General features: G+C 30.8%; 47 protein-coding genes and 1 other annotated feature (1 of these 48 only partly in view). Of the genes, 9 read left to right on the top strand and 38 right to left on the bottom strand.

Going from position 1 to position 42,085, the window contains the following annotated elements:
- Positions 1–118: 118 nt before the first annotated feature.
- Entirely contained in the window at positions 119–457 is a 339-nt protein-coding gene (locus COI44_RS08165; RefSeq protein WP_098427481.1) for a hypothetical protein, read from the bottom strand.
- Between the two features lie 205 nt (positions 458–662).
- Positions 663–1,148 (bottom strand): hypothetical protein, encoded by a 486-nt coding sequence (locus tag COI44_RS08160; protein ID WP_142329239.1) that lies wholly within the window; start codon positions 1,146–1,148, stop codon positions 663–665.
- Positions 1,149–1,585: 437 nt separating this feature from the next.
- On the opposite strand from COI44_RS08160, the gene COI44_RS08155 reads away from it, so the two are divergent.
- Complete coding sequence (locus tag COI44_RS08155; protein ID WP_097977780.1) at positions 1,586–1,753, top strand: DUF3934 domain-containing protein; 168 nt, start codon at positions 1,586–1,588, stop codon at positions 1,751–1,753.
- A gap of 167 nt (positions 1,754–1,920) precedes the next feature.
- Here COI44_RS08155 and COI44_RS08150 read toward each other — a convergent pair whose 3' ends face one another.
- From COI44_RS08150 to COI44_RS08135, 5 genes are all read right to left on the bottom strand, one after another.
- On the bottom strand, positions 1,921–2,121 hold the full coding sequence (locus COI44_RS08150; protein ID WP_069032402.1) for a cold-shock protein: 201 nt from the start codon (positions 2,119–2,121) through the stop codon (positions 1,921–1,923).
- Positions 2,122–2,268: 147 nt separating this feature from the next.
- Positions 2,269–2,469 (bottom strand): hypothetical protein, encoded by a 201-nt coding sequence (locus tag COI44_RS08145; RefSeq protein ID WP_098427479.1) that lies wholly within the window; start codon positions 2,467–2,469, stop codon positions 2,269–2,271.
- Positions 2,470–2,512: 43 nt separating this feature from the next.
- Positions 2,513–2,677 carry a hypothetical protein gene (locus COI44_RS24550; RefSeq protein WP_286163823.1) on the bottom strand — a complete coding sequence of 55 codons (165 nt, stop codon included), beginning with the start codon at positions 2,675–2,677 and terminating at the stop codon, positions 2,513–2,515.
- A 119-nt stretch (positions 2,678–2,796) separates the two neighbouring features.
- Positions 2,797–3,105: a DinB family protein gene (locus tag COI44_RS24545; protein ID WP_286163822.1), complete on the bottom strand. Its 309-nt coding sequence runs from the start codon at positions 3,103–3,105 to the stop codon at positions 2,797–2,799.
- A gap of 472 nt (positions 3,106–3,577) precedes the next feature.
- Positions 3,578–4,918 (bottom strand): aminotransferase-like domain-containing protein, encoded by a 1,341-nt coding sequence (locus COI44_RS08135; RefSeq protein ID WP_098427478.1) that lies wholly within the window; start codon positions 4,916–4,918, stop codon positions 3,578–3,580.
- Positions 4,919–5,055: 137 nt separating this feature from the next.
- On the opposite strand from COI44_RS08135, the gene COI44_RS08130 reads away from it, so the two are divergent.
- Both COI44_RS08130 and COI44_RS08125 read left to right on the top strand, forming a co-directional pair.
- Entirely contained in the window at positions 5,056–5,679 is a 624-nt protein-coding gene (locus COI44_RS08130; protein WP_098427477.1) for a nitroreductase family protein, read from the top strand.
- A 151-nt stretch (positions 5,680–5,830) separates the two neighbouring features.
- Positions 5,831–6,781 carry a DMT family transporter gene (locus tag COI44_RS08125; protein ID WP_098427476.1) on the top strand — a complete coding sequence of 317 codons (951 nt, stop codon included), beginning with the start codon at positions 5,831–5,833 and terminating at the stop codon, positions 6,779–6,781.
- Positions 6,782–7,314: 533 nt separating this feature from the next.
- Here COI44_RS08125 and COI44_RS08120 read toward each other — a convergent pair.
- From COI44_RS08120 to COI44_RS08070, 10 genes are all read right to left on the bottom strand, one after another.
- Positions 7,315–8,193, bottom strand: a complete 879-nt coding sequence (locus COI44_RS08120) for an SMI1/KNR4 family protein (protein ID WP_098427475.1) — start codon at positions 8,191–8,193, stop codon at positions 7,315–7,317.
- A gap of 201 nt (positions 8,194–8,394) precedes the next feature.
- A complete protein-coding gene (locus COI44_RS08115; RefSeq protein ID WP_098427474.1) occupies positions 8,395–8,640 on the bottom strand; it encodes a hypothetical protein in 246 nt (81 codons plus the stop codon).
- Between the two features lie 100 nt (positions 8,641–8,740).
- Positions 8,741–9,451: a hypothetical protein gene (locus tag COI44_RS08110; protein WP_098427473.1), complete on the bottom strand. Its 711-nt coding sequence runs from the start codon at positions 9,449–9,451 to the stop codon at positions 8,741–8,743.
- A gap of 96 nt (positions 9,452–9,547) precedes the next feature.
- Complete coding sequence (locus COI44_RS08105) at positions 9,548–10,414, bottom strand: hypothetical protein (protein WP_098427472.1); 867 nt, start codon at positions 10,412–10,414, stop codon at positions 9,548–9,550.
- Positions 10,415–10,547: 133 nt separating this feature from the next.
- A complete protein-coding gene (locus COI44_RS08100) occupies positions 10,548–11,252 on the bottom strand; it encodes a hypothetical protein (RefSeq protein WP_098427471.1) in 705 nt (234 codons plus the stop codon).
- A gap of 300 nt (positions 11,253–11,552) precedes the next feature.
- Positions 11,553–11,801: a hypothetical protein gene (locus COI44_RS08090; protein ID WP_098427469.1), complete on the bottom strand. Its 249-nt coding sequence runs from the start codon at positions 11,799–11,801 to the stop codon at positions 11,553–11,555.
- A 332-nt stretch (positions 11,802–12,133) separates the two neighbouring features.
- Positions 12,134–12,472 (bottom strand): hypothetical protein, encoded by a 339-nt coding sequence (locus COI44_RS08085; RefSeq protein WP_098427468.1) that lies wholly within the window; start codon positions 12,470–12,472, stop codon positions 12,134–12,136.
- Positions 12,473–12,652: 180 nt separating this feature from the next.
- On the bottom strand, positions 12,653–12,949 hold the full coding sequence (locus COI44_RS08080; RefSeq protein ID WP_098427467.1) for a hypothetical protein: 297 nt from the start codon (positions 12,947–12,949) through the stop codon (positions 12,653–12,655).
- Positions 12,950–13,262: 313 nt separating this feature from the next.
- On the bottom strand, positions 13,263–13,649 hold the full coding sequence (locus tag COI44_RS08075) for a FixH family protein (protein ID WP_098427466.1): 387 nt from the start codon (positions 13,647–13,649) through the stop codon (positions 13,263–13,265).
- A gap of 99 nt (positions 13,650–13,748) precedes the next feature.
- On the bottom strand, positions 13,749–15,140 hold the full coding sequence (locus COI44_RS08070; RefSeq protein WP_098427465.1) for a PepSY-associated TM helix domain-containing protein: 1,392 nt from the start codon (positions 15,138–15,140) through the stop codon (positions 13,749–13,751).
- 370 nt (positions 15,141–15,510) lie between these two features.
- Here COI44_RS08070 and COI44_RS08065 point away from each other — a divergent pair, with 370 nt between their 5' ends.
- Positions 15,511–15,765, top strand: coding sequence for a hypothetical protein (locus tag COI44_RS08065; RefSeq protein WP_286163820.1), 255 nt, complete (start codon positions 15,511–15,513; stop codon positions 15,763–15,765).
- A gap of 237 nt (positions 15,766–16,002) precedes the next feature.
- On the opposite strand, the gene COI44_RS08060 is transcribed toward COI44_RS08065, so the two are convergent.
- From COI44_RS08060 to COI44_RS08020, 8 genes are all read right to left on the bottom strand, one after another.
- Positions 16,003–16,833, bottom strand: coding sequence for a metal ABC transporter permease (locus COI44_RS08060; protein ID WP_098427464.1), 831 nt, complete (start codon positions 16,831–16,833; stop codon positions 16,003–16,005).
- Complete coding sequence (locus COI44_RS08055; RefSeq protein ID WP_098427463.1) at positions 16,779–17,483, bottom strand: metal ABC transporter ATP-binding protein; 705 nt, start codon at positions 17,481–17,483, stop codon at positions 16,779–16,781. Before COI44_RS08055 ends, COI44_RS08060 begins: the two co-directional genes overlap by 55 nt.
- 73 nt (positions 17,484–17,556) lie before the next feature.
- Positions 17,557–18,516, bottom strand: a complete 960-nt coding sequence (locus tag COI44_RS08050; protein ID WP_097975317.1) for a metal ABC transporter substrate-binding protein — start codon at positions 18,514–18,516, stop codon at positions 17,557–17,559.
- A 211-nt stretch (positions 18,517–18,727) separates the two neighbouring features.
- Positions 18,728–19,477, bottom strand: coding sequence for a TIGR03943 family putative permease subunit (locus tag COI44_RS08045; protein WP_098427462.1), 750 nt, complete (start codon positions 19,475–19,477; stop codon positions 18,728–18,730).
- A gap of 9 nt (positions 19,478–19,486) precedes the next feature.
- Complete coding sequence (locus COI44_RS08040) at positions 19,487–20,491, bottom strand: permease (protein ID WP_098427461.1); 1,005 nt, start codon at positions 20,489–20,491, stop codon at positions 19,487–19,489.
- A gap of 135 nt (positions 20,492–20,626) precedes the next feature.
- The gene (locus tag COI44_RS08035) at positions 20,627–21,805 is read right to left on the bottom strand and encodes a GTP-binding protein (protein ID WP_098427460.1); all 1,179 of its coding nucleotides are present in this window, start codon (positions 21,803–21,805) and stop codon (positions 20,627–20,629) included.
- A 279-nt stretch (positions 21,806–22,084) separates the two neighbouring features.
- Positions 22,085–22,726: a 5,6-dimethylbenzimidazole synthase gene (gene bluB / locus COI44_RS08030; protein ID WP_097974747.1), complete on the bottom strand. Its 642-nt coding sequence runs from the start codon at positions 22,724–22,726 to the stop codon at positions 22,085–22,087.
- 1,162 nt (positions 22,727–23,888) lie between these two features.
- Complete coding sequence (locus COI44_RS08020) at positions 23,889–24,356, bottom strand: hypothetical protein (protein WP_098427458.1); 468 nt, start codon at positions 24,354–24,356, stop codon at positions 23,889–23,891.
- Positions 24,357–24,609: 253 nt separating this feature from the next.
- Between COI44_RS08020 and COI44_RS08015 the strand changes: the two genes are divergently transcribed.
- Positions 24,610–25,134: a hypothetical protein gene (locus tag COI44_RS08015; RefSeq protein WP_098427457.1), complete on the top strand. Its 525-nt coding sequence runs from the start codon at positions 24,610–24,612 to the stop codon at positions 25,132–25,134.
- 175 nt (positions 25,135–25,309) lie between these two features.
- On the opposite strand, the gene COI44_RS08010 is transcribed toward COI44_RS08015, so the two are convergent.
- The 4 genes from COI44_RS08010 to COI44_RS07995 form a co-directional block, all read right to left on the bottom strand.
- Positions 25,310–26,167: a hypothetical protein gene (locus COI44_RS08010; protein ID WP_098427456.1), complete on the bottom strand. Its 858-nt coding sequence runs from the start codon at positions 26,165–26,167 to the stop codon at positions 25,310–25,312.
- 156 nt (positions 26,168–26,323) lie between these two features.
- On the bottom strand, positions 26,324–26,536 hold the full coding sequence (locus tag COI44_RS08005) for a hypothetical protein (RefSeq protein WP_098427455.1): 213 nt from the start codon (positions 26,534–26,536) through the stop codon (positions 26,324–26,326).
- Positions 26,537–26,696: 160 nt separating this feature from the next.
- Positions 26,697–27,260, bottom strand: coding sequence for a tetratricopeptide repeat protein (locus COI44_RS08000; RefSeq protein ID WP_098427454.1), 564 nt, complete (start codon positions 27,258–27,260; stop codon positions 26,697–26,699).
- 90 nt (positions 27,261–27,350) lie between these two features.
- A complete protein-coding gene (locus tag COI44_RS07995; RefSeq protein ID WP_098427453.1) occupies positions 27,351–27,551 on the bottom strand; it encodes a hypothetical protein in 201 nt (66 codons plus the stop codon).
- 614 nt (positions 27,552–28,165) lie between these two features.
- Between COI44_RS07995 and COI44_RS07990 the strand changes: the two genes are divergently transcribed.
- The gene (locus COI44_RS07990) at positions 28,166–29,680 is read left to right on the top strand and encodes an MDR family MFS transporter (protein WP_098427452.1); all 1,515 of its coding nucleotides are present in this window, start codon (positions 28,166–28,168) and stop codon (positions 29,678–29,680) included.
- A gap of 52 nt (positions 29,681–29,732) precedes the next feature.
- Here COI44_RS07990 and COI44_RS07985 read toward each other — a convergent pair whose 3' ends face one another.
- Together COI44_RS07985 and COI44_RS07980 are read right to left on the bottom strand one after the other, a co-directional pair.
- Complete coding sequence (locus COI44_RS07985; RefSeq protein WP_098427451.1) at positions 29,733–30,389, bottom strand: HAD family hydrolase; 657 nt, start codon at positions 30,387–30,389, stop codon at positions 29,733–29,735.
- A 70-nt stretch (positions 30,390–30,459) separates the two neighbouring features.
- Positions 30,460–31,002, bottom strand: a complete 543-nt coding sequence (locus COI44_RS07980) for a GNAT family N-acetyltransferase (RefSeq protein ID WP_098427450.1) — start codon at positions 31,000–31,002, stop codon at positions 30,460–30,462.
- A 259-nt stretch (positions 31,003–31,261) separates the two neighbouring features.
- Here COI44_RS07980 and COI44_RS07975 point away from each other — a divergent pair, with 259 nt between their 5' ends.
- Positions 31,262–32,467, top strand: coding sequence for a cytochrome P450 (locus tag COI44_RS07975; protein ID WP_098427449.1), 1,206 nt, complete (start codon positions 31,262–31,264; stop codon positions 32,465–32,467).
- A gap of 153 nt (positions 32,468–32,620) precedes the next feature.
- On the opposite strand, the gene COI44_RS07970 is transcribed toward COI44_RS07975, so the two are convergent.
- The gene (locus tag COI44_RS07970; protein ID WP_098427448.1) at positions 32,621–34,042 is read right to left on the bottom strand and encodes an aminotransferase-like domain-containing protein; all 1,422 of its coding nucleotides are present in this window, start codon (positions 34,040–34,042) and stop codon (positions 32,621–32,623) included.
- A 98-nt stretch (positions 34,043–34,140) separates the two neighbouring features.
- Here COI44_RS07970 and COI44_RS07965 point away from each other — a divergent pair, with 98 nt between their 5' ends.
- Positions 34,141–34,743, top strand: a complete 603-nt coding sequence (locus tag COI44_RS07965; RefSeq protein ID WP_098427447.1) for a LysE/ArgO family amino acid transporter — start codon at positions 34,141–34,143, stop codon at positions 34,741–34,743.
- 90 nt (positions 34,744–34,833) lie between these two features.
- Here COI44_RS07965 and COI44_RS07960 read toward each other — a convergent pair whose 3' ends face one another.
- Complete coding sequence (locus COI44_RS07960; RefSeq protein ID WP_098427446.1) at positions 34,834–35,019, bottom strand: hypothetical protein; 186 nt, start codon at positions 35,017–35,019, stop codon at positions 34,834–34,836.
- Positions 35,020–35,181: 162 nt separating this feature from the next.
- The gene (gene ileS, locus COI44_RS07955; RefSeq protein ID WP_483295475.1) at positions 35,182–38,262 is read right to left on the bottom strand and encodes an isoleucine--tRNA ligase; all 3,081 of its coding nucleotides are present in this window, start codon (positions 38,260–38,262) and stop codon (positions 35,182–35,184) included.
- Positions 38,263–38,328: 66 nt separating this feature from the next.
- Positions 38,329–38,573, bottom strand: a binding site (T-box leader).
- A gap of 364 nt (positions 38,574–38,937) precedes the next feature.
- Between ileS and corA the strand changes: the two genes are divergently transcribed.
- The gene (corA, locus tag COI44_RS07950; protein ID WP_098427444.1) at positions 38,938–39,879 is read left to right on the top strand and encodes a magnesium/cobalt transporter CorA; all 942 of its coding nucleotides are present in this window, start codon (positions 38,938–38,940) and stop codon (positions 39,877–39,879) included.
- Positions 39,880–40,017: 138 nt separating this feature from the next.
- Here corA and COI44_RS07945 read toward each other — a convergent pair whose 3' ends face one another.
- The 4 genes from COI44_RS07945 to COI44_RS07930 form a co-directional block, all read right to left on the bottom strand.
- Positions 40,018–40,266: a DNA alkylation repair protein gene (locus tag COI44_RS07945; RefSeq protein ID WP_069032392.1), complete on the bottom strand. Its 249-nt coding sequence runs from the start codon at positions 40,264–40,266 to the stop codon at positions 40,018–40,020.
- A 62-nt stretch (positions 40,267–40,328) separates the two neighbouring features.
- Positions 40,329–40,523 (bottom strand): NETI motif-containing protein, encoded by a 195-nt coding sequence (locus COI44_RS07940; RefSeq protein ID WP_098427443.1) that lies wholly within the window; start codon positions 40,521–40,523, stop codon positions 40,329–40,331.
- Between the two features lie 115 nt (positions 40,524–40,638).
- The gene (locus tag COI44_RS07935) at positions 40,639–41,361 is read right to left on the bottom strand and encodes a Bax inhibitor-1/YccA family protein (protein ID WP_098427442.1); all 723 of its coding nucleotides are present in this window, start codon (positions 41,359–41,361) and stop codon (positions 40,639–40,641) included.
- Between the two features lie 127 nt (positions 41,362–41,488).
- Positions 41,489–42,085 carry the 3' portion of a glycine--tRNA ligase gene (locus COI44_RS07930; RefSeq protein ID WP_098427441.1) on the bottom strand. 789 nt of this gene lie beyond the right edge of the window, so the window shows 597 of its 1,386 coding nt (coding positions 790–1,386); the start codon falls outside the window, past its right edge; it ends in the stop codon at positions 41,489–41,491.

Raw genomic sequence — 42,085 nt, 5'->3', positions numbered from 1 at the left:
GAAAATTCGTGTTTTCTTATTCAACTAAACTGCCATTTAGTTCCATTAAAAAAATCGACTTTTCAGCCGATCATGTTTTTTAACTTAAGCTCTGCGTTAGTTCAATAAGTTTTAGCCTCTATAAAGTAAGTTCTTCAAACCAACAGTTGGAGAATCTCACTCTAGTATCGAAAAATATTGTATCTGGAGCATCACTACTAGAAACCGCATCTCTACCGTACCAATCCCATTTATTAACAAAATTTTTAAGTATTAACTCCGCATTAGAAATATTAATTGGACAAACTGTTTCAATATCAAAAACTATTTTATACCAGTCATCAAACTTCCAATACGCTTCTTTTGAGAATAGCTCAAAAGAAGACGTATATTTATCATTTAATTTTATGCATTCATGCATTATTAATAAAGCCTCTTCTTCGTTGTTGCATTCTATAAATAATGTAAGTCTGAGCATATTTTCCCTCTAAACCCCTTTAGTGATAATTGTATTTAAATATAGTTCTACAATACTGAACTTAATCCTTGTTCAACTAAACTTCCATTTAGTTAAACAAAAAAGAGTCACCGAAGTAACTCTTGATCTACAACTAACGCATGCGATAGTTACATAAGAAAAAGCTTTTTTTAAATTGATTTATACAAAATTTTAAAAAACAACATTAATCCCAAAAATTAAACATTACATCCCCAATTGTTATTGGGTTCCAGTATTCAACCTGTTTTTTAATTGTGTGTATATTTCTTAATTCCTCATGATCTTCAAGAGAAAATTGTTTGATTAGGTCACTTACTTTCATAACTGTATAACCAGTAAACTCTATTGCCAGTTCTTCAAAGTCGATAAAATCCAATGGAAATGAGTTTCCAAATTCACCGAATTCATCAGCAAGACTAAATGCAACAAATGGATGTGCACTATTTATTACTGCATAAACAGGTTTTGGTAGAAAGAAAAACTTTACTGCATAAAAATTTTTATAATCTGTTTCTAAGTCACTTAATATCTCATACTTTATATGTTTTAATGAAGCGACTTCTTTACATTTAGCATAAAATTTTGATTTATCAATTGAGGGTGGAACTGGATCCTCTCCAGGCATGTAATATCCCCCTGTTTCTCCATACGGTAAATTCATTTTGGTCATATTGAGCTCCTATATCAGACTGTATTTTAATTAAAATAAATTCTCTATAATTATACCAATTAATTAGACCTGAAATGATACACCTTAGTGAAAATATTCATTATTCCTTATGTAACTAAACTGCCATTTAGCTCCATAAAAACGACTTTATAGCCAATCATATTGTGCTTCAAAAGTAATCCTTTATCTGTGTCTTATTGATGGGGGTAAGGTCTTCCATGTACATATTCCATGATCGTGAAATGAGTCATTTCTAATAAGTATAGGTTGTACCTCTAAAAACTCTGCTAATTCAAACAAACATTTTTGTTCAGATTTTTCCACCGAGTAATGAGACTGTGATCTATTTATTGCTCTATTCTTGTTTAACTCAAGTTAATCGTAAAATACTGAAAATCTGTATGGTACTTAGTGTATAATAGGTATGAGGTGTTTATATGAGTAAAGCTAAAGCTAAAGGCGGTACAGGTAGAGGTACAGATAAGAAGGGTTGGAATAGGTGGCAAGCAAGTGCAAAAAAAGCAAAGAACGCGAAGCCCTATGTTAGCAAAGGAACTAAAAATAAGGCCAATTCCAAAACAACTAATAATAATTCAAATGGCTAATTATATTCGATAATTATTAGTAACTTCATTTTATATGGTCTATAATACTTTAAACCATTTTCTTTACTAAGATATTCCCCATATTCTTTATGGAATAAGGGTTTTTAAATTTAAAAGACATAAAAAGAGTCGGATTCTACTTTATAGATTCCGACTCTTTTTTTCAATTAAGCCTTTTTAACATTAGTTGCTTGTGGTCCGCGTTGACCTTGTTCTACTTCGAACGTAACGGCTTGACCTTCATCTAATGATTTAAATCCATCAGTTTGAATTGCTGAGAAATGTACGAATACATCATCACCATTTTCACGCTCAATAAATCCAAATCCTTTTTCTGCATTAAACCATTTTACTTTACCATGTTCCATTTTTGTAACCTCCCAGTGTGGCTTACACACAATGTAATAGCCTAATTTTAACAATTTAGTTATGAATTATCAAATTTCCATCAAAAAAAATAAAATAACTGAGTAATATGGCTAAGTTAAAGTCGATTATTGTATAACTAACTCTTGCTATTTTGTATAAGAGAGTCTTCCTATTTTTTTCTCTAAATTACTTATTATTTGCTCTAATTCTTCAATTTTTTTATTTGAAGTAAACAAATTATTTGCTGCAAATAATCTTACTTTCTTTATAATTATAATCACGATATATACTACTACAATTAGAATTATCAATTGTAGTAACGTAATGATTAAACTAAAATTATCCATTAGGCACACTCCTTCTCAATCTCAATCTAGATTAAAACTACCCTCAACATAAGTACATTAAATCCTTTGATAAACCAATCTTCCAGAAGTAAAATAGGAGTCGATCACTGTTATGACTCCTATTTTTATTATCTTTGTTTTTCCCTGCCCAAACTCTTTCCATTTTACTCATTAATACAATTTGTCCAATATGATATGCGTCGTGCATTGCTAAACTCTTCAGTTCAGGGACTAATGATCTTTCTCCTGGGATCTGTCTATACAAATCTTCATGTTCTGATTTTGCTAGTATTTTTTCAAGTTCACGATGAGTATAAAAGTATTCCTCTATTGTTTTTTTCCAATTTTCAACCGTTTTTGTTGGAATTCTAAATTTGTATCTTCATTTTTTTCTGCCTGTGGTTCATTCTCTGTTTCACAAAGAAACCGCAACAGATGTCTCTTTTCATAGAATAGTAGATGACAAACTAATTCCCAAATGGAATTCATTGTCTCATCAGCTGGTTTCCAAATTGCTTGTTCAAAAGTGACATCCTTTAACACTTTTTCAAGAGGTGGAAACAGTCTTGTGCATCCAAACAACTTGCCCATTGCTTTAACAAAAGGGTTTTTACATCCACTTTCTATTTCCTCCAATTCAATCCCTAAACTAGCTAATCATCAAAATTCTTTTCCAGCGCATTATAGATAGGTCACTAAATAATTTGTCATGCCAATATCATTAATTTCTTACTTGATAAAAGTAATTTTTCTTCCAGCATAATGACATAATTAATTAATTTTAATAATTCCATTTAGGATTATAAAATCCTTTATTTATTGAACGATCATTTAGCTGCATAAGAAAAACGATCCTTCGTTATTGTAGAATCTCATGCGGTAGTTGCATTAATTTGAATAGTTTCTAATGATGGATCACTGTTCTCTATTTCATACTACAACATGATACGTAATTTTAAATACTTAATGTTTCAATGTAAAAAGTACCCAATAATAGGTGCTTTTTTAATTTAACCGGAGTTTAACTATGATTTATAGAACAAATTTGTTTTTTAACACCACCAAAAGGTTCCCAATCGAAAAGGAAAAAATAATGTTAAGTTTTTGTTCACTCAAAGTAATTGTTAGTGTCTTTTAATGAGTAAGAAATTTGCTTTATACCTTTTTCAATGTCTGTCGGCTCACAATTTGAAACATTAAGTTTTAAAATTCTTTCTTGATAAAAGTTATCTAAATAATTTTTTTTAATAGAGTCAATTAGAATATCATATTCATCTAATTGGTTTAATAATGCATTCATATCAACTTGCTTTGGCAGGACAATATGACTATGCATTACGATATCAGACGCAAAGTCGTAATTTGTTAAATGAGTTTCTAGTGATGTTTGTAATATTTTTGCTCGGGCAAGGTATTTATCTCGAACATTTTTTTGATAATGTTCAAACATACCACTTTTTAAATATAGTTCTAAAGCAGCCTGTGAAATCATTGAACTATCTATATCTATGACGGTTTTAAATTGTTGAAACGTCTCAATTAACGAATCAGGTAAAACTGCAATACCTATACGTAAACCTGGGAACATAATCTTGGAAAAACTCTTTAAGTAAATAACACGTCCATGTAGATCATTTGCAAAAAGTGGGTCATTTTTCTTCGTATATTCAAAGTCTGCTAAATAATCATCCTCGACAATATAGACATCGTACTTATGAGCTAATTTTAAGGTTTCTAATTTTTCTTTTTTACTTAATGATGTACCTAAAGGGTTTTGAAATCTAGGCATAGTATAAAAAAATTTAATATCACCTTCGCTAAAAATTTCTTCAAGTTGTTGTAAATTGATCCCGTCTATTGTACGTTTAATCCCAACTATAGGTAATTGATGAAGTTTTACTAAATCCATATATATATGATAGCTTGGCTGCTCGACTAAAATTTTTTTTCGATTATTTAAAAAAGGCATTGTGCTCAGTAAAAAAAGAGCTTGCTGAACCCCTGAAGTAATAAAAATTTGTTTTTTTTGTGCAAATACTTGATAAGATTGTAATATTTTTTCAACCTCATTTATTAAAGAAGGTAATCCCTTTTGAGTACCATATCTAAATAAGTCAGATTGAAATGTATCAATTGCTTTATTTAAGCAATGTTGAAAATCTTGGTATGGAAAAGAATGCCAATTAGGGGCTGAAGTTGCAAAATCGATTTTGGTTGTTTTGGATGGTTCTTTAAATATTTTATGCTCAACAACATAATAGCCACTTTTAGGTTTTGCATAAATTAGGTGCTGATTTTCCAATTTCTCAAGAGCAGCTAGAATACTACTTTTACTACAAGAAAAGAGTTCTGCTAATTTTCGAATGGACGGAATTTTTGTCCCCGCCTTTAACTCTCCAGCTTGAATCTGAGTTAGTAATGTTTGATAAACGTATTCATGTTTTAGCATTAAATACCCCCTTCTAATTGTATTCCATCAAAACTGTATCGGTACAGTTTTGAAATATTTAAATGTTTCAAATTTAAATGATAGATAAAATATTATTACCGGCTGGTTCAAAACTTAGGGAAATGGAGAGATGCATTATGTCAGTTCAAAAAATTAATAGCACTTTAACTATAAAAGAGGCAATAGAATCACGACGTAGTATTCGTAAATTTATTCAAGAAACAATTCTAGACGAAGAAATAAATGAAATTTTAAACCTTGTTAGATTAACACCAAGTGCATGGAATATACAACCATGGCATTTCCATATTATTAAGGATATTCAACTAAAAGAAAAACTTCAAAAAGCAGCATATGGACAAACACAAGTAACTTCAGCCCCAGCTGTTGTGATTATTTCGGTCGATATGGTTGATTCTATTAATCGTATATCAGAAACAATTCATCCTGGTATTTCTGAAGATAAAAAGCAAATTGAGGTGTCCAATCTTACTTCCGTATTTGAAAAGATGAGTGAAGAAGAAAGAAAAGCATGGGGACAAACACAAGCAAATATTGCACTTGGCTTTCTTTTACTAACAATTCAAGGATTTGGTTATACTAGTGTCCCAATGTTAGGCTTTGATCAAGAGAAAGTAAGAACACTCTTAGGACTACCTGAACATGTTACATTTGCCGCTATGGTACCTTTTGGTAAACCAGACACAGATGGTTATGAACATCATCGTTTTGAATTAGATAAAATAAGCACATTTTATTAAGAAGGAGAGCAGGTGATTTAAAACCTGCTCTTTTTATGCTTAGTTTACAAACCTATCTGTACCGATACAGATTAACATTCTTTACCTCGATAGGATTAACTACTTTGCATAAAATTAAAGTAATAGTTGAGATTGATAGGGGGAAAAACTTATGACAGATAAAAGAAAAGCTTATCTAGCTATTACTATTTGTTCATTAATCATAGGGTTATCATTTTTATTTGTAAAACAAACATTAACAATTGCAACACCACTTGATACCTTAGCTCATCGTTTTACAATGGCTTGGATTGTTGCCACGGTCATATTATTCTTAAAAAAAGAAAGAATCAAAATAAAGAAAAAAGATTTCGTGAAAATTACATTACTTTCTACATTTTATCCTGTACTTTTTTTCGGGTTGCAAATATTTGGACTAATGCATACAACCTCTTCTGAAGCAGGAGTTATACAAGCTACGGTTCCAATTTTCACTTTAATTCTTGCAAGTATACTATTAAAAGAATCCTCTACAGGCGTACAAAAAATTTCTATACTCATTTCTGTACTCGGGGTAATGTTCATTATGTACATGAATGGTGCGAAAAATATAAATCCTAGTATACTAGGTAGTATATTAATTTTACTATCAGCACTTGCAAATGCAATATATAATGTTTTAACAAAAAAAATCATTCAACAATATTCATTATTTACAATCACATATACCATAACTTTTATAGGGTTCATTGTATTTAACTCAATTGCTCTTTTTATACATTTAAAAAATGGTACAATTCAACAAATTATACTGCCCTTTAAACAAATTGATTTTATTATAGCTATCTTATATTTAGGAATTTTTTCGTCATTAGGATCATCCTATCTTTCAAATTATGCTTTATCAAAGTTACCTGCTTTTCAAATTAGTATCTTTCAAAATTTATCTACACTTGTCACAATTCTATTAGGTATTAAATATCTTAATGAATCATTTCAATATTATCATATAATTGGTAGTTTTCTTATTATCTCAGGAGTTGTTGGTGTAAATTATTTTAGAAAAAAAGAAATACAAGATAATCATTTGCTAGAGGAAAAGCAACACAAAACTATGACTTAATTAGGGGTGTTTTTGTTAAGTGATAAAATAATAAAAAAAAGAACTCTTTGTAAGTTCGATTAGATAGTTGTATTTTTATTTGAAGCATTTCTCACTTTATTTATGATTTTAAAGATTAAATAAAATAGTAAATAAAAAGTTAAGAAATTAAAAATAACATTTTGTACTAAACCAGTTTGGTGCCCCGTTTCTGTATAGCCGTAAACCGCATATAGTTTCCCAAATGGTAATATGGTAACTCTTTTGGGTGCGTAGGGATAAAAGCAGTAATGAATGAAAATGCCAAACTTAGTATAACAACTAGATTTTTTTCATTTCCCCCCCCCTCTTAAAAGATAGTTTTAATTTAATTTAATCTAACTATCAACTTTTGAAACTTGGGGGATTTTTGCCTTTTTCACCTAAAATTTCAGATGATACTTATTAAACTAAACTGCCATTATGTTGAATAAGAAAAAGCGATCTTCTATTGAAGTATCGCATGCTTTAGTTGTATAACCAAATGTGTATTTTACTCCTCGTGGTGAATTGCATTATTCATCTTCTACAAAGTCAATCATCACTCCGACAACCATTTTTGAAATGTTATATTTTACTTTTACTTCGTACATTCCGTCACCGTAACCAGACATTGAAACCGCACCATCTGAGACAACTCCCCCCTGTGCATCTGAAGCAACTATCTCATCTAATTGGGTGACTTCGTCTCTACCAAATGTATTAAAATTAAAAATTCCTGCTTGTGCAGAGTCAACTCCAATTTGTTTATCGCAAACATGCCATTTTCCACTTGGTTTCTTTTCCCCATAAAATACAAATAAGTTTTTAACTACTTCATCAGGAGTATAAGTAATTGAAGCTGTCCATTTACCATTTTTCACATTTAAAAGCACGATTTGTAACTCAGTTTCTTCATACACTTTATAGTATGGGTCAGTAACAATTAACTTTCCGCTTTCAACTATAAAAGTGCCAAGTTTCTTGGGCTTATTAGTATTTATTTTAGCTACATGATAATCAATAAAATCACTTAATGTTAAAGACGCATATTTACCTAACCCAGTTTGATCATTCCAAGTATAAACTAGTTCTTGCATAAATCTTTTCCTAATTCGATAGCAAAGTTTATCACCATTGATATTTTCACCAAAACAGATCATTTCACTTGGGATATTATTTGGTCTCAATTCCCGATTTTGTTTTACAATATCAATTGTTAATGCTGATTGTTTATTAGTTTGAATAGGGAACAAAGTCCAATCACCAAATTTTGCTCCATTCGTTTCTAGAAAAAATTCCTTATATTCATCTGGAAAAATAGCACCAAGTGCTTTTTCTGTTTTTTTCAATTCAATTAACGAAACTCCAGCCACTTTCGAACTTGGATTAATCATGTTTAATGCCTTCTTCATTTCTTCCTCCATGATATTAGGATTACTTTGTCATACTACCTTAAAATTAACTTATTTATTATAAAAAACCTTCTATTTATTCAATAAAATAAACCATTTCTTATTCAACTATACTGCCATTTTGTTGAATAAGAAAATGCGATCTTCTATTGAAGTATCGCATGCGTTAGTTGAACAAGATATTTAATAATTTTATTTTCACTAAAAAATAGTATCAATCTCAATTAAGTCCCAAATTTCTTTAATTTGTTTCCCATCTAATCTTACTTTTCGAAGTAAATCTTCAAGTCCATCTCCTACGATTTCACTAGTGGAATCATAAGATTTCCAAAACATAAATTGACCTGTACCACAACCAATATAGTAATTATCATTTTTGTAAATGAAGTGAATCTCTCTGCCCATGCTTAAATCTTCTAGAAATTCCTCATAACTGTATTGTTCCATTTGTTTGAACTCCTTTACTAAAACTAAAGCACTGCGTTAGTTACATAAGGATTTTTAATTTGCAGTGCATAATTTTATATCCATTAAACATGAAGAATATTTAAGTTTGCTTAACAAAGATTTTTGAAATTTTCATTTCATCATTCTTTGCTAATGAATTAATTAAATAATGTATACCTTCTTTTCCTATACTTCCTAAGTCAAAATATGTTATATATTTATTTCTGTATTTCTTAATGTATCTCATAAATTTCATATAATGACCGCTTGATTTTTCTGATTCAAGATTCCAATTTTCAAATGCACTCTTTAAGGTATCAACTACTAATTGTTTATCATCTTCATGTTCTGTGTTTAAACCTACTTCAAGACATATGTCGGATTCAATATATCCAGAATATTCTACTTCAAATGGAAAAGTAAAAGAATAAAAAACAACAGTCTTTTTCTTAGATTGCATTTTTATAGAGTTAACTGGAAAATCTTCACACCAGTTAAAAGTTATATCAATCTCTTCCACATTATCAGTTGGGAGAATATTCTTTTTGTCAGATGCGCTCCATTTAATTGTTACGTCTATACTAAACGAACTCCAGTCAACAGCACTAACTTTCATTAATCCATGTCCATCGTTAGCAAGATTTGCTCCATCTTCGTCGATCAATATGCCCCATAAACAATTAGTGATTGATTCACCTAATAGAGCAGAACCACTTTCGGTAAGTTGAGTGATCATTTTTGATGTAAATGAAGGATGAAAATCATCTATAAATGTAAAATCCAATTCTAACTCTTTCTTTCTTCTACCCATTTATTTCACCCTTCTTAATTTATTAACCAATGTAACTACACATTTAATTTGTAACTCTCTTAATCAACTAACGCATGCTTTAGTTGATTAAGAATACTAATTACCTTGTGTTTTTTTCAAATAATCACCGTAATAGTCAGCTTTATCTAAGTCATCATATTTAGGTGTAGCAATTATGGTATAGTTCTTCTTTTCATCTACTTTGAATAATGCATATGTATCAAGTTCATCTTTTGATGAAAAATCCGAACTTGAATCGATAACTAATATTTCAATGTTGTAAATTCCCTTTGTTAAAACACCACTTTTTTGAAATGCTGCTGCAATTTCTTTCGCTTCTGGAACTTTATGTTTATTTTTATTTGTATCGAATTCAAATAAAAAATTGATTACCCCCATAAACCTGTCGTTCGTATTTCTAGGATCCACAGGTTGGAAGGTAGGGATTAAATCATTTGTATTAATAGTTTGAGTTTTTTTAAACTCATCTACCATTTCATTCGAATAATTCAAATTTAATTCAATGTTATCGTAGGGATACGTAAAATATGTTACTCCTGAGTCTTTAACTACTTTATTTTGAACTTCCGTAAATCCATATTTTTTAACTACTCTTTTCATTTCATTGACCACTTCAGGATGTTGTTCAATATAAGCACCTTTGAATAGTTCCAAAAAGAGATCGTCACTCTCATCCTCTAAAATCTTTAACGTATCTCTCTCAATTTGTAGATACGCATAAGAACGATAAGGCTTTGTAATTTCAATGTACGTTTGATGGTCAATCCCTTCAAACCAGTTATTATCAGTATCGAGGATCTTAAATCCTTCGTTAATCCCGTAGTTTGTTTGTAAATAGTCGCTGATTGGTTTTTTTAAATCGTTTTTCGAAAAACAGCCACTAAGCATTAAAGTGAGGGTACTCACGAAGATTAGTTGACTAATTTTTTTTATATTCTCCATTTGTCTTCCTGCATTTCTTAAATTTTTATTAATAAAATTATATCATTTCCTATGCAACTAAACTGCCATTTTGTTCAATAAAAAACGAGCCACACTTTGTGACTCGTGATCTACAACTATCGCATGCGTTAGTTCAATAAGAATTGTATTCAAAAATAGCCCAAGGAAGCCAAAATACAGGCTCAGTTCCAAGGTCTTCATCATTTGCGATGTCACAATATCTCTCTGCTTCAGTAAGTGATTTAATAAAACCATTTTCATTCAATGAAAAATCATATGTATTTTTAAAATCTTTTTCTAAACCGTTACACAAATAAGAATGGAATGTATTAGTTTCATATCCTAATATCTCATAACCTTTAATTGAACCTGTTTGACTGTTAATAAATTCTTTCTTGATAAGAACATTCTCGATGCCTGATCTTTCCTCTGTGGACTTGTTTTTTGTGCCTTCCTCATCTAAAAAACTTTCTAAATAATTATTGGGTAGTCCAATACCTATTATTTTTAAGTCGTTTATATGATTTAAAAATTTGTTAAAAAACTCTTTTGCTAAATTTAATGATGGGAAGATCTGAGGGTATTCGAATTGTTTCAAATCAGACTTATCTTGGATCCATTTTTCCATCTCTTTGTATTTATCTACTGAAATATTAAGATCTTTAATGTATTTTAGTTTATTTTCTTTCGAACCACCCCAAAATACATTGATTTCAGGATAAAAATCACAAATGCACTCACTTACTGAAATTATTTTATCGGGTATTATTTCTTTATCCATAAATTCTTGTCTAATAGTTGGAGCTATTATGTAATACCCACCTGAAATAAATTCCATTAATTTCCACCTCATAAAAGCATATAATTACATTTTTATATTCAACAAAAGCATGCTTTAGTTATATAAGATGTTGTTATACAAATCGACTTAATATAAAAAAAATCATTCCCAATGTCATGAATATTATTGAGACAACATGAGAAGCATCAATGCGTATTTTTTTTCTTTTTGTCTCATAAAAAATACTAAAAATAAAAGCTACATATAATACAGTAATTACAATTGGTAATATTGAGTCGATGAAATGAAACATATTTTTAGTCTCCCTATTGATCGATAGTTACATAAGGTTTTTATTCAACTTTTACTTGGCTGTTTAAACGTTCTGATAAATGTTCCTAAACATAGAGAACATATAAAGAAAATGGGAAAAAGCTGAACGAAATTTTGTTTTGTTGAGAATACAAAAATTAGTAAAGAAACTCCAATTCCTGTAAGAGTCACTACTCTTAAATGGTTTTTAGCTGTTTTTGTAAATGATTTTGGAATAGCAGAAAGAATACATACGATTAAACCAAAAATGATTAGTTGAATAAAAAAAATCATCATCTATTTCTCCTTTTTATTGGCTTAAGTAATTTGGGAGTATTTTTAATAACTACTTTTTAATATAACGCTACAATCATTTCCAGTAAATCGGGGGAATATTATGCTTGATAACTTGTAAAACTAAATAAATTTTGAATTTTGATATGTCGAAAACCCCAAAAAAAATAAAAATATGTAACATTTAGTCTAAATTTAATGTATTACCATACAAAAACTTGGGGGAATTTTAATTCATTCTTATAACTAACCTTTGAACTAGCCTGCCATTTTGTTGAATAAAAAAAGCGATCTTCTATTGAAGAATCGCATGCTTTAGTTGAATATGAAGCTTATAAATAATATTGGTTAACAATGATAATAGTAGTAATTAATACGCCAATATATAGTAAGGAAGAGATCAATCCGATTTCTTTTCCGTTTCCAACTATTTTTCGAATTCCATCTTCAATCACTCTAATTAATATAATAAATATAAAAAAACAAATGATATCTGCTAAAAAATAAAAACTACCAAATAAATTACTAATCGGCGAAAGAATCTTCCCCCACTGATATTTAATGCTGAATAAGATAAAAAGAATTGTTATTGTTATAAAAATTAACGAAGATGTGTCTCTTTTACTATAATCTTTTATTAGCCATTCTTTGAAATTTCTAAAATAATTCAATTTAATCCCCCATAAGTGTAAAACGGTGTTTGATTTAATAATAACAATATTCTTAATAATGTTAATTAGTAAGTTTTTACATTTATTTTATCTCTGTTCCTTATTCAACTAATCTGCCATTTTGTTGAATAAAAAAAGACCGACAAATTGCCGATCAGGTTATGTAACTAAATCAATGCTTTAGTTGAATAAGTAACTTAAGATTGGTAGTGAAATTATTAATAATTCAGATACAAGAAAAGTAGTTACCTTTTTTGAAAGTTTAACTCTCGCTTTTCCATTGTACCAACCGCTAAATTGAAGTTTATTTCTATATAAAACAAATAAAAAAGAAAAAATCGCAACCGAACCCATCCAACCAAATTTATCTAAATTTACACCCATTGATAAGTATAAGTTTCTTAACAATGTATTTAATATTAATCCTAACAATAGGAATATAAATACTATTCTAATTAGCTCAATCAATACTTTCATTCTGCATCTCCTTGGAATTTTATTAAACAAATGCATGCGTTAGTTGTTTAAAGAAACTTAACCTTATTTAACTTTATAAAATAGAAACCTGTCCCTTTTTCTTGTGGAACAAACCCTTGCTAAGTTGAACTATTTTCCACCATATTTTGCTCTTCTACTGATACAACTCTGTATTGGTCCCCATTAGTCTGTGCATATACCTTTGTATTTTGGAAGTCTTTTGCAAATCCGATTGATAATGCTAAAGCACCTGCAAAACCAATTGTAAAGCCCTAAATAGTAATAGTGCTTTACTTTTTTTGGTACTAAATTTTTATTTTAAAGTTACCCCATTCACTTTACGAACAAATTTCTCTTGTTTTAATACAATTGTCTTGTCCCACGAACCATCCATAGGTAATTCTACTTTTCCTTTATAAACACCTTTTGAGACTCTCTTTAACTTAGCATCCACTTTATGATTCATACTTTTCATTTTTAAAATTATTTCCACTGAATCAACGTTAACTAATTCATTCTCGTTATTTTTTAAAGTTACCTCATAGCTATGTACTGAATCTTTGGATGTTGATTGATCAGATAGAGTGACAATTATATTATCTAAATATTTGTTTGAGACTGCTGCTTCTTCTGACTTACCACATCCGTAAAAAATTGTTACAGCTAACAATAAAATTATTAAGCTATTTATTATTTTCATAATACACCTCTATTTATCTCTATTGTTTTTTTATTACTAAAAAAGCTAAGCAAACTTATAATAGTAAGCTTAGCAACTTTCAGTAATAAATTTTTATTTTTATTGCATTCCAGGTTGTTGAACTATCTTTTTTATAAATTTAACTATAAACTCAATTAAACCTATTACAAAGATTGATATACCAACCATTGGCATTAAAAGTCCACAAATTACTGAAATCAATAAAACACCTAAATAGAATTTATTTCCTTCACTTGCTTTTGGAATCCCAACTGTTCCTGTTGGACGGCGCTTCCACCACATAGTGATTCCACTTCCTACGATTAATACAAGTGATAAGCATGCAATCAAATTAATTATTAAGTTTGCCCAGCCAAAATATCGTCCTTCATGTAAAGCTATCCCTGTTTCAACTGTTTTATCAAACGTACTGTAATCTTTCCAGCGATAATCAAGTAGTGTTTTCCCACTATATTGATCAATATCCATCGTTACATAATTTTTTACGCTACCCGCTGCCCATCCGTAAGTAGATATTAAGTAAACTCCTTTATCTCCTTCTGGCATAGAAATTGTGTATCCAGGATAAATTTTTGTTTGTTCAGCAATTTTAACTACATTTTCAATCGGTAACATTCCTTTATTGCTATACACTGATTCTGGAACAGGAATATTTTCGGCTGCCCATGGTGTTTTGGCTACATCTTTATTTATCTTTGTTGATTGAATACTACCATCCCATAGATGCTCAGGTGCATTTGAAAGCTTAGCTTTTGTTACAAATGTATTTAGTCTTTCACCAAAAGAGCTAGCCCAAGGTAACCCTGATAAAACTAGAACTATCAAGAAAATTGTCATCCAAAATCCAGTGCTTGCATGTAAATCTCTCCAGAACACACGTGACCCTTTTCTCATGCGAATACGAAGAATACTTAAAAATGATTGTTTATTACGTGGGAAGTATAAATATAATCCTGTTGCTAATAAAATAATTGCCCATGATGCAGATAATTCAACAAGATTATCCCCTAATTTACCAACCATAATTTCACCGTGAAGTTTTACGATGATTTCCATTAAGCGTTTATCATTTTGAAGTTCACCTAATACTTTCCCTGTGTATGGATTGACAAAAACTGTATAACTAGCTTCGCCTTTCATAATTCCAATTTCAGTTGAACGCTTTGGATCTTTCACATCTGTAAAAGAAGAAATTGAATCGTTAGGATATTTGTCTTTTACAGCTTTTAACTGTAAGCTGGGTGTAAGTTCTTTCGTATCTTGCTGAACAAAATGTAAATCTCGATCCAACATTGGTTCAACATAAGGTCTAAATAAATAGATAGAACCTGTAACCGCTAACAGAATTAAGATTGGTGCAAAAATCATCCCTCCATAAAAATGCCATCTCCAAATTGCTTTATAAAGAGATGTCTTTTTCGAAGAAACTTGTTCAGTTTGAACAGAATTTAGTCCTGTATTTATCTCCATTTGGTTTTACCCCTCAATAATTTTTATCTACTTGTGAAAGTATAAATTCCAATTGTGATAAATTAATGAAGTTTTAATGAAGTTTTAAAAATTCACTTTGATAATTTTGATAGAAGTGGTAAATATTAATTACAAAAAAAAGAGAATCCTTCACAAGATCCTCTGTTTCTCACTTTCTACGAGCTTCGCTCTCCATTTAATTCTCCATACCTACTCCTTAATTCGCTACTTTTATAGTTCTGCTTAAAAAGCCCTTCATCGAATGGAACACATATGTTACGAGTAGCGTTAAAGATTATTAATATAATACAATTATCAAATAATTTCGGAATATGTTCAATCAAATAAGACCTCTTTAGGAGATATATAAATGTTTCTATATATAATAATTGGATTCATCATACCCTGGATTTTAGGTGTTTACTTATTTATAAAAATGCCAAAATTAATTATTATTTTTGAACCGATTGGAATAGCAATAGCCTTCTTAATAAATACGGTAGGTTTTAATTACTTTTGGAGATTAAAACATTCATATAATGAATTATCATTATCTGCCTTACCATTTGATTTAGGAATGTATCCAATATTAACGTGTTTATTTATTTTTTCTATATATTATTAGAAATTAAAGGTATATTTAGCCATTATAATTTTCACAGTTTCCACAACATTATTTGAACTGTTAGGACATGTGAAACATCAAGTAATATATAGAAATGGATGGAATATTTATTGGACATCCGTAAGTTATTTTGTAGCATATTTGCTTATTTATTTTTACTATAAGTTAGTAAATAAGTACGAGGTCTTAAATCGTAGATAAGATAAACATAGCAGCTTTGTATTAATTAAATTGTTATCATTGATTAACTATTTTTCTTCTAATTTGAAAAACCATATTTTGAATAATAAAACCCACTGTTAATATGATCACTAATACCAAAGTGATTGTTGCACCTGGTGGTGTTCCCAATGTATATGAAGATGTTAAACCTACAAACATACTACAAATTGCTGTTAATACCGCTAATAAAAGAACCCATTTAAATCCCTTCGCAATTCGAATCGCGAATGCAGCAGGGAGAACAAGTAGTGCGGAAACAAGTAACACTCCAATTGTAGGAATAATAGCTGAAATGACAACACCTGTTAATACACTAAACGATAAAGATAATAAATTTGTATTTACCCCGCTTGTAAAGGCAGTATCTTCATCAAAAGTCATTAAAAATAGCGGTCTTTTTAACAATAAGAAATAGAATAATACGCCGATTGTCACTCCAACCATCAAATAGACTTGTTTCTGAGTAACAGTAACAATTGATCCAAATAAATATTGTTCTACATTCGTCGTCATCCCTCCTGCACTAATGCTCATTAAAAACAGAGCAAGTGACAGTCCTGCTGCCATTAGGATTGCAATCGATACTTCTGAATATGATAGATATGCTCTTCTCATATACTCAATTGCAATTGCTCCTATGACCACTACTAACATACTGGATAATGTTAAATCAGCATGAATAAAAAAACCAATTGCAACACCCGCAAGAGAAATATGAGATAGTGTATCTGCCATTAAGGCTTGTCTTCTTAAAACTAAAAATACACCTAATATTGGTGCGATTACCGCGATTAATCCACCAACCCAAAATGCCCGTTGCATGAATTCAAGGTTAAGCATCTCCATACGCCATGTTCTCCTTTCTCTAGATGTATGATTTTATCAAGATATTGTTCAACTTCCTCTTTTTCATGAGTCACCATAACGACTGTTCGATTATGCCTTTTAACTTGATGACCCAAAAATTGATAAAAGTTTTCTCTACTTTCTTTATCCATTCCAGTAGTAGGTTCATCTAAAACTAATAAATTAGGTTCAGAAGCTAATACACGAGCAATACAAATTTTTTGTTTTTGTCCCCCAGACAATGAACCAATTTTATGATGTCGATACTCCCACATACCTACCATTACTAGTGCATTCTTAATTATGTCGTGATCTATTTTATTCATTTTTTCGCACCATTTTTTTTGATTAAATCTACCCGATTTCACCAATTCAATTACTGTACTTGGAAACCCTACATTAAATGAAGCGATTTGTTGTGGCACGTATCCAATTTTTATCAGCTCATTATTTGCATCTTTTTTAATTTGAACGTCACCACTCCATGGTTTTAATAAACCGAGCATTAGTTTTAAAAGAGTTGATTTAGATGCACCGTTTTGACCTGTAATTCCAATAAATTCCCCTCTATTTACTTCAAAACTTACATTATCTATAACGGAAGTATGATTATAACCAAATTTGACATTTTTTAACTGGATTAAACTCATAGTTTCTTTTCATTTCCTTTCTTAATTAAGTAAAAGCGTGACACTAAGTAGGAACACGCTTTTTACTTAATTACTATTTATTTTCTAATACTTTTTTTAATATTTGTAAGTTCTTCTCCATAACGCTTATATAATCAATTCCTTGTTTTTGTTCTTCTTCACTTAAACCTTCAAGTGTATTTAAGACAGCTGTTTTTGCACCAACTTCATTTGCTAGAGTATTCGCTACTTTTGGAGAAGCCACTTCCTCAAAGAAGATTGTATTAATATCATGACTCTTTGCAAATTGTTTAAGATCCGCTAATCTTGATGGACTTGGTTCATTCGATGGAGATAAACCAGCAATTGGTACTTGAACTAAACCGTATTGCTTTGTTAAATATCCAAATGCTGCATGCTGCGTAATAATTTCTTTATTTTTCATATTCATTAATGTTGTTCGATATTGGTCATCAAGTGCCTGTAACTTCTTAATATAGTCATCGCTATTTTTTTTATATTCCTCTTTATGTGCTGGATCAACATTAATAAGAGCTTTTGTTATATTTTGAACTTCCTTCTGAGCTAATACTGGACTTAACCACACATGTGGATCCATTTGTTCGGAATGGTTATTATTACCTTGTTCTTCTTCATTTTCCTTCCCTTTAATCAGAGATATTCCGCTACTTGCTTCTATAAATGATGATTTTTTGTTACTTAAACTTTTTTCAATGTTTGGAACCCAGGTTTCCATATATGGACTATTATAGATAAATAAATCAGCATTCTGAATTGCTCCAACATCTTTTGGTGTTGGTTCCCATTCGTGAGGTTCAATTGATGATGGAATTAATAGTTTAATATCGGCATTTTCTTTTGCAACATTTTTAGTAAATTCATAAACAGGATAAAAAGTAGTCACTATTTTAATTTTTTTAGATTCATTTTCCTTTGATTTATTCGAAGTAGAAATCGATTTAGATGAACATCCTGCTAATAAAAAGAGGGAAATACTAATTGATAATAACGATCTTAATTTTATATTTTTCATATCACTAAACAGTAAAATTTATATTTTACTGTAAGTGCACCGCCCTTCTATCTAATTCAAGAATTTATTTTATATTTTTAAACGTAATAATTACGATTTACTAAGTAAAAATAGATACTTACCATAAAATAAGCAAGTAGAGTACGCTTAATATTAAAACGAAACAATTACGTTTTCAATGTATTTCTGATTAAAAATTAATTAAACTTTCCTAATCAAAATAAACATATGGATCTTTTAGTGGTTTTATTTTTACTATTTTTTCTAATTGAATAATAGGTTCATAAAATTTTCCGATTTTCACTTTATGAATTGTACCAGTTACGTTTACCCACTGATCATTTTTATATGCTGAAACCTCTTTTCCCTCAACCATCAACCCAAACACTTGAGCATCAGCTACGCAACAGGTAATAGCGAAACGCGATACATAAATCTGATTTTTTCTTGTTTGCTTATCACGATATACAAAACCATTAAAAGATATTTTTTTACCTACATATTGATCTACACTATCCTGTACATCTGAAATAATATGTCCATACATCGAATCATCAACATTCATGAATTTCGAGCCATTATCTTTTACCTTTATTTTTTTGGATTGTTTTTTTACTATATTTTCGCTATAAGAAATACTTCTTTTTGAAGCAATACTTGCTCCAAGTACATTTGTTGAAAATAAGCTACTTGTTATAACTGGAATACTGATTAAAATTACTAAACTTAAAGTCCTATTTTTTTGATTCGAGCAACAATTACATGAAGTATGATGTTCTTTTAGCAATTCAAAGAAGTGAATTAATCCAATAAGTATACAGGCAACTAAAGTAATGATTGTGAATTTCACCATCTTTGGTGCAATGAAATATTGAATATCTCCTGAAACTAAAAGCTTCATAAGCATTAGAACAATCCCGAAGAAAAACACAGAGCGTAATCGATTTTGAAAAGAAGACATTTATTCACCTCACCAATATAAATTCCAAATCGACGTCACTACAAATACGACACTTGCAGTTAAGAATATATAAAAAAATACAAATCTTTTCTTGAAATATGCAAACATCATAAATGTATTTTTCAAATCAATCATAGCTCCAAATATTAAGAACGCTAGAATAGATTTCACATGAAATGTGCTTGAAAAAGATGCAGCTATAAATGCATCAGATCCAGAACATAAAGATAAGAAATATCCTAATCCCATCATAACAATGCTTGATAGATTCGTATGATTCGCTAGATGTATTAACACACTTCGATCAAGAAAAGTCTGAAAAACACTTGTGATTAATGCACCGATAATTAAAAATTTGCATGTTGAGAAAAATTCACTACTAATGTGAGAAATGACTTCACTTATTCGACTTGTTTTTGAATGAATATGGTGAACATGTTTATGGTTCTCGTGCTTTTCCAAAGTTTCTACTAGTACATTTTTATTTCGATAAAATAATAAAGTGAAAAACCCAATAAGTAGAACAACTATAAATGCTAACCCTAGCCTTAAAAATGCCATTTGAGAATTCGATTGAAATGCATAGTAGGTTGACGTAAATACAATTGGATTTATGATCGGTACACTACTAAGAAAAACAATCCCGATATACGCAGGCATACCCTTTTTAAGCAAAGATCTGACAATGGGTACAATACCACATTCACATACAGGCATGATCATTCCAATTAAAGCAACAGGAATAAATGCCAATAAAGCATTCTTAGGAAGAATTTTACTAATCGTCTCTGGTTTTACAAAAACATGAATAATTGAAGAAACAATGATTCCAATTAATACAAATGGAAGGGCTTCTAAAAATAAACTGATAAATATCGTGTTCATATTTAATAGTTCTTTAGGTACTTTATGAAATAAAGACGATAAATTCGTAAAATCAATAAATATATAACAAAATAAATAACAAAATAGTACTAATAAAATTATTACTTCTTGTCCAACTTTCCGTACCATACATCACCTCAAATAATTTTTTATAGTGAAATATATTCTATACGAAACAGACATATGCTCGTCCAACCATTAAAAATCAATAAGTTTTATCTAACGTAAACTTAGTTTTCTTGATTTAATAGTAAATTCATATGTTTAAGCTTGGACAAATTCTGGCATTGGATCATTAAATTCATTCCAATTTGTTTCCATTTCTTCTTCTGTTAACAAACATATATCAAGTGACTTCTCAATCTCTAATTGATTCATATCAATTCCAATTAGAACGAGTTCAATCATTCGATCACCAAAATTATCATCCCACTTATAGTCTAACAATGGATCTTCTCTTCTCATCTCCTCTTGTTCTGTTTTAGGTAATGTAGCAATCCACTCTCCAGCACCTTGAATTGTAATCGTGGATCCAGCTTGTGATAGCATTCCTACTGAATCATTTCTAGTTGCTAACCAAAAGAATCCTTTTGCTCTTACAATGTCTACTGACCAATTTTCTAACCATGAGAATAATCTTTCTGGATGAAACGGTATCTTACGACGATAAACAAACGAACTAATACCATACTCTTCTGATTCTGGAATATGTTCTTCATTTAATTCTTTAATCCAACCTGCTGCTTGGCTAGCTTTATCAAAGTCAAAAAGATGTGTATTCAGTACAGATTTTAAATCAATCTTTGAAAATGATGCGGGTATAATTTTTGCTTGTGCATTAATTTTCTTAAGAAATGCAGTTAATTCTTTTACATCCTGGTCTTCTATACGGTCAATTTTATTTAAAATAATTACATCTGCAAATTCAACTTGTTCAAGAAGCAAATCTGCAATTTCACGAATATCTGTTTCATCAGTCCCTTGTTTACGATCTAATAATGTTTCACCTGAAGAATAGTCCTCCCAAAAACGATTTGCGTCTACAACCGTAACCATTGTATCTAAACGAGTTTTTTTAGTTAAATCAATCCCTAGCTCATCATCCACATAAGTGAACGTTTGTGCGACTGGAATTGGTTCGCTAATACCCGAAGACTCAATTACTATGTAATCAATTCCACCATTATCTACTAATCTTTCAACTTCTTTCATCAGGTCATCTCTTAACGTACAACAAATGCACCCATTTTGCATTTCCACTAACTTTTCTTCAGTACGTGAAAATCCTCCATTTTTTACAAGTTGAGCATCTACATTGATTTCGCTCATATCATTTACAATAACTGCAACTTTTAAGCCTTCACGGTTAGTCAATATATGATTCAATAAAGTTGTTTTTCCAGATCCTAAAAATCCGCTTAATACAGTAATTGGCACCTTCATTAATAACCCTCCTAATAATAATCATAATGAAATAAAACGTAATTATTACGAATTATAACAATTGTTAATTATTATAAACCGTATTAATTACGTTTTGCAAGAAAAAAATAGAAGCTGTTGCTTCTACAAATACATAAATATAACATTAATCAGTTTATTTACAGATGCTATATTTTTTTATTCCTTATTCCACTATCCTGCCATTTAGCTGAACAAAAAAATCGACTTTTCAGCCGATCGTGTTGTTCAACATACGCACCCGTTTGTTGAATAAGCCGTTTAGTTTCTACCCCATTTATTTTCAAAAATGAGATGTTCTAACGAACGCCTTTTTTCCCAATTAGCTAATTCTAAAATAGGTTTTTCTGGATAGTGATTAGTGTAACCGATAGATATAAGAGCAATAGGGTCAATATGTGGTGGTATTTCTAAAATATCTCGAATATCATTTTTTTTATAAAAACTTACCCACCCCATCGCAAGTCCTTCAGCACAAGATGCTAACCACATATTTTGAATAGCACAGGCTGTTGATAAAATATCTGTTTCAGGAATTGAATTTCGCCCTAATACATGTGAACCTCCCCTTGTTGGGTCACATGTTATACAAATAGTTACAGGAGCTTCTTTTAAACCCTCAACTTTTAAATCAAGGAATTTCATTTCTTTTTCCCCTTCATAATGAATAGCTAATGCTCGTCTTTCTTTTTCTGCCGCCCAGGCTAATTTTTCTTTAATTTCGTCAGAGGAAATGATAATAAAGTTCCAAGGTTGCATAAAACCTACTGAAGGTGCATGATGAGCTGCATTTAATATTTTATGTATCTTGTTTTCTGGGATAGGAGTTGACAAAAAACTTCGAATATCTCTCCTATAATAAATAGCTTTATAAATTGCATCTCTTTCTTCATTAGAAAACATTAAATTTCTCTCCCTATCAAATAATGAAGCACATTACTCGTTCTTCCTCCTGCATGGAACTATTCTCCATTTATTATTGGATTTCCTTCTTACACTATCCTGCCATTTTGTTGAATAAAAAAGAGCTGCCGAAGCAACCCATCTTGTTCAACTATTGCATGTGTTAGTTGAATAAGTCAACTCAATTAATTCTAGGAAAATGGATAAACATTTCTAGAATTAAAAACCATTGAAAACAAAATAAATGAACACCAAAATCAACGGAATAACAGGATGCATCCATTCTGAGATGTTCACATTAAATCTACCCAAAATTCTCGTAACTAAGTTATCAAATAATAGATAAAAATTTATTATCAAAAAATAGACTAATAACGTAAACCATAAAGAATACTTTTGATGAAGTAATTCAATACCAACAATAATCGAAGGTACAAAAATTATCCCTAACAGTAATTCAGCTAGGTCATACCGTCTAGGATTTTTTTTAGAAATCCACTTGCCATACTTCTTTAATAAATTCATTTTCCAAACACCTCAAATGTTACTTTTCACTCACCAATTTCGACTTGTAACCCTGTTCCAAAAAAGGATTTTCTCTGGAAGTTCCTTTTTTTGCAAATAACATAACCGTAGTTAATTAATAGATAGAAAGATACAATATGCGTATCCTCCAACACATAAAAATTGTATCAACCCTAATTTTTTAGTTCTTTTATTATTACTCAGCTGACTACTTATTCCAGCAAATAAACATGTAATTAAACTTAATGAATAGAAAATGACCATATTAATTCTGGTTGAAGAATGTAACATGTCATAAATACCATAAACGGAATAAACAATAAATAGAATTAAGCCACAAAAAGCTAAATAATCAAAGATTTTCTTAACCACACACTCAATCCTCTCTTATTACGATGATAACTTTAATAAGTTTACCTTCAACTAAAGCATTGCTTAAGTTACATAAGTGGTACTTATATTTGTAGAATTATTTTTATTTTATCATTAAACAAAAAAGTATTAACCCATCAAAAGAATCATATAATTGCAATTTCTTATTGAACTAAACTGCCATTTTGTTGAATAAAAAAAGAGCTGATCACAGCTCCAAAATGTTATCGAACTAACGCATGCGTTAGTTGAATAAGTACTAACTTTATTCGATTACTAAACAACAGCATTTATGATTGCGTAAAATTTTAAAACTACCTTCAGAAATCTCATTTAATGAAAGAGATTTTACCTGTTTTGTCTTTTTGCCTTCTCCAAACAAAATTGACCAAAGTTCAACCTTATCTTCTGTATTAACGTATAAATTAACATACTCAGTAAGTTGTTTTAAAAATTTAGAGCCAAAATCTCCTTCAAGCCAGTAAATATACTTTTTATTAATATAATGTTCCAAACCATTTGGTGGATTATCACATGATGAAATCTCTAATCCACCCATTTCCGAATCGTCCTTCGCATAAAGTATAGTTAACTCATCGTCTATATTTCCCCATATTTTCAAATCAAGTTTCGGCTCAATTTTCTTTAGTTCTCTTACCTTAATTCGAATAAAACCACTATTATCTACCTCTACCAGTGGGTTATCTGATGCAATAAATTTATATAAAGTCATATTAATATTCTCCACTTTGTCTTAAATTAAATTAATACCTAATTATAACTACTTTCACCTACTATTCTACAACTTTTATTAATACAGATAATAAAAATCATCACTTGAAGTCGCCCATTGAACTAACGCAATGCGTTAGTTCAATAAGATGACCCATTTTCCTAGTTATAGTATAAATGTAAAATTTTTCATGTAGCTAGAGTATCAAATATTTCTTATACTTAAACTTATCTGTGTACAAAGGAGTATATGAATGTTTCAACATATCATCAATAGTTTCCAACCTAAAAAATATCACCAGGTACTTCATGCGAAAATCTCAAGCATAATAGGGTATTTAGTTATTTCAACAATCCTTTCAAGTTTAGGGTTGATTACCTTTCTAAATTCATATGATATTGAATTATCAGGGAAGAATTCGTTCTGGTCAACAATAACCAATGTTTTTGGCAAGCACGCCGAAACTTATTTGCTGATCATTATACCTATTATTGTTTTAATCATTCCTTTTGTTGCACCTCTTTTCCTCTCACTAATATACAAATTCGCGAGTAGAAAAGGTGGCGTTTGCTTAAATTATAAACAGTGGTATAAACTATTTTTCGTAGGTACACTAGCGTTTAATGTAGTATCGCTCATTGTTGAGTATGTTTTATTTGTGAAGTTCAACTTATCGCTTAGATTTAGCGAACGTCTACTCGGTTTATTATTCTTAAGTTTAATGGGGCAAGCTGGAAAAGTAGCAAGTGAAAATGAAATTGGAAATAAAGTAGCATAATGATTTTTAAGTTTTTATAAGAAAAAATTATATACCTTCTAATGTAAAAGTACATCGCATTTTTCGATGTACTTTTTTGGATTGCCAATATAGATTTTAGAAATACAATAATGTTGAACTAACGCATACGTTAGTTGAATAAGAATAGTTCATATCCTCTTTTGAAAACTTAAAATTAAATTTCACTTAATATATTTTCTAATTCTATTAGATAAATAACTTTATCCTTTGTTAAGAATAATTTATTATCTCTACCTACTGCATGTTTATAGTTTAGAGATTTACCTTCTTGATCCATAGTATAAATTTTTTTCTTACTCCTATTATGTAACGAATACAAATATACCTCGCCTTTACTGCCATAATCATGACTGAACAAAGCAAAATCATTCTTGATAGCAAATGCATGGCTGCCTTGAATGGGGATATTTTTAAATATTTCATAAGTATCTTTTTCAATTTTCACTAAGGGAAATTCATTGTAATAGTAAATAAAAACTGTTTCATCTGAAGTAACATTTAAAGCATAGCAATCAGCAATATAAGGAATTTCATTATTTGATTTTTTAACAAAATCTATATAATTAAATGTTTCTAATCCTTGAATATTAAAGCATCTTAATCCATAATCCATATTTTCATCAAAATAACTCACCCATATTTCTGAGTTTTTAGTAGTTTGCACATCTTCAATAGCATCACCAAATGAGAAAGTATCTAAAGCGTTGCCTTGAACGTCATAAATAGTTGCATTGTTAATTGGACCTTCATCATCGTCAATTCGCGAACTAACCAGTAACCAATTTTCCTCAATTGGTTGTGCAAATTCAAAAGAGTAAGAAACAGAAGGGATTTGAATGATTCTTGTTTCTCCACTTATAAAATGAAAAATTTTATATAGATATTTCCCCTTTTCTTCCTTTTCTGTTAGCAAAACCAGATTCCCGTTATAATCTATGCTAATCTTAAAAAAATCGTGTTCACCTGCGATATCATCAACATTTTTGTAAAACGTTGGCTTAAAATTCTTCATAAATGTTATCCCCCAAGATGTTCATATAATAAAAGATATCATAAAAACCATTGTTTTTCTTATTGAACTATACTGCCATTTAGCTTAATAAAAAAAATCGGCTACAAAGCCGATCATGTTGTTCAACTAAAGCAGCGCGTTAGTTGAAAAAGCTGCTTATTCTCCAAAAAAATAGAAATATAGCGCTAATAGATATATACATATGTATAACCAGGATCCAATTATCGAAAGGAAATTAAAACATCCTTTATCTTTTCTATTCAGTATTACATTTCCAATAGCCATAATTACCACTACTATAAATAAAGGTGCAACTGCTAATTTGGAGATAAGTTCTGGAAAGGGCGTTTCCATCAATTTGTCATCCATATTTCTCCCCCTAACTTAAGTCTAATAATAGCATAATTATCTAAGTTCTTATTCAACTAATCTGCCATTTTGTTGAATAAAAAAAATCGACTAAATAGCCGATCTTGTTGTTCAAGAAGCTTTTATTTTTAATAATAACCACTTATAGTTATCCATAAAATTACATTAGTAATTTATCTCTTACAGGTTGTAATCTTTTGAATTTTTTATTATAAGATTGTCTATCCATCAATTCTTCTACCAACTTAATAGCATCTTCTTTTCTATTAGCTTTTACATAACTTTCAATGATTTCTATATATTGTTTATCGTAAGGAATTTTCTCATGTTTAATTAGATCAAATGCCTTATCAAAGCAGTTAGTAGCATTTATAAAATCATCTAAATTAAGATAAGTACCTCCATTACCTACATGTAAATCCGCACGTTGTAGAGCATTTAATGCTGTAATCTTTAAACCTTCATTTCTAATTTGAATAGCTTTCTCAAATTCTTTTCTTTTCTCCGCATTAAATGCTTCATTATGAAAATGCTCAAACCTAGTTAAATTTTTTCTAGTCTTTTTTGTTTTTAGTATGAGCCATATAAAGATTAAATCTACTATTATTGTTAACGAATCATATACTAGTTTTTCTGGACTAAATTGTCCCCAATTACTATATATTGAATGAATGATATGCCATGTAAGGTTTATGTAAAATAAATATAAAATAATTTTACTCACTTAAATACCAACTTTCACTTTCTGAGATTATGTAAATTTATTATACATTATAGATATGTATAAAGTTGGTTCTTTTGAGCAATGACAATATCAATTATTAGTTGATGCAGTTTGTAAAGTATTTGCCTCAATATCTTCTTCATCTAAACTATATAACTTAGAGCATATGAAAATTAGGCACACCACTCCAAGTACACATCCTGCAATTAAAAAGTAAAAAGATGCTTCAAAAAAAACTGATAAAACACCTGCAATAGTTGTACCCAACGGAATAGTTAACCAAGCAATCATTCTAAATAGACTGGTACACCTCCCTAAAAGATGATTGGGAACAATTAACTGTCTTAGAGTCACTGTTTGAATATTCCATGCTATCAGTAAAAATCCAACAATAAATTGAGTAAATAAAATTACAATTGGATCCTTAGAAACTATTAATAAAAATGGCGGAATAACCTGTCCGATTGTTGAAATAGCAAGTTAAAATCCCATACTGAAACGTTTTTTTAATCTTCCAATAGCAATCGCACCAACGACCATCCCACAGCTTAAACCAGCCATAATTATTCCATTAAATAAAACTCAGCCTGCACAATTATTTATAGATTTCAAACAACCAAAAAGAAGATCGTTACTACCTAAAGGATTTTTAAACGAAGTAAAGAATAAATTAATGTAGATGAAAAATGGTAAAAATGAATTTTTTACTTGAAATTTGGATTTCATCTTTAAATTTGGATATAAAGTATCAAAAAGATTTAAAACGATAAATTATAAAATTACTATGCTTAGAATTTAACTTTAAAAGCTTCATTCCCATTAGCTTTAACCTATAACAAGTTCTTCTTTTTTAAGTATTCAATGAATCAATTGAATAATATTGAAAGGTCATAGGGAGGTAAAGGATGAAAGAAAATAACAAGACTCTTATATTAATAGGACTAATGATTGGAGTCATCTTCTCAGAACTTGATGAGACAGTCGTTTCAACAGCTATGCCAACAATTATTAGAGATTTAGGAGGTTTAGCGCTTTACGGTTGGGTTGGTGGAGTTTACATGCTTTCGATGACCTCCTTTATGGCAATACTCGGTAAACTTGCGGATTTATATGGTCGAAAAAAAATATATTTATTTAGTATGGGATTATTTATGGCAGGCTCAATTATTAGTGGTACGGCTCATTCTATGGAAGTCCTTTTAATTGGTCGTGGGATTCAAGGGATTGGTGCCGGTGGGTTAATGCCACTTGCGATGGTCATTTTTGGAGACAGTTTCCCAGTTGAACAGCGTGCTAAGCTACAAGGTATTTTCGGTGCTGTTATGTTTATACCTCAACTACTTGGACCGCTCATTGGAGGATATTTTGTACAGCATATTTCATGGCACTGGATCTTCTTAGTAAATATTCCAGTTGGAGTTTTAGCTGCAATTTTATTAGCAATCGGATTAAACGAAACGAAAGTAGACAAAAAAATCAATATCGACTGGTTTGGTGGGATTTTACTAGTTACCACGTTAATCAGTTATCTGCTTACTCCTGTACTTCATCAAACAGAAGGATATGTTTGGAGTGATCCTAAAATGATCGGTTTACTAATTTTAGGAACCGTTTTACTTGGTTTATTTATATTTGTAGAGTCAAAAGCAAAAGAACCAATTATCCCATTGCACTTATTTAAAAATAGAAACTTTGTTGTCATTTCGGCTCTTGTATTTGTATTTGTTCTTGCGATAATGGGGTCACTTTCATCTTTCCCATTCTTCTCGCAAAATGTACTCGGTTTAACACCTACTGAATCTGGCTATTTAAATTTACCAATTATGGTTGGTGCGATGGGTGCAAGTGTAGTTGCTGGTCGAGTAATGAATAAATTCTCTTATCGAAATATTTACGGTGTATCATTTATTATTCCCATGATCGGTTTCTATTTACTGACAGGTATTACGGCTCACACTTCAATTATTACATTCGTAATTTATTTCATTATTCTTGGACTTGGATTCGGTGCACTATTTAACAATGCATTAATTGTTCAAGAATCAGTTGAAAAGGAAAATGTAGGGATTGCTCAATCTGCCGTTATGTTATTTCAATCCATTGGTATGACGATTGGCTTTAGTTTATTTGGTTCTCTATTAGCCTCTAAAATTACATCAGGGATGAAATCATTAGCTGGAAGTCTTACTATGGCTCAATTGCTACAACTAAAAAATGTACAAAATGGTATGATTCCGTCTAATCTTGATCCTAATTTACTTGAAAAAGTAAAAACAGTCTTTTCTCATGCATTCCAGGATTTATATTGGGTATCTTTCGTACTCGCCATTTTAACATTTTTAATTTGTTGGGGTCTGAAAAAGGAAATTTTAATAAAGAAAGATGAAGCAAGGGAAGTAGAAGAAGTGAATTCTATTTAACTAAAAAAACCATTCCATTTTTTTGGAATGGTTTTACTATTTTTAATCAATATTACTTGTTTGTTATATGCTTAATTACATCTTCTAAAGTTTTTTCTGCCATCGATGATAATCTTAAACTATGATTCTCAAACTCTAAATGTGATGTCACTTGATTCGGAACAATTACACAGTGTAATCCTGCTTTCGTTGCAGCGATTAATCCATTTAACGAATCTTCAAATGCGACAGCCTCTGATGCTTGAACTCCAATTTCCTCAATTGCTTTTAAATATAGCTCCGGATCTGGTTTAACTTTCTTTACATCATTCTTCGTCTTAATTACTGAAAAGTATTCATAAATATTTAATTTTTTTAAGAAGCTTTCTACCCATTCTCTCGATGAGCTAGAAGCCAATGCTATTTGTAATCCCGCATTTTTTGCTGAAATTAAATAGTCTTCTACACTTTCTCTTAGTGCGGGCTCGAGTAGTTTCTCATCAACTAGCTCTTTAGCCATTTGTTCAATCAGTTCTTTTTCAATTGGTTCTTTTAAATTTGAATTTATAAAATCGAATAAAATTTCATCACTTGTTCCTACAACTTCTGAAAACTTTTGAAGAGTTAACTCCACTTCATACCGTTGTAGTACCTCATTATATGCTTCGAACCATACAGACTCAGTATCGACAATTAAACCATCAAAATCAAATATTACAGCCTTAATCATTCCATTTCTCCTTTTCCTTAATTGGACATTTTTACTATATTATGGTTATTTCAGTTTACTATTGTTCGTTTTATTTTTTCCAATCAGGTTTAATGAGAGAAAATATATTTAAATCATGAGACTGATTCCCTTGAACTAAATAGCCTCTCAGTAATCCTTCTTTTTGAAACCCTAACTTCTTTACTAAAGTAGATGATGCTGTATTATTTGGAAAAATAATAGCTCCTATTCGATAGATTCCTAATTTATCAAAGCAATATGATGTAATTTCTTTAATTGCTTCTGACATATATCCTTTTCTCCAATATTCAGGTAATAAATCATATCCAATTTCCGTTCTTCTTGCGTGTAAGACTAAATTATTTAAACCAATGGTTCCGATTAATTTTTTTGATTCTGTTTCAACGATTCCAAAGCGCATTCCTTGTTGGTTTTCAAATCTAGTTTGAAAGGAATCTATCATTTTAACCGCTTGATCTTTTTCAGTAAAGGGGTTCATACCATAGTATTTAGTTACCTCTTCATTTGAAAAAATGGAAAAAATCTCATCAACATTTTTTTGTGTAATTTGTACTAAAGATAATCTTTCTGTTTCTAAAATTGGAAAATCCATCATGTTACCCCTTTCTTATACGTCGAATAATCTCTTAAACTCAGTTTGTTTACTTGAAGTACCTTATTTTACCATAAATCATGATTTAATTTTCTTAATTTTTTTTTGATTTATTTCTTATTCATTTATACCTAATTCCTCATGAAAATCATTCTGTACAAAAGTATCTTTTTTTGTATTATCCAAAATTTGGGAATAATCCATTTTCACAGAAATAGAAATAAATAGACTCATTTCATTCATAAGGGAGAACAGTTACATGAACAATCAATTAAAAGTGAATCCACAGCAATTTTACAAAGACCCATATTCGTATTTTAGTAACGCTAGAAAAATAAGTCCTTTGCTTTATACGGAGCTTTTTCAGAGAACTGGATGGCTAGTAACAGGCTATAGAGAAGCAGAAATCATGCTAAAAGACCCCCGTTTTATAAAAGATGCAACCAAAGTCACTCCACCTGAAAAAATACCTGAAAGTGTTATGCCTGCAATTGCAATAAACCGAAAAATGATGTTATTTCGAGATGCTCCTGATCATACAAGATTAAGAAATCTCGTGAACAAAGCCTTTTCTCCAAGAATGGTTGAAAATTTACGAACTTCGGTAAATGAAATTGCAGATTATTTAATAGCAAATATGAAGGGAAAATTTACCCACGAACTAATACGTGATTTTTCATATCTATTACCTGTATTTGTCATAACTGACTTATTAGGTGTTCCTAAAGAAGATCGAGATTTATTTCGTAATTGGTCAGATGCATTTATTAAATTTATTGATTTTAATACGACTATGGAAGATTTAGAGTTAGTATCAAAGGATATTCTTGATGCTTCTAATTATTTCAGAAATCTTATATCTAAAAGAAGAATAGAACCTAAAGAGGATTTAATCAGTAATTTAATTTTTGCAGAGGAATCTGGTGATAAATTAAGTGAAGATGAAATGATCGCAAGTTGTCTTCTTTTATTAATAGCAGGTCATGAAACGACTGTTAATTTAATCACGAATGGTTATTATTTATTATTAAAACATCCTGAGCAATTTGGGCTATTAAAAAATAATTTAACGTTAATCCCTTCAGCTATTGAAGAAATATTAAGATATGAATCACCCGTTATTTTTACATCAAGGTGGGCTAGAGAAGACTTTGAGTTCGCTGGAAATTCGATTAAAAAAGGCGATTACCTTATGGTTTCATTAGGTGGAGCCAATTACGATCCAACAGTCACAACTAATCCCGAAACATTTGATATCACTCGAAAAAATATAAAACATTTATCATTTTCATCCGGCCCGCATTTCTGCTTAGGTGCCCCACTTGCTAGATTAGAAGGACAAATTGCAATTGAAAAACTGATTAGACATTTAGTTAACCCAGTTCTAATTGAGGAGCCGACTCGCCGTAAAAATGTTGCTTTTCGAGGGTTTGAAAGCTTGAAGATTCAGGCAAGTATTCAATGAAGTTTCACGTAAATTGTGTACTTTTCCAGACAGAAATTAAATTTTAATTTACTATGTTGTAGAACAATATATAACATAACAAAGAGCATCGAGATCTCGGTGCTCTTTATTACTGTTCAAAATTCTTCATTAAAAGGGACCAATTAAATGAGATCACAGTTGGCTTATTTGTAGCAAAATATTTAATCCCTTTTTTAAATCTTCCAACGAAGCGTAGGCATAAGAGAGACGAATATGGTGTAAATCTCTTGGTTCGTAAATATAACCTGGATTGATCAATATATTTTCTTTAAGTAATTTTAAAAATAAAGTCTTATTTACAATTGGATTGTGAAATCTGAGCCATATGTAGAAACCACCTTCAGGCTTTTTCCATGAAGCTATTTTTTTAAATTTCTTTTCTAAAATTTCTTCTACGTATTTAGCTCTTTTTTGCAATTGTTCACGAAGGTTAACAAGATGATTTTCGTATAGACCGTTTGAGATCCAGTGTGATACGATTTCTTGCGAAAAGGCACTTGAACCATAATCTGTTTGCATTTTAATATCAGCTAATCGTTCAATTACAGGTGAAGGTGCAACAACCCAACCAATTCTTAATCCTGGACTTAGTGTTTTGGATACACTCCCTATATAAAGAACTTGTCCTGAAGTATCAAACGATTTTATAGCAGGTGTTGATGATTCAAAAAGCAATTCGCGATACACATCATCTTCAATAATCGGAATTTGTAGCTCTTTGCATGTATTAAAAAGATTTTGCTTTTCTTCCATCGACCAATTATAGCCCGTTGGATTGTTTAGTGTTGGAACACAATAGAATATAGATTGCCTTTTCCCTTTATGTGCCCGTAAATTATCTTTTAAGTGATGTACCCTTGAAACTGAAATCATTTGCATACCATTAGATTGGAAGGGATGTACTGAATTTAAATACGAAAATTGTTCTTGAAATATACTGGATCCTTCTTCCAATAGTCCAACTGCAATTAATTGAAGTGCTTGAAGTGCACCCGAAACAATTAAAATGTTCTCTGGTGCTGATTCAATACCACGTTTTTTTAAATAATTACATAAAATTCCTCGGAGCTTTTCACTTCCTTGCGGAGATGAATAGCCAATTGCTTTGGAATCAAGTGAAATTTTTCTTAACGAATCTTCTATTTGTTTAGTTGGTAGTAATTCAGGTGATAATTCACCTGTTCCAAGACGTATGATATGATCCATTTGCTCATATTCATTTATGAGTTGAATCGTATGGTAGTTTGGTTTATGAATACTTGATTCAATATGTCTCTGCCAATTTGGTTGATTTTTGCTCAAAAGTACGTTCCAAGAATTGTTAGCCACAAATACCCCTGAACCCATTTTTGATTCGATCAAACCATCTGCCCTTAATTCATCAAGTGCAAGTTGTACGGTACTGCGGTTCACATTAAATTGCGTTGCTAGTTGACGCTGTGTTGGAATCTTTGTGCCAACAGACCAATCACCTCGTTCAATACGAGATTTTATCCAATCTACAATTTGCTCTTGAACAGTCAAATGAGAATTACGAATTGGTTTCCATTTCATCTAACTCCCCCTAAATTGGGTGGATATAAAACCATCCAATTGGTTGTTTTCTTTTAGTTTTATCATAGTACGATAGTAATTGAAAGGGAGTTGATTTGATGGAAGCTATTATTCATGGTCTAGTCTTAGCATTCGGACTTATTTTACCTTTAGGGGTACAGAATGTATTTGTATTTTCACAAGGTGCCACACAACCAAAACTAATTCGAGCGCTTCCTGCGACTTTTACTGCTGCTGTGTGCGATACTTTTTTAATTCTATTAGCTGTTTTCGGACTTTCCACTATCGTTCTACAATTTGAATGGCTAAGAATTAGCCTGATGATTGCTGGTATTTTGTTTTTAATATACATGGGGTATGTTATTTGGAGATCTAAACCTGCAGCAAATGAATCAAACAGTGCATTACCTAGCCGACAGCAAATCATTTTTGCTTTATCAGTTTCCTTATTAAACCCTCATGCAATCTTAGATACAGTCGGTGTAATTGGAACAAGTGCATTAAAATATGTCGGAAAGGAACAAGTTTTCTTTACGATCGCATGTATTACAGTATCTTGGATTTGGTTTTTTGGATTAACGATCGCAGGCTCAGTTATGAAGAAGGTAGACAGTACAGGAGGTTTATTGAATATATTCAACAAATTCTCCGCCTTGTTTATTTGGGGAACTAGCATTTATCTTTTAATTGGATTAACTTAATGTAGAGTAGAGGATGATCGATTGAATAATGATCATCCTTTATTAATAGTTCAACTAAAGCATAGAGTAATTGAATAGCCGTTTTCAAAATTATCTTTTTTCAATAGGTTTAGCAAAAATAATTGAAATTAAAAATCCAGTAAATCCACCGCCAATAGAACCGGCAAATGCTGAGTTAATTTCCCCATTAAATAAGAATACTCTAACTAAAAAATACGATGTTGCAAAAGAAAATGCGTATATCAAATATATATAAATGCTCTTTTTAGAAATCATCTAATCCTCCTTAAATCATTCAACACTAATTAATTAATTCAACAGCTATTCTAATAAACCTCTAAAACTATTGAATTTACAAAATAGGAGCCCATGCTTACGTTAGAAAAATGACAGACTAAAATTTTGTTATTAGTCTGTCATTGCACTTTAACTATTCAATTAATTAGAAGCAACTAATTCAATTTCGGACTGGTAATCACCAACTTTAATTTCTTTTCCATTCACTTGATTCTTCACTACTAGTTTTCTCATTAATAAGTTTTCCTCAAGCATTGCTTTAAACTTTTCTATGATTTCAATAAACTCTGGATTAGCTGTTATTCCAATGTCTACACGCATATTAATTGGTAGATCTAATTCTTTTCGGTATTCTTGAATAGACCTGATTAATTCTCTTACAGTACCTTCTTGGATAAGATCTTCTGTTAGTAATGTGTCGAGTGTCACTGTATATTCGCCATTCGTGGCTGATGCAAAACCTTCTCTTGCGCTTTTTTCAACTAAAATATCTTGTGTGTCGACTTTAACAGTTTCTCCTGTTTCAAGTAAAACATTAACATACCCGCTCTCAATCACTCTTTTTGCTTCTTCATTTGTTAATGTTTGAAGTGATTGATTGACTAAATTTGAAAGCTTTCCAAATTTTGCTCCTGATTTTTTAAAATCCAATTTCATTTTTAAGATCGAAAAATCATTTTCGTTGTATACTTGTTGGAATTTTTTTACGTTTAACTCATCTAAAACAATTTCTTTATATAAATCCCAATTGATCTCCTCATTGTTACTAACTAAAGTTAAACTAGCTAGTGGCTGTTTAATCTTTAATGAATTTGCATTTCGAATACTTCTTCCAAGTTCAACAACTTTTAGAACTGCATCCATTTCCTTTTCAAGCTGAGCGTCGATTAATGTTTCATCGCAAACTGGAAAATCAGATAAATGGACGCTTTGTTTTGTTAAATTAACATAAACATCTTCCGCTAAGAATGGCGTAAACGGTGCTATTAATTGACTTACTTTTGTTAATACTTCAAACAATGTATAGTAAGCCGCTGCCTTCTCTTTATTCATTCCATTTGACCAGAATCGTTCTCTTGATCTTCTTACATACCAATTGCTAACTTCATCTACTAATTTAGCGATGTCTCTTGCAGCATTTGTAAATTGATAATCCTCTAAATTTTTGGTTACATTTTTGACTGTACTATGCAAACGTGAAATGATCCATTTATCCAACGTACTTGATTGATACTCATATTGTTCTGTTGTATTAAATCCATCTAAATTTGCATATAGACTGTAAAAACTATGAACATTGTCGATTGTATCGATGAGTTTCGATTTCGCCTCTTGAACGACTCTTTCAGAAAAACGCTTCGGATTCCAAGGCGCACTGTCTACCAATAAAGCCCATCTTAATGAATCAGCACCATATTTTTGAATTAATTCTACTGGATCTAGTGCATTCCCTTTACTTTTAGACATTTTTTGTCCATTTTCATCTAAAACATGGCCTAGAGATAATACTCGTTTATACGGTACTTTCCCGGTAAATAAAGTAGATACTGCAAGTAAACTATAGAACCAGCCTCTTGTTTGATCGATCCCTTCAATGACAACATCAGCTGGGAATTGTTTTGTAAATTTCTCTTTATTTTCAAAAGGATAATGATACTGGGCAAATGGCATCGAACCGCTATCAAACCAGACATCAATTACTTCAGGTGTTCTTTTCATATTACCTTTACAATTTGGACAATTAAGAGTAACTTCATCAACAAAAGGTTTATGCAGTTCAATTGAGCTATCAATTTCTTCAACCGAATGGTTACATAATTCATTTATACTTTTTGGTGCTAATTGATGATTACATGAAACACATTCCCAAACATTTAATGGGGTGCCCCAATATCTTTTTCGGCTAATATTCCAATCTACCATTTGTTCTAAAAAATTACCGAATCGACCGTATTTTATATGATCTGGATGCCAAGTTACTTCTTCATTATTTTTAATAAACTCATCCTTTAATGCGGTCGTTTTAATAAACCAACTTTCATTCGCATAATAGAGTAAAGGTGAATCACAACGCCAACAATGCGGATAGCTGTGCTCATATTTTTCTTTACTAAATAATAAATCGTTTTCGGCTAAATACCTCACTATATCTACATCACACTCTTTAACAAAACGACCTTGAAAATTAGGTACTTCATCAGTATATTGGCCCTTTTCATTCACTACATTTACAAAAGATAACCCATTTTCTTGTACAACCTTGTAGTCATCTTCACCGTATGCAGGTGCGATATGAACAATTCCAGTACCACTACTTTCAGTTACAAAATCTGCTTTCACAACTTTATGACCAACTTCAACCTTTACGAAATTAAATGGTGGTAAATAACTAATACCGATTAGATCTGCCCCAAGAAATTCAGATAAAATGACGTAATCAGCTTTTAGCACTTTTTCTACTAATGCCTTAGCAAGAATATATACTTCCTCACCTTTTTTAGCACGAACATATTCCATTGTTGGATTTACAGCTAAGGCTACATTAGCTGGAAGTGTCCACGGAGTTGTCGTCCATCCAAGGAAATAGACATTTTCTTCATCTTGCAATTTAAACTTAACGGTTGCAGATAAATCCTTCACGTCTTTATATCCTTGCGCTACCTCATGTGAGCTTAGTGATGTTTGACAACTAGGGCAATAAGGTGAAACACGATGACCTTTTATTAGTAAACCTTTTTCATGAATTGTCCCGAGGATATTCCATACACTTTCGATATAAGAATTGTCCAGTGTTACATATGGATCATCCATATCCACCCAATAACCTAACTGCTCAGTAAAGTCTCGCCATTGTTTCTCGTAAGTAAAAACACTTTCTTTACATTTATCTAGAAAAGCTTTTACACCATAACGTTCAATTTCTGCCTTACCTGAAATGCCTAACATCTTTTCAACACCGAGTTCAACTGGTAAACCATGCGTATCCCATCCAGCTTTCCGAACAACTTGGAAACCAGCCATTGTTTTATATCTAGCTACCACATCTTTTATCGTACGACCTAATGCGTGACCAACGTGTGGTAGTCCATTTGCAGTTGGGGGACCTTCATAAAAAACAAAAGATTGATTATGTTCTCTTTGTTCAACTGATTTAATAAAAGTATTTTCTTTGGACCAAAGTTCACTAATCCTTTTTTCACGAATTTGAACAGATTCTTTCATGTTTTCTTTTTTCATATGATATCGCCTCTCTTATTTTTTTAAAGCACACAAAAACCCGCCCCTATAATAAGGGACGGGTTTAACCGCGATACCACCCTAATTCTATTGAAAACATTCCGCTCTTCAATAGCACTCAGTCACGTACAATCATACGCGTTCCTTTTAACGGTAGACACCCGTTCAAACCTACTTATGTTTTCAGTTTGACTTCTCGGAGAGGATCTTCATTTAAGTACTATTCACCGGATTTCAGCTTCCCCGGCTCTCTGTAGAACAGTAACGAAAATTACTTTTCTCGTCATTGAATTCATTTGTGTGCTTTAATTGTTATTTATTATATCCATCGACTACTAAAAAGTCAAAGTTTTCTTAAATTAATTTTTTTACTTAATTTAAATTCCTTACTCTAATGGTAACAGAAACTTCTAAATGACACAGTTAGTGATTATTTTGATAGTAAAATATCAACAAGTATCCGCCAATAAGGAAAAGTGCGGATATTATTTCTCTTCCTTATTCAATTCTAATTGTTCTAGTTCTTTTCTAATTTTACAATTTTAAACTATACTACTTTTGTTAATCGTTAATACTTTCTCATAATTTTTTCAAAACTAATGGAGAATATTGTGTTAAACTGATTTTGGAGAAAATTAACGAAAAAAAGGGTGTGCCAAAATGATCAAAACGTTGGCTGTTTACAAAGACGGAACCCATGCGTTTGATGTATCAATTGAAGAATTAAATTCCGAACAAATTGATTGGGTTTGGGTCGATTTTGAAAAACCTGAAAAAGAAGAAATTGACTTATTGCGAACTCAATTCCACTTCGATGAAATAGCAATTAAACATTGTGTAAGTTATAAAGAAAGACCGAAAATGGATTATTACGATGGCTATCGTTTTATCATTCTACAATCATTGCAGGAGAACATGGAACAAGCTGAAATCGATCTCTTTTTGTCCCACAAGTACATCGTTTCATTTTGCTTTAAGGAGTCAAATGCGATACAAATTGTATGGAACAAACTAAAAGGATTAAAAAGTACAAAAGGAATAAAACCAGAACGAATCCTATATCACATTTGTGATGAAATTGTTGATAAATTCTTTCCAATCGTCCAAAAAATTGAAGATGACATCGAAGAGATTGATGAATTAGGATCAAATTCCGATCTAAGCATGATCGATGGAATTAAAACACAATTAAGCAAGTTATCAAAAGTAAGAAAAACAGTTAAACCAACAAAAGATTTAATTTATCGTATATTAAATTCAACCCACGTTGAAATTGACAAAGAAACGACAAAGAAATTACGAAACGTCTACGAACACCTAGTAAAATTATTAGATGACATTGCAGATAACAGGGAAATGGCAAATGTCATCAGAGAAAGTTATATTTCAACAAACTCACACAAAATGAATAAAACGATGAAAATGTTAACATCGGTCTCGATTGTGTTCATGCCATTGACATTCATCGTCGGTGTATATGGAATGAATTTTGTTCACATCCCTGAGCTTCAATTAAAATATGGTTATTATTACTGTTGGGTGATCATGCTACTCATCGTGTTCGGATTAGTGATGTGGTTCAAGAAAAAAGATTGGTTTTAAAAAGAAAAACTATCTACTTCAAAATTGTTCTTTTTGCATGTAAACCTAAAAAAAGCTATCCAACAAAAATAAGATGACCTCTGTTAGGGGGCATCTTATTTTAATACTATATATACCTTCATACTTAGTTTTTTTATTTTAAAATTTCAATGAATCCGCTGTTTTTTCAAACATTACACTTTGATCAATTAAACCACAAGTTCCACATTGAACTAAATATTCTGGACCTTTATATGGAACAAAAAATGGATCTAGCCCACTTGAAACATATTCTTCTATTTCAACATCACCGCTTTGAGCATTTAATTTAACTGCTTTTGGGTTTTGTTCGATTAAATAAAATCTACTTTTGTTTGTTTTACAGCGTGGACATGCTAATTTATGCATATTTTCACCTCATTTTATTCATATAAGGTTACTATTCCATTAAATTATTATCTTTATTCATATTAATTCGTATTTAATCTTCCTTCAAATACAATCTTTCTTCCAGTTGGTTCAATTTCTACCTTTCCATTAACCATTTGCTCTGAAAATATTGGTACTTCCATTCTTTTAACTGGTGTATAACCTTCTTTTTCCATTCTCTCTAAGCAATCATTTATTGTTTCATTTTCAAATACTTCAAATTTTTTCTTACTCATCTATTTCCCTACTTTCTACTATTGTAATTCGATCTACTCATGATCGAATTCTAATCAAAATATAGTAAAAAACCTTACTTTCATTTGAGAGTAAGGTCTGCCTGACTAAAAATATTTAATCGCGAAGCCTCGATAGGAATCGAAGTGCTTCAATATAAACCCAAATGACTGTTACTAATAAACCAAAAGCACAATACCACTCGAACTCTTTTGGAGCACCTTGTCTAACACTTGTCGTAATTAGATCAAAATCCAAGAATAAATTTAATGAAGCAATAACAAGTATCGCTAAACTAACAAATATTCCTATTGGACCAGATTGATGGATAAATGGAATTGGAACATGGAAAAGTTGAAGAACCATCGTTAGTAAATAAAATATTAACACTCCGATTGTTAAACCGAAAACAATTGATCTAAAACGGTGAGTTACTTTAACCAGTCCAGTAGCATAACAAATTAATGTTCCTGCTATAATTGCAATTGTTAATAGAACCGCTTGTAGGACAATCATTCCATATGTTGCTTCGTAAACAGCTGAAATATTACCAATTAGAATCCCTTCAACTGCTGCATAAATAGGTGTAGTAATCGGCGCAATTCTAGGAGAAAAAGATGTTACTAACCCAATAATGAATGCAACGATTAAACATCCAATAAACACTTTAGAATTAAGTGTTCCAGTAGCCGTTAGATAAAATGAGTATCCCGCTGTTGCGATAAGTAAGATTAATGCAATAATTGTTTTACCAATTGTCCCACCGATCGTCATAGCCTTAGCAGAATGCCTTGATTTCGTTAATCGTTCAGAATTTAAGATAGGATTTGAACTCCTCATTTAAACTCCTCCTTTATTTTATACCTTTATTTTACCATTTTTAGTAAATTTCTTAAACTTTAAACAAGCTTTAGTAAAATATATGAAAAAAGATGTCCAAAAGGACACCCTATTTCAAAAAACTAAATTAAAATTTAATTTTATTTGCTAAAAATGATTGTAATTCACTTATTGCAACACGAGTTTGCTCCATCGTGTCACGGTCACGAACTGTTACTTTTCCATCTTCAATTGATTCGAAGTCGTAAGTAATACAGAATGGAGTACCGATTTCATCTTGACGTCTATAACGTTTACCAATTGAACCAGTTTCATCGAAATCAACATTGAAATCTTCTGCTAAAGAAGCAAATACTTCTTGTGCATTTTCTGATAATTTTTTTGATAATGGTAAAATTGCTGCCTTATATGGTGCTAATGCAGGATGTAGACGCATTACTGTACGAGATGTACCATCTTCTAATGCTTCTTCTTCATAAGCATCAATTAAAAATGCTAATGTCACACGATCTGCACCTAATGATGGCTCGATACAATATGGAACGTATTTTTCATTTGTAATTGGATCATGGTATGTGTAATCTTCTGTTGAATATTCCATATGTTGTTTTAAATCATAATCTGTACGAGACGCAATGCCCCATAATTCGCCCCAACCAAATGGGAACTTATATTCAAAGTCAGTTGTCGCGTTACTATAGTGTGATAATTCATCTGCACTATG

The sequence above is a fragment of the Bacillus sp. AFS088145 genome (genome assembly GCF_002564465.1).
In the GTDB taxonomy this organism is placed as follows: Bacteria; Bacillota; Bacilli; order Bacillales; family Bacillaceae_G; genus Gottfriedia.
Note: the sequence above shows the minus strand (reverse complement) of the source record. Positions and strands in the feature narration are given on the sequence as shown.

Bases quoted from the DNA above. Each gene is read 5' to 3' on its own strand.
- COI44_RS08165 (WP_098427481.1), bottom strand. From the start codon at position 457: ATGCTCAGACTTACATTATTTATAGAATGCAACAACGAAGAAGAGGCT.
- COI44_RS08160 (WP_142329239.1), bottom strand. From the start codon at position 1,148: ATGACCAAAATGAATTTACCGTATGGAGAAACAGGGGGATATTACATG.
- COI44_RS08155 (WP_097977780.1), top strand. From the start codon at position 1,586: ATGAGTAAAGCTAAAGCTAAAGGCGGTACAGGTAGAGGTACAGATAAG.
- COI44_RS08150 (WP_069032402.1), bottom strand. From the start codon at position 2,121: ATGGAACATGGTAAAGTAAAATGGTTTAATGCAGAAAAAGGATTTGGA.
- COI44_RS08145 (WP_098427479.1), bottom strand. From the start codon at position 2,469: ATGGATAATTTTAGTTTAATCATTACGTTACTACAATTGATAATTCTA.
- COI44_RS24550 (WP_286163823.1), bottom strand. From the start codon at position 2,677: ATGCACGACGCATATCATATTGGACAAATTGTATTAATGAGTAAAATG.
- COI44_RS08135 (WP_098427478.1), bottom strand. From the start codon at position 4,918: ATGCTAAAACATGAATACGTTTATCAAACATTACTAACTCAGATTCAA.
- COI44_RS08130 (WP_098427477.1), top strand. From the start codon at position 5,056: ATGTCAGTTCAAAAAATTAATAGCACTTTAACTATAAAAGAGGCAATA.
- COI44_RS08125 (WP_098427476.1), top strand. From the start codon at position 5,831: ATGACAGATAAAAGAAAAGCTTATCTAGCTATTACTATTTGTTCATTA.
- COI44_RS08120 (WP_098427475.1), bottom strand. From the start codon at position 8,193: ATGAAGAAGGCATTAAACATGATTAATCCAAGTTCGAAAGTGGCTGGA.
- COI44_RS08115 (WP_098427474.1), bottom strand. From the start codon at position 8,640: ATGGAACAATACAGTTATGAGGAATTTCTAGAAGATTTAAGCATGGGC.
- COI44_RS08110 (WP_098427473.1), bottom strand. From the start codon at position 9,451: ATGGGTAGAAGAAAGAAAGAGTTAGAATTGGATTTTACATTTATAGAT.
- COI44_RS08105 (WP_098427472.1), bottom strand. From the start codon at position 10,414: ATGGAGAATATAAAAAAAATTAGTCAACTAATCTTCGTGAGTACCCTC.
- COI44_RS08100 (WP_098427471.1), bottom strand. From the start codon at position 11,252: ATGGAATTTATTTCAGGTGGGTATTACATAATAGCTCCAACTATTAGA.
- COI44_RS08090 (WP_098427469.1), bottom strand. From the start codon at position 11,801: ATGATTTTTTTTATTCAACTAATCATTTTTGGTTTAATCGTATGTATT.
- COI44_RS08080 (WP_098427467.1), bottom strand. From the start codon at position 12,949: ATGAAAGTATTGATTGAGCTAATTAGAATAGTATTTATATTCCTATTG.
- COI44_RS08075 (WP_098427466.1), bottom strand. From the start codon at position 13,649: ATGAAAATAATAAATAGCTTAATAATTTTATTGTTAGCTGTAACAATT.
- COI44_RS08070 (WP_098427465.1), bottom strand. From the start codon at position 15,140: ATGGAGATAAATACAGGACTAAATTCTGTTCAAACTGAACAAGTTTCT.
- COI44_RS08065 (WP_286163820.1), top strand. From the start codon at position 15,511: ATGTTTCTATATATAATAATTGGATTCATCATACCCTGGATTTTAGGT.
- COI44_RS08060 (WP_098427464.1), bottom strand. From the start codon at position 16,833: ATGGAGATGCTTAACCTTGAATTCATGCAACGGGCATTTTGGGTTGGT.
- COI44_RS08055 (WP_098427463.1), bottom strand. From the start codon at position 17,483: ATGAGTTTAATCCAGTTAAAAAATGTCAAATTTGGTTATAATCATACT.
- COI44_RS08050 (WP_097975317.1), bottom strand. From the start codon at position 18,516: ATGAAAAATATAAAATTAAGATCGTTATTATCAATTAGTATTTCCCTC.
- COI44_RS08045 (WP_098427462.1), bottom strand. From the start codon at position 19,477: ATGTCTTCTTTTCAAAATCGATTACGCTCTGTGTTTTTCTTCGGGATT.
- COI44_RS08040 (WP_098427461.1), bottom strand. From the start codon at position 20,491: ATGGTACGGAAAGTTGGACAAGAAGTAATAATTTTATTAGTACTATTT.
- COI44_RS08035 (WP_098427460.1), bottom strand. From the start codon at position 21,805: ATGAAGGTGCCAATTACTGTATTAAGCGGATTTTTAGGATCTGGAAAA.
- bluB (WP_097974747.1), bottom strand. From the start codon at position 22,726: ATGTTTTCTAATGAAGAAAGAGATGCAATTTATAAAGCTATTTATTAT.
- COI44_RS08020 (WP_098427458.1), bottom strand. From the start codon at position 24,356: ATGACTTTATATAAATTTATTGCATCAGATAACCCACTGGTAGAGGTA.
- COI44_RS08015 (WP_098427457.1), top strand. From the start codon at position 24,610: ATGTTTCAACATATCATCAATAGTTTCCAACCTAAAAAATATCACCAG.
- COI44_RS08010 (WP_098427456.1), bottom strand. From the start codon at position 26,167: ATGAAGAATTTTAAGCCAACGTTTTACAAAAATGTTGATGATATCGCA.
- COI44_RS08005 (WP_098427455.1), bottom strand. From the start codon at position 26,536: ATGGATGACAAATTGATGGAAACGCCCTTTCCAGAACTTATCTCCAAA.
- COI44_RS07995 (WP_098427453.1), bottom strand. From the start codon at position 27,551: ATGATTGCTTGGTTAACTATTCCGTTGGGTACAACTATTGCAGGTGTT.
- COI44_RS07990 (WP_098427452.1), top strand. From the start codon at position 28,166: ATGAAAGAAAATAACAAGACTCTTATATTAATAGGACTAATGATTGGA.
- COI44_RS07985 (WP_098427451.1), bottom strand. From the start codon at position 30,389: ATGATTAAGGCTGTAATATTTGATTTTGATGGTTTAATTGTCGATACT.
- COI44_RS07980 (WP_098427450.1), bottom strand. From the start codon at position 31,002: ATGGATTTTCCAATTTTAGAAACAGAAAGATTATCTTTAGTACAAATT.
- COI44_RS07975 (WP_098427449.1), top strand. From the start codon at position 31,262: ATGAACAATCAATTAAAAGTGAATCCACAGCAATTTTACAAAGACCCA.
- COI44_RS07970 (WP_098427448.1), bottom strand. From the start codon at position 34,042: ATGAAATGGAAACCAATTCGTAATTCTCATTTGACTGTTCAAGAGCAA.
- COI44_RS07965 (WP_098427447.1), top strand. From the start codon at position 34,141: ATGGAAGCTATTATTCATGGTCTAGTCTTAGCATTCGGACTTATTTTA.
- COI44_RS07960 (WP_098427446.1), bottom strand. From the start codon at position 35,019: ATGATTTCTAAAAAGAGCATTTATATATATTTGATATACGCATTTTCT.
- ileS (WP_483295475.1), bottom strand. From the start codon at position 38,262: ATGAAAGAATCTGTTCAAATTCGTGAAAAAAGGATTAGTGAACTTTGG.
- corA (WP_098427444.1), top strand. From the start codon at position 38,938: ATGATCAAAACGTTGGCTGTTTACAAAGACGGAACCCATGCGTTTGAT.
- COI44_RS07945 (WP_069032392.1), bottom strand. From the start codon at position 40,266: ATGCATAAATTAGCATGTCCACGCTGTAAAACAAACAAAAGTAGATTT.
- COI44_RS07940 (WP_098427443.1), bottom strand. From the start codon at position 40,523: ATGAGTAAGAAAAAATTTGAAGTATTTGAAAATGAAACAATAAATGAT.
- COI44_RS07935 (WP_098427442.1), bottom strand. From the start codon at position 41,361: ATGAGGAGTTCAAATCCTATCTTAAATTCTGAACGATTAACGAAATCA.